Origin of the sequence: Microbacterium sp. (genome assembly GCF_029263575.1) — a bacterium.
Taxonomy (GTDB): Bacteria; Actinomycetota; Actinomycetes; order Actinomycetales; family Microbacteriaceae; genus Microbacterium.
Window position 1 is genome coordinate 1 of the sequence record NZ_JAJUFV010000004.1, and the last position, 52605, is coordinate 52605.

Consider the following 52605-nt stretch of genomic DNA (forward strand, 5'->3'; position numbering starts at 1 on the left):
CCGTTTGCCGGCGACCTGGTCGATCAGATGGTAGGCGCTCTCGGGCGGCACGACCCGGGAGTGCCAGTGATCCCGTACCTGCTCGGGGCTGGAACCGACAACAAGGCGCTTTCCCGCCTCGGTATCACCGGCTACGGATTCGCACCGCTTCGGCTTCCCGCAGATCTCGACTTCACAGGGATGTTTCACGGAGTCGACGAGCGCGTACCCGTAGACTCGCTTGTCTTCGGTCAGCAGGTTCTGACCGACCTGCTGCGCACGTACTGACGTGCTCGTCTGAACCAGAAGGCCCCCATGCACCTGCTCGAAGCTCTGTTCCTCGGCGTCATCCAGGGACTCACCGAGTTTCTCCCGATCTCCTCCAGCGCGCACTTGCGCATCGTCGGAACGTTCACCGGCTCCGGCGAGGACCCGGGGGCAGCCTTCACCGCGATCACACAGATCGGAACGGAAGCCGCCGTCGTGGTGTTCTTCTGGCGCGACATCACACGCATCATCGGCCACTGGTGCCGTTCACTCGTCGGCAAGCTGCCGCGCAACGACCCCGATACGCGCATGGGGTGGCTCATCATCATCGGCAGCGTCCCGATCGTTCTGCTCGGGCTGCTGTTCCAAGATCAGATCGAGACGGTGCTTCGCTCGATGTGGATCGTGGCGACGATGTTGATCGTGTTCGGCATCCTGCTCGGCATCGCCGACTACGTCGGAGCCAAGCGCCGAAAGCTCGATCAGATCACCTACCCGCATGGCATCCTCTACGGAATCGCGCAGGCGCTCGCGCTCATCCCCGGTGTCTCGCGTTCGGGCGGCACGATCACGATGGGGCTCTTCCTCGGCTACGAGCGCGCGGCGGCTGCCCGGTATGCGTTCCTGCTCGCGATCCCCGCGGTCTTCGGCAGCGGCTTCTACCAGGTGTTCAAGAGCTGGGATGCTCCGAATCAGTACTTCTCGATGGCGGAGACGATAGCGGCCACAGGCATCGCGTTCGTCGTCGCACTCGGTGTGATCGCCTTCTTCATGAGCTGGATCTCCAAGCGCAGCTTCTTGCCGTTCGTGATCTATCGCATCCTGCTCGGCGTGACGCTCTTCGTGCTGCTCGGCACCGGCGTGATCGCCGGCTGATCTAGCGTTTGCGCTCGCCCGGCCCGTCGCCCCGGCGGCGCAGGTAGCGCTCGAACGCCTGGGCGATCGCATCGCCGGATGCCTCGGGCGAATCCCAGGTGTCGCGGGTGCGCTCGAGCTGGTGAATGTACTCGGTCATCTCTTCGTCCTCGGCCGCAGCGGCGTCGATGGAGACCTCCCAGGCCGCCGCTTCTGTGCGGAGGCGCTCGCGGGGGAGATCGACGCCGGTGAGGTCGTGCAGTCGGTCAAGGAGGGCGAGCGTCGCCTTGGGGGAGGGCGCGGCTGTCGCAACGTAGTGCGGGACACTGGCCCACAGCGTCGCGGTCGGAATCCCGGCGGTCTCGGCGAAGTGCTCGAAGACACTCAGGATCCCGACGGGGCCCTCGTAGAGCGAGCGCTCCAGACCGAGCGTCTCGCGCACCTGCTCGTTGGAGCTCGCGGCGAACACCGAGATCGGCCGGGTGTGCGGCACATCCGAGAGCATGGCGCCTAGCGTCAGAACTCCGGTGATGTCATCGCGCAGCGCGATATCGATGAACTCGTTCGCGAACGCCTGCCAGGTGCGTGCGGGTTCGACTCCCGTGAGAATCCAGAACTCGGTGGAGCCGTCGCTCGGTGGCGTCGTCGGGCGCCACAGCGATGCCTCCGGCCAACGCAGTTCACGATGGCCGGTGGCATCCATGCGCGACGAGGGGCGGGTGTACTGATAATCGAAATAGAGCTCGGGATCCACCGTGTGCACGAGTTCGTACTCGGCGTTCTCGCGCAGCACCTCGATGACGCCGCTGGCCGCCTCGCCCGCATCGTTCCAGCCGTCAAAAGCGACGACGACAACGCGGCCTCCCAGCGCATCCATCGAGTTCTCCCTTCCGTCACGAACGTCGGTATCCCTCCAGGCTAGTCCGCGTGCGGCGGGTATGGTGCATAGGCCCGGATAGCATGGTGGAGTGACTTACATGCCGCGCGCGGTCCTCTGGGACATGGATGGAACACTGGTCGACACCGAGCCGTACTGGATGGCTGCAGAGACGGCGCTGATCGAGTCGTACGGCGGTACGTGGTCGCATGAGCAGGCACTCGAACTCGTCGGCAACGGTCTGCTGGAGAGCGCTACACAGCTGCGGGCCGCTGGCGTCGACATGGAACCCGATGCCATCGTCAACAAGCTCACCGACGACGTTCGCGCTGCCCTGGCGACCGAGGGCGTGCCGTTCCGGCCGGGGGCGAGAGAGTTGCTGCGTGACCTGCATGCGGCCGGCATCCGTACCGCCCTGGTGACCATGTCGCTGCGTCGTATGGCGCTCAATGTGGTCGATCTGATCGACTTCGACGCCTTCGAGTACGTTGTAGCCGGTGACGACGTCGCTCTTCCGAAGCCGCATCCGACCCCGTATCTGCAGGGTGCCGAGCTGCTGGGCATCGATATCGCCGAGGCGGTCGTCATCGAAGACTCGGGCACGGGGCTGCGCTCTGGCGTCGCTTCGGGAGCCGTCACACTCGGGGTGCCGCACATGATCCCGCTCGACGGGTACGGCGCGGATGCGCTCTGGCCGACGCTCGAGGGGCGAACGGCAGCCGACATCGTCGAGCTGTACGCGTCGACCAGGCAGGCGAAGGCTGCGGAGGCTCGTCCGTGACCGTTCCCGCTGCGCGCCCCAGCGGGCCGTTCCGCGAGGGCGACCGTGTTCAGCTCACCGGGCCGAAGAACCGACTGCACACCGTGACGTTGGCCGCTGACGGAGAACTGCACACCCACCACGGGGTGCTCTATCACCGTGATGTCATCGGCATACCCGATGGGTCTGTCGTGACGAACACGGCCGGGCATGAGTATCTCGCCCTGCGACCGCTGCTGCGCGACTTTGCGATGTCGATGCCACGCGGGGCGGCGATCGTCTATCCAAAGGATGCCGCGCAGATCGTGATGCAGGCCGACATCTTCCCGGGTGCGACGGTCGTGGAGGCCGGTGTCGGCTCCGGCGCGCTGTCGCTGTCACTGCTTCGTGCCGTCGGGCCGGCGGGCACGCTCGTCTCATTCGAACGCCGCGAAGAATTCGCCGAGGTGGCCAGCGCCAACGTGACGACGTTCTTCGGTGAGGTCCCTGATACCTGGCAGATCGTCGTCGGCGACCTTCTTGAGGCGCTTCCCGAACATATGGCGAACGGCAGTGTCGACCGGGTCGTGCTCGACATGCTGGCGCCCTGGGAGGTCATGGATGTCGTCGCGGATGCTCTGACTCCCGGGGGCGTCGTGCTGTGTTACGTGGCGACGGCGACCCAGCTGTCGCGCGTGGCCGAGTACATCCGCGGCATGGGAGTGTTCACCGACCCGGATGCCTCGGAGACGATGGTGCGCGGCTGGCATGTCGAGGGGCTCGCTGTGCGCCCGGATCACCGGATGGTCGCGCACACCGGATTCCTGCTCACCGCCCGCCGGCTGGCGCCGGGGACCATCGCACCCGAGGCGAAGCGCCGCGCATCGAAGTCGAGCTACGGCGACGACGATGTTGAACTGTGGACTCCCGGCGCCGTCGGCGATCGGGAGATCACCGACAAGAACCTGAGAAAACGCGCGCGTGAAGCGGGCAGAGCTGCCGAAGGCGTGCTGTCAGCGGCCGCGGTGCGCGACGACGAGCACCGTTCGCAATAGACTGGAGCGCGTGCGTAAAACGTCTGCCGCTCTGGCCTCATTCAGCCTTGCTCTCGTCGCCCTGACCGGGTGCACCGCGACACTATCGTTCGACGGCGCTGCATGTGACCGTGCGTCATCGACCAGCGGCATCGACGACATCGCGACGATCTCCGGCGACATCGGCACCGAGCCCGATGTCGAGGTCTTCACGCCGATCGGGGCCGAGAGCAGTAGCTTCAGCGATGTGGTCGTCGGCGACGGTCCTGCGCTGACGAGTGCGACCCAGAGCGCGGTGATCGAGTTCTCGCTCTTCTCCGGCAAGACGGGCGAACCCATCGCGGGCACGGCGTACGACGAAGAGCAGCAGCAACTCGTGAGCATCGGCTACTGGGCGCAGCGGGTCCCCGCCTTCGGCGAGGCGCTGGAATGCGCCACCGGCGGCAGCCGGGTGCTGTCGGTCGTCACACCAGAAGACTTCGGTGCGCAGAACCTCACGGGTTTCGGCCTCGATGAGGATGAGCCGGTGATCGCGGTCTTCGATATCACCAAGGCTTTCCCCTCCCAGGCTGACGGCGCTCCGCAGTACAACGACGCTGCCGGCATGCCCACGGTCGTCCGCGCGCCCGATGGCCGCCCCGGCATCATCGTGCCGCTGAATGACCCGCCGAAGGACCTCGTGGTGCAGACCCTCATAAAGGGCGACGGTGAGAAGGTCGCGGAAGACGACACCCTGCTCGTCAACTACACCGGCGTGACCTGGGCAGATCGCACGGTCTTCGACTCGTCGTGGGACCGCGGCGCGGCGACGTTCGACATGGCCCAGCTCATCCCCGGTTTCACCCAGGGGCTCACCGGTCAGACCGTCGGATCCCAGGTGCTCATCGTCGTCCCGCCGGAGCTCGGTTACGGCGACCAGGCCAGCGGCGCGATCCCGGCAGAATCCACGCTGGTGTTCGTCGTCGACATCCTCGGCATCGATCCTCCGGCAGCGCCGCAGCAGTGATGGCCACCCGAATCCCGCCGGAAGAGCGTCAGACGAACCTCGTCGTGGCGCTGATGGCCACGGAGGTCGGGCTCACGAAACAGCAGATCCTCGACAACATCTCCGGCTACCGTCAGCGCGCCGAGGCCGGTGCGCGTCCTGACGCGCTGGAGAAGATGTTCGAGCGCGACAAAGACGAGCTGCGTGCCCTCGGCGTGCCGGTCGAGACGATCGGCGACCCGACTGACCCGAACGATCTGCGTGAGGCGCGCTACCGCATTCCTAAGGCGGAGTACGACCTTCCCGCCGACGTGGAGTTCAGCGCTGCCGAACTGGCCGTTCTGACGTTGGCCGGCAGCGTGTGGAGCGCTGAGTCTTCGTCGGCGGATGCTCAGGCCGGTGTCCGCAAGATCCGCGCCCTCGGCATCGATGGCGACGAGCCGATCATCGGATTCGCCCCTCGAATCACGACCCGTGAGGCGGCCTTCATCCCGCTGCAGAATGCGATCGAGTCGAGCCGGGTCGTCAGCTTCGACTACCTGAAACCGGGGGAGCAGTCTCCCGGGCGCCGACAGATCGAACCGCTTGCGCTGTTGGATTATGAAGCTCGCTGGCATGTCTACGGCATCGATATCGATGCGGACGACGAACGCACGTTCCTGCTCAGCCGCATCGTCGGTGAGGTCACCGTGACCAAGCGCTCCTTTGACGCGGGCCTGCGCGATGGCGCGGGCGAGCGCGCATTGGCCGGCCTCGAGGCGGTCGCAGCCCGGAACTCGGCGCTGCTGGAGATCACTCCGGGAACGGAGGCGTCCCTGCGGCTCGGCCGACGCGCGCGGTCAGAGGTGCAGGGGTATCGCGTGCCTTTCGTCGACATGCACATCCTTGCGGATGAGCTTGCCTCGTACGGTCCGGAGGTGCGGGTGGTCGAACCGGCTGCGCTTCGCAATGCGGTGGTTTCGCGCCTGCAGGCGACTGCCGCGGCTCACCCTGAGAGGGGGGAGTGATGTCTGAGCCCGCCCGCGCCGCGCTGTCGGGCGATCGCGTTCGCGCGTATCTCACTCTGGTTCCTTACCTGCTCGAGCGCGGGCAGGTGTCGCTGGCCGAAGCCGCACGCGAGTTCGACGTCACGGTCGACGTCATGCGCAGCATGGTCGAGAAGCTCACCGTGATCGGCCTCCCCGGCGAGGGCGGTTACTGGCAGCAACCGCACGAGATGTTCGATATCAACTGGGATCTGCTCGATGACGAAGACATCATCGAGATCACCAACGACGTCGGGCTCCGCCGGGTGCCGCGCTTCACCGCACGCGAGGCGGCCGCGCTGCTGGCCGGGCTGCAGATGGTCGCGGCGGTCCCTGCCGTGTCTGATTCGGGACTGGTCGCCGGTCTGATCGCCAAGCTGTCTCGCTCGGCGGCGGATGCCCCGGCAGACGTCGTGATCGTACCCGGTGCGGTCGACACGGTCCGCGATGTGGTCGCTCAGGCGCTGCAGCGGCGTGTGGCGGTGTCGTTTCGCTATCAGGCTCCGGATGCGCCGGCGACGACGCGCACAGTCGACCCGGTTCAGGTGCTCATCACGAACGGACAGTGGTATCTGCAGGGCTGGTGCCATCTGCGCCAGGCAATGCGGACCTTCCACCTTGACCGTGTCGGACAGCCGGAGCTGACGGAGATCGCGATCACACATGCGGAAGACCACGTCCCCGAGGCTTTCAACTCGATCGGAGACGATGACATCGTCGTCGTTCGCGTGCCGCGACGGCTGTTGCCGTTGCTCGGAGACTATGCGCGCGATGACAACACGCAGGTGGACGATGACTCTGCGATCGTGCGGATCACGATGGCCGACCCCCGTGGCGTCAAACGTCTTGCCGGGCGTTTCGGCGGCGCGCTGGAGGTGCTCGACCCGCCTGCCGGACGCACGGCTGCCCGGGAATGGGCGGTTGCAGGACTCGCGCTCTACCACGAGCCCATAGACGGTGCCGACGGTTAGACTGTTAGCGAAACGACGAAGGAGAATCACATGGGCGCATTCGGCTGGCCACACCTGCTGATCATCCTCGCCGTCATCTTGCTGCTTTTCGGGGCAGCCAAGCTTCCGGCGCTCGCGAAGAGCATGGGTCAATCGGCCCGCGTCTTCCGGGGCGAGATGAAGGCGATGAAGAACGACGACACCGTTGCTGATTCTGAAGCGGCGGCTCCCGCGCAACGCGAAGAGGGCGCAGCGACCCACACGAGCGACCCGGGCACTCCACCGCGAACGCCGTAGTCCGTGGCTGCAGTTTCTTCTGAGCGGACAGGTAAGCCGGGGCGCGATCGGCGGATGCCGCTGAGGCAGCACCTCGTCGAGCTGCGAAAACGCCTGCTCATCGCCGTCATCGGTTTGATCGTCGGCATGGTCATCGCGTTCATCGTGACCGATTCACTCATCGCGCTGCTGGCGACACCCATCGAGAACATCGCTGACGAGGCGGGTCGCGAGTACACACGGCTGAACTTCGGCGGTGTCACCAGCGGCTTCGATCTGCGTATGCGCATATCCTTCGCGATCGGGCTGTTGCTGTCAGCGCCCATCTGGCTGTGGCAGATCTGGGCGTTCATCATGCCCGGGCTCACGCGTCGAGAAGTCGCCTACACCTGGGGGTTCCTCGGCGCGGCCATCCCGCTCTTCTTCGGGGGATGCACCGTGGCTTTCTTCGTGCTCCCGCATGTGATCGAGATCATGGCTGGCTTCGTGCCATCGGGGATGGCGCAGTTCTACGACTATTCGACCTACTACGACTTCGTCTTCAAGTTCCTTCTCGTCGTCGGCGTCGCCTTCGTGCTCCCTGTTTTCCTCGTCGCGCTCAACGTCGCGGGCGTGATCTCAGGGCGTGAGATCCTCAAGGGCTGGCGTGTTGCGATCCTGATCTGCACGGTGTTCGCAGCGATTGCCACACCGCCCGCCGATGTGTTCTCGATGCTCCTGCTGATGGGCGCGATGATCGTCCTCTTCTTCGCGGCCGCGCTCGTATCGCTGCTGTTCGACCGTCGAAAGAAGAAGAAGGTCGCAGCCGACGGTCTCCTTCCGGACGCGGGCGCATGAGTTCTCCGGCTGAGCGCTACGCGGCCGCGCGAGACGCAGCGGCTCATCCCGAAACAACAGCGTTCGCGGCCAGGCAGCGATTCGATCTCGATCCCTTCCAGATCGAGGGCTGTCACGCGCTCGAGCGCGGTCGCAGCGTGCTGGTGGCCGCACCGACAGGAGCAGGCAAGACCGTCGTGGGCGAGTTCGCGATCCATCTCGCGATGCAGACCCCCGGTGACAAGGCGTTCTACACGACGCCTATGAAAGCGCTGTCGAACCAGAAGTTTCGTGAACTCGTCGATGTCTACGGTGCCGACCAGGTCGGCCTGCTCACCGGCGACACGAACATCAACGGCAACGCCCGCATCGTCGTGATGACGACGGAAGTGCTGCGCAACATGATCTACGCCGCCTCGGCGGCGTTGCGAGATCTTCGCTACGTCATCATGGACGAAGTGCACTATCTCGCTGACCGCTTCCGCGGCGCCGTGTGGGAAGAGGTCATCATCCACCTGCCGTCAGCGGTGCGTCTCGTCTCCCTGAGCGCCACTGTGTCGAACGCTGAGGAGTTCGGTGACTGGCTCGACACGGTGCGCGGCGACACCGAGGTGATCGTGTCGGAGATCCGGCCGGTGCCACTCGAACAGCATGTCCTCGTTCGCGACGACCTGCTGCCGCTCTTCGACGACCGTGCGGGTATCGCTACGGCTCAGGTGAATCAAGAGCTCATGCGCATCCGCTCCTTCACCGGATCGCACTACGACCAGAATCGCCGAGCGCAGTCCTATCGCAGCAACCGTCATGCCGGTCGCAATGCGCCCCGGCCCAACAAAGGCGGGCGGCGTCCTGTGCGGTCGGCGAACGTGCGCCGCATCGAACGGATGGACCGACCCGACGTCGTGCGGCTGCTGGAGCGCACCAATCTTCTCCCGGCGATCTTCTTCATCTTCAGCCGGGTGGGCTGTGACGCAGCCGTGCAGCAGATGCGGCGTGCGGGCATGCGCCTGACGACGGCGGAGGAGCGTGCACAGATCCGGGAGTTCGTCCACGAGCGCACGCGGAACCTGCAGGACGAGGACCTCGGTGTGCTCGGCTACTTCGAATGGCTGGACAATCTCGAGCGCGGCGTGGCGTCTCATCACGCCGGCCTGCTCCCCGCTTTCAAAGAGGTCGTCGAAGAGCTGTTCCGGCGCAAACTCGTGAAGGTCGTGTTCGCGACGGAGACACTCGCGCTGGGCATCAACATGCCCGCGCGCACGGTCGTGCTGGAGAAGATGGAGAAGTTCAACGGCGAAGCGCGCGTCGCGATCACGTCGGGGGAGTACACGCAGCTCACCGGTCGTGCGGGCCGCCGCGGCATCGATGTCGAAGGGCACGCGGTGGTGCAGTGGACCGAGGGCATGGATCCGCAGGCTGTGGCCGCTCTCGCCTCGCGGCGAACGTATCCGCTGAACTCGAGCTTCCGACCCACGTACAACATGGCGGTCAACCTCATCGACATGTTCGGCCGCGCGCGGGCGAGACAGGTCTTGGAATCGTCCTTCGCGCAGTTCCAGGCCGATCGCGCTGTCGTCGGTCTCGCTCGACAGGTGCGCGAGGCAGAAGAGTCACTGGCGGGCTATCTCAGCGCGATGGAATGCGACCGCGGTGACTTCGCCGATTACGCCGGCATCCGTCGCGAGCTCAGCGATCTCGAGAAGAAGAACCGGCAGGACGCCAGCGCGCCGAAGGGGGCGCGAGAGAAACGGCTCAAGCGCATTCAGAGCTTGCGCACGCGCATGCAGCGCCACTCATGCCACAATTGCCCCGATCGGGAGGCGCATGCGCGCTGGGCCGAGCGGTACTGGAAGCTGAAGCGGCAGACCGACCGAACGCGCAAGCAGATCGAGACCCGCACGGGAACCGTCGCTCGTGTCTTCGATCGGGTGGTCGAGGTGCTTTTCGCGCTCGAGTATGTGACCGGCGCGGACGACGAGATTCACCTGACGGAAGCCGGGCGCACTATGCGTAGGATCTACGGTGAGCGCGATCTGCTGGTCGCAGAATCCCTGCGACAGGGGCTCTGGAAGGGCCTGGATGCGCCGTCGCTCGCCGCGATGGCCTGCTGTCTGGTGTACGAGCCGCGCCGCGACGAGGCCGGCTCTGGGGAGCGAGGACTTCCGCGCGGCGCCTTCCGTGGTGCGTTCGCGAAGACGAGTGAGCTGTGGGCTGAGCTGGACGATCTCGAGCAGGATCATCATCTGCCGGGTTCGGAGCCGCTCGCCTCCGGTCTCGCTGGCGCGATGCACGCGTGGGCGCGCGGAGCGCTGCTTGACCGCGTACTCATCGATGCGGACATGGCGGCCGGTGATTTCGTGCGGTGGGCGAAGCAGACGATCGATCTGCTGGATCAGCTCTCGATCGTCGCGGAGGACGGTGATGTCGCGCGCACCGCGCGACAGGCTCTCGACGGCGTACGTCGCGGCATCGTCGCATACTCCACGATGTGAGAATGTAACGGATGCCTTCTCCTGTTGCCGCGCGGCGGCCTCGTCCGCTCCTGCCACTGTGGGCCGCGCTGCTGGCCGCGGCGGTTTCGGGCGTGCTCATGGACCTCACCTATCCATCAGCGGCGGTGTGGATACTCGCTTTCCCCAGCGTCGCGCTCGTGCTGATGTCGCTGATAGGACGCCGGGCCGGGAGTGCGCTACTGGTCGGGTTCGTGCACGGCGGGGTGTTCTTCTTCCTCCTGGTGTCGTGGACGTCGCGCTATCTCGGTGTGATCCCATGGGCGGCGCTGGCGCTGCTGGAGGCTGCTCTCACCGCCGTCGGGCTGATCGTGATCACGCTGGCCTACCGGTGGCTTCCTCGGGCTCTTCCTGGCGCGCTGGGGCGCATGCTGGTGCTTCCGACGGTGATTGGCGCGCTGTGGGTCGGTGTCGAGCTTCTGCGCGGCACGTGGCCGTACACGGGCTTCCCCTGGGCCCGCCTCGGCATGACGCAGTCAGAGAGCCCCTTGGGCGCTGTCACCTCGTGGCTCGGGGTGAGCGGCTTGAGCTTCCTCATCGTGTTCGTCACGGCGATGGCGATCGAGAGCGTACGGATTCGGCTGTGGCGCCGCCCGCGGCGGCTCATCGCCCCGGTGGCGGCCGTTGTCGCTCTGTTTCTCGTTCCAGCCTTTCCCACCACGGCGGTCGGGACGATGCGCATCGGCGCTGTTCAGGGGAACGGTCCGACCGGCTACTTCGATGACCGTGAACCGTACTCGGTCATCCAAGCCCAGACGGATGCGACACAGCCGCTGTTCGGCGAGCAGATGGATCTGCTCGTATGGCCGGAGGGCGGCCTCGGAGGAGACCCGCTCAACGACGGCTCTCTGGCCCGCCGCATGACGCGAATTTCCAACCAGATCGATGCTCCGCTGTTGGCCAATGCGGCCACGGCGCGCGGCGAAGAGTACTTCAACACGTCGATGCTCTGGACAAAAGACGGTGAGGTCGAACAGAGCCACGACAAGCGATATCCGGTGCCGTTCGGCGAGTACGTCCCCGACCGTGCGTTCTACTACGCGATCGTCCCTGATCTGATCGGACTGATCGGTCGTGAGTACTCGCATGGCACGAACCCGCCGATCATCGACGTCGATGACGTGCTGGTCGGCCTCGCCATCTGCTTCGATGTGATCTACGACGACGTCATCGCCGAGGGAGTGCACGGCGGAGCCGACGTGCTCGTCTTCCAGACGAACAACGCCGATTTCCGCGGCACGGATGAGAACCAGCAGCAGCTGGCATTCGCGCGCACCCGCGCCATAGAGACCGGACGCAGTGTCGTGAACATCTCCACGGTCGGCACCAGCCAGGTCATCGGCCCCGACGGCACGACGATCTCTGCGCTCGACACAGATGAGGCCGGAGCGATGCTCGAAGAAGTCGAGCTCCGCTCCGGCCTCACGGCAGGAGTCGTCCTGGGCCCCTGGGTGCAGCAGGTGCTGCTGTGGGGCGGTCTGGGCGCGCTGATCTTCGGGTGGTGGCGCGCCCGGCGTCGTCGCTAAGCGCCGATCTTGTCGCGGTTGGATTCCTCACCGGCACCGCGACGCGCACGGATGAATGCGAGGCGCTCTTCGAGCAGCTCTTCGAGCTCGGCACGGGTACGGCGCTCAAGCAGCATGTCCCAGTGGGTACGTGCAGCCTTCTCGTCGGTAGCCTCGGGGGTGATGGTCTCACCGTCGACACGCAACACGGCGGCAGCACCGCACGAACGGCACTCCCACGTCTGCGGCGGTTCAGCGTCCGACGCGAACATCAGCGTGGTGACATGCTTACACGCGTCGCACTTGTATGTGGTCTCGCGGCGCTCCATGAAAACGACGCCCTCTTCGCTCTGTAGGCTCTGGGCGCCGAGCCGGATGCCGCGCAGGCTGCGATCTGCCATTTTGTGGTCCTCTCGTCTGCTGTCAGGTATACCGGGCGCGCCTGTGTGCCTGCTCAATACGGCCGCATTCGCGGGGGCATTCACAGGGGAATCTCAGGCCTGCGATCAACCCGGTCAAGAAAGCGCTTGCACGGCGAGTTCGGCCCTGTCTGTCACGATGCCGTCGACGCCGTTGGCCACGAGGCCGCGCATGTCATCTGCGTCGTTGATGGTCCACACGTGGACTTCGACGCCGAGCCGGTGAGCGGCGGCGATAAGGCCGGGAGTCAGCACCCGCACGACACCGAAGCGTTCGGGGATTTGGAGCGCATCGATCCCCTGGAGCAGGCGAGCGGGGGAGAGGCGCAGCGCACTGAGCACCCGTACGCGGATCATCGTCTGCTGCCCCGCAGAGGTGGCTGGGCGGATGGCCGCTCCGGCAGCCAGCACAGCGTCGACGGCACGAGCGCGTCGAACGTCGGAGAAGCTCGTCAGAAGAACGCGGTGCGCATGTCTGGCGATGATGGGTCCCAGTGCGGGGGCCGCGGCATCCGTCTTGACGTCGATATTGAACCGCGTCTCGGGAAACATCTCGAGCATCTCAGCGACCGTCAGCAACCCGCCGTAGGGAGACAGCAGGTGGGCGAGCTCGCTCGTGCGCACGTCTGCGATGGCGCGGTCGTCGCCGAGCAGACGCGACAGCGTCGCGTCGTGGAAGAGCACGACGTCGCCGTCCGCTGTTACGCGACAGTCCGTTTCGATGTACTCGACCCCCGCAGCATGTGCGGCGGCGAAGGCGGCCGCCGTGTTCTCCCATACCGGCATGCTCTCGCCCGGCGGGGTCGCCAGACCGCGATGAGCGAGAATGCGCGGATGCCGTGCCTTCTCGAAATACGGGTGCGTCACGCGCGGGGATCTCCTGCGGGCGGCTGGCCGGTGTCGGCACGCGGTGCGAACGCGCTGCCGAGGCCCTTCAGCGCCTCGGTGAGCTCGCTGGGAATGATCCACAGCTTGCTGGACTCGCTCTCGGCGACCTTCGGCAGCATCTGCAGGTACTGGTAGGCGAGGAGCTTGTCGTCGGGCGCACCCTGGTGAATCGAGGCGAACACGTTCTGAATGGCTTCGGCCTCGCCCTGTGCGCGGAGCACAGCTGCCTGCTTGTCGCCCTCGGCACGAAGGATCTCTGCCTGGCGCGCGCCTTCAGCCTCGAGAATCGCCGATTGCTTCGTGCCCTCCGCGGTGAGGATCGCAGCACGACGGTCGCGCTCCGCGCGCATCTGCTTCTCCATGGAATCCTGGATCGACAGGGGCGGGTCGATGGCTTTGAGCTCGACACGGCCGACACGGATGCCCCATTTTCCCGTGGCCTCGTCGAGCACGACGCGCAACTGTCCGTTGATGTTGTCGCGGCTGGTGAGGGCCTCTTCCAGGTTCAGCCCACCGACGACGTTGCGCAGGGTCGTGGTCGTCAGCTGCTCGACGGCACCGAGGTAGTTCGCGATCTCGTATGTCGCCGCTCGCGCATCGGTGACCTGAAAATAGACGACGGTGTCGATCGAGACGACGAGGTTGTCTTCTGTGATCACCGGCTGCGGAGGAAACGACACCACTTGCTCTCGCATATCGATCAGCGGGCGCAGGCGGTCGATGAAGGGGACGAGGATGTTGAGCCCCGGCGTCAGCGTCTTGTGATACCGGCCGAGGCGCTCGACCACACCGGCCGTCGCCTGAGGAATGATGCGGATTGCGCGAGCGACGGTGACCACCACGAAGATGATCACGGCGATCGCGAGGATCCATCCGATCGCGGTGGGGATGAACGAGGAATCGTCCATGGTGGCTCCTAGTCGTTTACAGGCCGGACTATGGCAGTCGCACCGTTGATCGCGGATACCGCGATCGGGGCGCCCTGGGGGATGCTGACGGATGATTCGGTGCGAGCGGTCCAGGTGTCGCCGTTGCTGAGCTTCGCCTGCCCCGAGATGCGGGTGATGTCGGCGAGCGCTGTGCCGCGAAGCTCGACAAGCGCGTCGACGTTTGATTTCGTGGGGTCTTCGCCTCGGTGCAAGCGCCGAAGGAGGGGTGGCCTGAGCACGAGAATGAACAGCGCCGCTGCTGCGGCCGCGATGATCAGCTGGGCCCAGACAGGCAGACCGAGAAGATCGGCGACGAGGCCCAGGCCACCGCCGAGGCCGAGCATGAGGAATGTGAAATCGAGGGTGAGCATCTCGATCACGAGAAACACAGCGATCAAGACGAGCCAGCCGATCCAGGCCCATTGATCGACGAGTTCGATGAAGACGGAAACGTCGTCCATGTGTCCTCCTTGTCGTCAACTTACCACGCGCTGGGGACGTGAAACCGGATGGCACGGCGCGGATTGATAAGGTGATCTGGCCGCATCTTCAGCGGCTTCTCGTCCACCCCAAGGAGTTACCGTGTCCGACGTTCTGCCCGCAGGTTCTCTCGAGGGAAAAGTGGCACTGGTCACCGGCTCATCGCGGGGGATCGGCGCTGACACGGTGCGCTACTTCGCGGAGGCGGGCGCAGACGTCGTGATCAATTTCCGCAACAAGGCGCCGCGTGCCGAGAAGCTTGCGACGCAGCTGCGTGAGCTGGGGGGTCGTGCACTTGTCGTCGGCGCCGATCTCACCGATCCGGCATCCGTTGCGAGCATGATGGAAAGCGTCCGGGCCGAATTCGGCCGCCTCGATGTTCTCGTGCTGAACGCTTCCGGCGGCATGGAGTCGGGAATGGCCGAGGACTACGCGCTGGCGCTCAATCGCGACGCGCAGCTCAGCGTGCTGAACGCCGCGCTGCCGTTACTCGGCGAGGGCTCGCGCGTCGTCTTCGTGACAAGCCATCAGGCGCACTTCATTCGCACGACGCCGACGATGCCCGAGTATGAGCCGGTCGCGCTGTCGAAGCGTGCCGGTGAGGATGCGCTTCGTGAGCTAATCCCGTCGCTGGAGACCAAGGGCGTCGGCTTTACCGTCGTGTCGGGCGACATGATCGAGGGGACGATCACAGCGACGCTGCTCGAGCGCGCGAACCCGGGTGCCATCGCAGGACGCCGCGAGTCGGCTGGCAAGCTCTACAACGTCTCGGAGTTCGCCGCTGAGGTGGCGCGTGCGGCTGTGGATGCGGTTCCGGCAGACAACACGCGCCTCGTCGGCGACACCAGCGACTTCGTCGCCGAGTAACGGCTGACGGCTGACTACTGCTCCGTCGACTCCCGGGTCGGAGTCTCGGCAGTCGACGGTGTGTCTGTCGTTGCCTGGGCGACGATCTTCTCTTCGCGCCCGAGCGTGATTGCGCGCACGATCTGGATGATGCCGAGGACGATCAGCGTGACGCCCAGGATCCACCACAACGCGATGGCTGCAAGCAGGGGCGAGAAGATGACGATGGCGCCGGCGACGATGCTGAAGATCGCGTAGATGATGGTCCATGCGCGAGAGCCGTCTCTGTTCAGCAGCGTGAGAGAGACGACACCGTCCACGATCCAGCTGATGCCGATGAAGATCACGGTGATTAGGGCAAGGGTCGCCGCGGTCTGCTGAAGGTTGAGGAACCCGATGACGCCGGCGGCGATGTAGAGCAGCCCGAGGACGATATGGCCGGCGCGGGCCCAGCCGCCCTTCTTGCCGGAGAAGATGCCGAGCCCGACGTACACCACGCCGGCCACGATCAAGTACGACGCGATGATCCCGGTCACCAGGACCAGGGTCTTGCCCGGCCACACCAGCAGCACGATGCCCGCGATGAGCGCGATGGCCCCGGAGACCGCCAGGGCGATGCGGATCGAACGGAACACAGACTTCGGTTCGGTGAGTATTTCAGACATGGGCTGGAGAGGCCTCTCTGTGAAGGTCCTGTGGGGTGGACGAGATCAGCGTAGCGCGCGGGGTGTCGTAATGTCCGTTCATCGTGGCAGGATCGTGGATCGGAGAAACACCGACCGCGACCCCGAAGGATGACGATGTCCGACACCACCCACCGCGCTGACGCTCATGATCTGATTCGCGTTCGTGGCGCGCGCGAGAACAATCTCAAAGAGGTCAGCGTCGATATACCCAAACGCCGTCTGAGTGTGTTCACCGGCGTTTCCGGGTCGGGGAAGAGTTCGCTCGTCTTCGACACCGTCGCGGCAGAGTCGCGGCGCATGATCGACGAGACCTACAGTGCCTTCGTGCAGGGCTTCATGCCGTCGATACCGCGCCCCGATGTCGATGTGCTTGAAGGACTCACGACGGCGATCATCGTCGATCAAGAACGCCTGGGGGCGAATCCGCGCTCGACTGTGGGAACCGTGACGGATGCGAACGCGATGCTGCGCATTCTGTTCTCCAAGCTCGGCCAGCCTTATATCGGGGGGCCGACGGCGTTTTCGTTCAACATCCCCACTCAGAAGGCCAGCGGCGTGATGACGGGGCCGAAAGGCGAGAAGAAGATCGTCAAGGATGCGGTCTATCTCGGAGGTATGTGCCCGCGTTGCGAGGGCAGGGGAGCGGTGTCCGACCTCGACCTGGCACAGGTCGTCGATGAGACGAAGTCACTCGACGAAGGCGCGATCATGGTGCCTGGGTACACCGCCGACGGCTGGATGGTGAAGGGGTTCTCTCAGTCGGGGTTCTATCCCGCAGACAAGCCGATTCAGGACTTCACCGAGAAGCAGCGGCACATGTTTCTCTACGGCGAGGTGACCAAGGTCAAGATCAACGAGATCAACATGACCTACGAGGGGTTGATCCCCAAGATCACCAAGTCGATGCTGTCGAAGGACGTCGAGGCTCTGCAACCGCATATCCGCGCGTTCGTGGAGCGGGTGGCTTCCTTCACGACCTGTCCGGAGTGTGACGGTACCCGGCTGACAGAAGGGGCTCGGTCATCGAAGATCGATGGCATCAGCATCGCCGATGCGTGCCGTATGCAGATCACCGATCTCGCGGAGTGGGTGAATGGGCTCGATCTCCCCGGCGCCGGGCCGCTCCTGGACGCGCTCAAAGACAATCTCACCGCCTTCGTGACGCTGGGGCTCGGATATCTCAGTCTCGAGCGGCCGTCCGGAACGCTGAGCGGGGGAGAAGCGCAGCGCATCAAGATGCTCCGCCATCTCGGGTCGTCGCTGACGGACGTGACCTACGTCTTCGATGAGCCGACGATCGGGCTGCATCCCCACGATATCCAGCGGATGAACGAGCTTCTGCTGAAGTTGCGCGACAAGGGAAACACCGTGTTGGTGGTCGAGCACAAGCCGGAGACCATCCAGATCGCCGATCACGTCGTCGACCTCGGTCCCGGCGCAGGACGTGGGGGAGGAGAGATCTGCTTCGAGGGGACTGTCGAGGGGCTTCGCGCGAGTGACACCATTACCGGGCATCATCTCGACGACCGTGCATCGCTGAAGCCCGAGGTGCGTGAGGGGAGCGGTGCGATCGAGGTTCGCGGAGCATCGACGAACAACCTGGAGAACGTCGACGTCGACATTCCTTTGGGAGTGCTGACGGTCGTCACCGGTGTTGCGGGCTCGGGAAAAAGCTCGCTGATTCACGGGTCTGTGGCCGGCCGGGAGGGTGTGATCGCGATTGACCAGAGCGCGATCAAGGGGTCACGGCGGAGCAACCCGGCCACCTACACGGGCATGCTCGAGCCGATCCGCAAGGCGTTCGCCAAAGCAAACGATGTGAAGCCAGCGTTGTTCAGCGCGAACTCGGAGGGCGCGTGCCCATCGTGTAAGGGCTCGGGCGTCATCGTCACGGAGCTCGGATTCATGGACACGATCGAGACGCCGTGCGAGGACTGCGGCGGAAAGCGCTTTCAGGCTGCAGTGCTGGAGTACACGCTCGGTGGTAAGAACATCATCGAGGTGTTGGAGCTGCCGGTGTCTCAGGCGCGTGAGTTCTTCGCGCAGCCGGAGTCGAAGATTCCTGCTGTCGTGAAGATCCTTGAGCGGCTCGACGACGTCGGGCTCGGCTATCTGTCGCTGGGGCAGCCGCTGTCGACGCTGTCCGGCGGAGAGCGTCAGCGCGTGAAGCTGGCGATCCAGATGGGTGAGAAGGGCGATATCTATGTTCTCGATGAGCCGACGTCGGGTCTGCACCTTGCGGACGTCGAGAAGATCCTGGGGCTCCTTGACCGGCTGGTGGATGTCGGGAAGACAGTGATCGTGGTCGAACATCACCAGGCAGTGATGGCGCACGGGGACTGGATCATCGACATCGGGCCCGGAGCTGGGCACGATGGCGGTCGTGTGGTGTTCGAGGGCACGCCCGCAGACCTGGTCGCAGAAAAGTCGACGCTGACCGGGGAGCACCTCGCGGCATACGTCGGGGCGTAAGTGGCTATAATCGGTAAAAGCGCCATATTAGCGATGCGCGACAGTCTATGAGAGTCAGGAATGTGCAATGAATGTCGGCATCCGTGAGCTGCGTGACAGCCTCAGTCGATACCTCACGTCCGTGCGAGACGGCGGAGAGCTCACGGTTACCGACCACGGCAAACCCATCGCTCGGATCATCGCCTTTCGGGTTGGCGACAACGGCATTGAGAAGCTCGTCACGCCCACGGTTCTTCGTGAGCTTCGAGCGCGCGCTGAAAGACGCGGAGTCCCGGTTGAGGACGTCCTGTCAGAGCTTGCTGAGCGTGGGCTCGAACAGCCGGAGGATGATGGGCCGCACATGCGTAACGGGATTCCTATCATGCGCGGATCGTCTGATCATGTTGTGACCAGTGAGCTGGTCGCGGCGTTTCGGGATGACTTATGACTCAGTCCGTGCTCCTGGATGTCAATGTTCTGTTGGCTCTCAGCTGTGACGCGCATGAGCACCACGAACGGGCTCATGCACGCTTCGCTCACATCGATTCGTGGAGTACGACGCCGATCACGGAGCTCGGTCTTCTTCGACTGATGATGACGCCTGCAGTTATGGGGCGAACTGTCAGCGCCTCAGCGGCACGCGCGCAGGTAAAGGCACTTCGGAGTGCAGACGGCTGGTCCTGGGTCGCCGATGACGTATCACCGGCAGAGTGGGGCGCTGGCGGCTATGCGCTGCGAGGTCGACGTCAGGTGACAGATCTACAGCTGGTGAATCTGGCGGCACGGCATGAATGCGTCTTGGCGACGTTCGATGACGGTATCCGGCACGGACTCCGTCCGAAAGAGCGCGCCGTCGTCGATGTGTGGGACTGATGATCTATGCGCGGTCGGCGCGGCACCAATAATACCGATAATGCACATTATGTCACATCACGACAATAACCGTCCTCCTCCGAACGTGGTGTTGCATCACCAGTCAACGAGCTGCGGGCGGCACGCCGAGCGCACGCAGCGCTTGAGAACGAACACGCTCATTCTCATCCTCGACGAGAGCCAGCACACGGCCGTGTGCGTCATCGACCTCGTGACGTATAACGACCTTGAGCGCCATCTCACGAACGCGCCATGCTGTGTCATCCAGCGCTCCGAGAACGGCGTCCGCGTGTTTCGGCGGTCCGGCGTCGAGAATCCCCCGGGCGCCCCAAACACGGGCCCAATAGCCAGGCGATATCCGGATAGCGTCGGTCTTCGGCATCCGCAGTCCCTCGTAACAAGGCTTCACACCAGTCGACGATGTCCTCGCGTCCGAACAGCTCGACGGCGTTAGATATGTTCGTCGCCGGGGAGAGCCGCCGGTCTGGAAGCGTCGTCATAGCCCGACGCTACCGACTGGCCCCGACATGGTCACGAGTCACGACGGCGCGCAGTAGCGTTAGGTGGTGTCAGAAGTCACCCGCTCCCCTGTTTCGACACCCGGTTGGCGTGGTTGGCTCATCTGGACGGTCGGCATCGCCGCTTATGTGCTCGCGATTGCGAACCGCACATCGCTCGGTGCGGTCGGCGTCGACGCGGCCGAGCGCTTCAGCGCGGATGCCGCGACGCTCTCGCTCTTCGCCGTTGTTCAGCTCGCCGTGTACGGCGGAATGCAGATTCCGGTCGGAGTCTTCCTCGACCGCTACGGCGCGCGCCCGATCATCACCCTCGGAATGATTCTCATGGCTGTGGGGCAGCTCACCATGGCCCTCTCCCCCAGCATCGGCATCGCGATTCTCGCTCGTGTGCTGCTGGGCGCGGGTGACGCGATGGTGTTCCCGGCCGTGCTGCGCCTCGTGGCCACGTGGTTTCCTGCCCAGCGCGGGCCGCTCATGGTGCAGCTCACCGGGGTGATCGGACAGTCCGGTCAACTGGTCGCGCTCATTCCGGTCGCTGCGCTCTTGCATGCCACGACCTGGACCATCACCTTTGGGAGCATTGCCGGTCTCGGTATCCTGTTCGCCATTCTTATCTTTGCCGTCATCCGCAACCATCCGCCCGCGGTCGATGCCGACGTCACAGTCAACACCGATACAGGTGTCGTGCGGGTGGTCACGTCCGCAATAGACACCGGTGTCGGCATCCGCGCGGCCTGGGCCCATCCGGGAACACGCCTTGCCTTCTGGTCGCACTTTACGACGCCTTTTGCCGGCACGGCCTTCGTGCTGTTGTGGGGAATGCCTTTCCTCACCGCGGGTGAAGGCCTCTCTGAGGTCGAAGCGGCGGCGCTGCTATCGGTATATGTCGCTTTTGGAATGTTTCTCGGACCCGCGTTAGGCGCACTCTCCCGTCGCATCCCCCATCAGAGATCGCTCGTCCTCGTGCTGCCGACTGTGGCTCTTCAGCTCATCGCGTGGGTCGCAGTCATCCTCTCCCCCGGTACCGCGCCCCTGTGGTTGCTTTACATTCTTGCCATAGCGCTCGCATCCGGCGGACCCGCGTCGATGATCGCGTTCGACCATGCACGCACGCACAACCCGGTGCACCGCCTCAGCACGGCGACCGGACTCACTAATGCCGGTGGATTCATTGCAGCTCTCATCGCGGTGTTCCTCATCGGGCTGGCGATGAATCTGCAGGGCGCGGGTACCCCTGGCACGTACTCGCTCGACGCATTCCGTCTGGCGTTCTTGACGCAGGTGCCGCTCTGGCTGCTGGGCGCAACCTTCATCATCATCGAGCGCAAACGCACGAGAATTCGAATGGGCCTGGATCCCGAGCGCTCACGTCGAGATCGACGATGAATCAGATCGCCGTGTCATCCGGCGAACTGGTCGTCCTGCGGGTGGTCTGATCACCCGATGCGGGGTCGACCCTCGTTCGTGTGACGGAATTCGTCTGGCGCCTGCGGGCGAGCAGAACCAACCCGATGATGAAGACGACGGCTCCGGCGCCCATCAGGATGTACCCGATGAGGTCTAAATTCGCCCACTCGACCTCGACATTGATGGCGAAAGTGAGAATTGCGCCGATCACGATCAACACGATTCCGGTACCGATGCTCATAATGGTGCCCTCCCGTTGTCATCGTTGCGCCTGCGGCCCGGTGCCTCAGGCGTTATCTCTGATGCTGACATGATTCTGGCTCCGCAACAACGGGTTGACAATCGATGATCAGCGCTGTCGCGGTGTCCAGCCCACTGGCGTTGCTCCCACGGCTGCGGCTCGTTCGCGGTCTGCCGCAGCCGACCAGCCCTGCGCGGCATCGATGCTGTCGAAACCTCCGCGCGCGACTCGCATGCCGACGTCGTCATGATGCATCCGCGGTGCTCCTCCACGTCGGACGGAGGCGCGAACATTCCACGCATCGTCGGCGAAGCCGCCTCCTCGGAACACGCGATAGTCGCCATAGCGGGCGGGGTCGAGCAGATCCCAACACCACTCCCACACGTTACCGAGCGTGTCGAAGAGCCCGTTCAGATTCGGTAGCTTCCCGCCGACATCCTGCGGCGTGGTGACACCGTCCTCGGACGTCCACGCGATCTCTGAGAGTGGTCCGTAGTGCGGCGTGAGCGACCCCGCACGGCACGCGTACTCCCACTCCCCCTCGGTAGGAAGCCGATAGCCGTCGCTGTCGACATGCCAGGTAACATCTTCACCGTCGAAGCTATAGGCACTCTCGAGGCCTTCCCATTCGGATGCGGCGTTGCAGAAGCGAATCGCGCGTAGCCAGCTGATGTCGCGCGCGGGGCGTCTCGGATGATCCGAGGAAATGCCCAGCATCTCCGCGAACTGCTCTCCGGTGACCGGGTAAACGCCGATCTCGAAAGGATCGAGCTGAACCTCACGCCGCGCCTTGCGCCGCGCGTCATGCAGAATCACCGAGCCGCCGGCGATTCGCGTCATCTCGAGTTCCGTCACGTTCGAGCGTCCCGTCGCGAATCACCGGGCATTCGTACGGCGAAGATACGCATGAAGTACTGGCACAGCGGACCGACCAACAGCGCGAAAGCCAGCGTTCCTATCCCGGCGTTACCGCCCAGCGACCACCCGACGGCCACGACAGTGATCTCGAGCCCGGTGCGTACGACCCAGATCGGCCAGCCTGTGCGCTTGTGCAATCCGGTCATGAGACCGTCGCGCGGACCGGGACCGAAGTGCGCTCCGATATAGAGACCGGTCGCCGCGGACAGCACCACCAACCCGACGACGAAGAACGCGACGCGCAGCCACAACGGTTGATCGGTGGGGATGACCAGCAGACCGACGTCAGCAGACGGGCCGACGAGCAGGGCGTTGAGCACCGTGCCGATGCCGAAGCGCTGCCGCAACGGCAACCACAGCACCAGTACGACGGCGCTCACCAGCACCGTGATCACACCGAAGCTCAGCGGCACATGACCGGCGATGCCTTGAGACAGCACATCCCAGGGCGCGGCGCCGATCTCACCGCGTACCATGAAGGCGATTCCGACGCCATAGAGAAAGATGCCGACCAGCAGTTGCAGCCACCGACGCGGAAGCTGCCGCCCCCGCCGGGCGATCACTGCGGAACCCGTTCGACCCACACTGGGTACTTCGCTGTTCGCCCGTCGCCGGATGACGTGCCGGTCAAGCGCCGTTTCATCCAAGGACCGACGTGCTGGCGGTAGTACGCGAATCCGCCGGGGGCCTCGGGGCCTTCGGCGGCGGGTGCCCACCACGGGGCCGGTGGCTCGTATCCCAGCGCGTGCAGTACGCGTGCGGCGACGCGGTGGTGGCCTGCGGCGTTCATATGCAGGCGGTCTTCGGCCCAGTATCGGCCCGTGGACAGCTCACGATCGGGCCAGTTCAGCGCTCGAACGACATCGGGGCGCTTGGCGATGCGGCGCAACACCGCCGCCGAGAGCTCGTCGCCACGGCGCTGGACGAGGGACCCCATCGGCAACTGGCCCGAGGGGTTCGCTCCGGAGAGAAGAATGACAGTGATGCCCTGGTCGTCGCATCGCCTCAACACCCGAGAGAACGTATCGGCGATGTGCTCGACATTCGTCCGCGGGCGAAGCATGTCGTTGCCGCCCCCGTTGAACGACAGGTGGGTGGGCCGCAGCGCCAGCGCAGGCTCGAGCTGTTCCTCGATGATGGGCCACGCCAGCTTTCCCCGGATGGCCAGATTCGCGTACTGGATCGGCTGCCCGGAGGCATCCGCCCAACCCTGGGCCGCGATGTCAGCCCACCCGCGTACGCGGCCGTCCGGCAGCTCATCTCCGACGCCCTCCGTGAACGAGTCACCTATCGCTACGAACTTCACACCAGTCACTCGCTCAGCCTATGCCCGTGCGTTGCAGGTGACGTCATCAGCGATCATCCAGCGCCTGTCCGCGGCGATCGACCAGACCCCATGCCGCAACCGCTGCGACGACGAAGAACGCCGCGAAGACCCCGAACAGAACCGCAGCGCCGCCTGCCGCGAGCAGCACCGGAACCATCAGAGGCGCCACGATCGAGGCGACTCTCCCGACTCCCGCGGCCCAGCCCGCACCCGTGGCACGCACGGAGGTGGGATAGATCTCCGGGGTGACCGCGTACAGCGCGCCCCAGGCACCCAGGTTGAAGAACGACAGGGCCATGCCGGAGACGATGATCGCGACCTCCCCGACGGCATTGCCGAAGAACAAGGCGGCCACGGCTGAGCCGACGAGAAAGACCGAAAGTGTCGCGCGTCGACCCCACACCTCGATCAGCCAGGCCGCCACGGCGTAGCCGGGCAGCTGTGCAAGGGTGATCACGAGGGTGAAACCGAAGGACCGCACCAGATCGTAGCCCGCGTCGACCAGGATGCTGGGAATCCAGATGAACGCCCCGTAGTAGGCGAAATTCACGCAGAACCAGACCGCCCAGATACACAGCGTCCGGATGCGGAACTCGGCGGCCCAGAGTGCGCTCACGCGCGCTCCCACGGTCTGGGCGATGGGCGCCGAGGCAGCACGGTCTTGTGCCGGCGGGCGACTGGCGACATCGGCATCCGTCTCAAACCGGGATACGATGCGATCCGCCTCCGCGATACGGCCGCGCGATGCGAGCCACCGCGGCGACTCGGGCAGGCCCCAGCGAACGACAATCGCGTACACCGCAGGGATGGCACCGAGGGCGAAAGCCCATCGCCAACCGTCATCCGACAGCGGAATCACGAAATAGCCGATCAGGGCCGCCGCCGTCCAGCCGAGCGCCCAGAACGCTTCCAAGATCACGATCAGGCGACCGCGAATGCGCGCGGGCGCGAATTCGCTCACGTAGGTCGAGGCGACGGGAAGTTCGGCTCCCAGTCCCAATCCGACGAGGAACCGCAGCACGAGAAGCACGGCGAGTCCGCCGACCAGAGCGCTTGCGCCGGTCGCCGCACCATAGATCAGCAGCGTGACCGCGAAGACCTGCCGTCTGCCGAACCTGTCGGCCAGCAACCCGCCCAGGCTCGCGCCCAACGCCATCCCGATGAAGCCGAAGGACGCGACCCATCCGCTCTGCATGTTGGTGAGATCCCACTGCTGAGCGAGTGCCGCCAGGATGAACGAGATGAGCCCGACATCCATAGCGTCCAACGCCCAGCCCAATCCCGAACCGGTGAGCAGGCGCAGATGGCGACGGGCGAACGGCAGGTTATCGAGTCGAGCGGCCAGCGATGCCTGGCTCGGCACGGGAGCGCTCACGTGAGGGCGGGTCCCTCCGTCGGGCGCGACTCGTCACGTAGCAGCGCACTGCGCAGGGTGTCGAGTCCGACACCGCCGAGGTTGAGCGCGCGCTTGTGGAAGGTCTTGATGTCGAACGCCGCGCCCTGGCGTGCTCGATAGGCATCACGCACCTGTTCCCAGATGCGCTGACCGACCTTGTACGAGGGTGCCTGGCCGGGCCACCCGAGATAGCGGTTGACCTCGAACCGGATGAACTCGTCTGACATGTTCACGTGCTGGCGCATGAAGTTCAAAGCGTAGTCAGCGTCCCAGGTGCCGGAACCGTCCAGGCGCGGTTTCTGCAGATGCACGCCGAGATCGAGCACCACGCGCGCCGCGCGCATGCGCTGCCCGTCGAGCATTCCGAGCCGATCGGCCGGATCATCCAGGTAGCCGAGCTGCTGCATGAGTCGCTCGGCGTACAGCGCCCACCCCTCGGCATGGCCTGAGGTGCCTCCCAGGAGCCTGCGCCACGAGTTCAGCTCGGCACGGTTGTACACGGCCTGGCCGATCTGCAGATGATGGCCGGGAATGCCTTCGTGGTACACGGTGGTGAGCTCACGCCACGTGTCGAACTCGGTCACGCCCTCGGGCACCGACCACCACATCCGGCCGGGCCGGGAGAAGTCGTCGGTCGGGCCCGTGTAGTAGATGCCACCTTCCTGCGTGGGCGCGATCATGCACTCGAGCGTGCGCACCGGCTCCGGAATGTCGAAATGCGTTCTGCCGAGCTCTGCGACGGCACGGTCGCTGGTCTCTTGCATCCACTTCTGCAGGGCATCGGTTCCGTGCAGTTTGCGCGAGGAATCGGCTTCGAGATAAGCGACGGCCTCTTCAACTGTGGAGCCGGACAGGATCTCATCTGCGATCGATGTCTGTTCGGCCACCATGCGGGCCAGCTCTTCCCTCCCCCACTCATAGGTCTCGTCGAGATCGATCTCGGCGCCGAGGAACCGACGGGAGTGCAACGCATAGAGTTCACGGCCGACGGCATCGTCCTCGGATGCGGCGGACGCCAGCGTGCCGGTGAGGAAACGTCGTAACTCGTCGTACGCCACGCGCGCTGATGAGGCATTATCCGCCAGCTCACGAGCCAGCGTCGCGGGAAGTTCGCCTTCGGCGGGAGCGGCATCGGCGACGAACTGTGCGAAGAAGCCGTCGTCGGCGGTGTAGCGCGCGATCTGATCGGCGACCTCGACCACCTGGCGTCGTGCCGGTACGACACCCCGGGAGATTCCCTCCTGCAGACTGGCGGCATAACCGCTGAGCGCATCGGGAACCGCGGAAAGACGTGCCGCGATGACTGACCAGTCGTCGGCCGTGGCTGTCGGCATGATGTCGAACACCTGACGGATGTCTTGCGCCGCCGATGCGAGCACGTTCAGGTCGCGCAGGTGCCACTGCCTCTCGTGAAACTCAAGGTCGAGCTCGAGTTCCGCGGTCAGATCGGTCTTGGTGACCTCGTCGACGGCGTCGGCCGGGGCGAGGTCGCGCAGAGCGTTCAGCGTCGTGCGTACCTCTGCGGCGTAGTTGTCGTAACCCTCCGGGCTCAGATCGGCGTAGTGATCGTTGGCGCGATTGCGACCGATGTACGTCCCGAGAATCGGCTCGAGCACGGTAACGGTGTCGACCCAGTCTTCGGCGACCTTGTCGATGGCTGTGGGCGTGCGAGGGATTGTCGTCATGCCTTTCAGCGTACTGCGGTGCGTTACACCGCGCGGGTCAGTGCGCGGCCTCGTTCCAATCGCGACCACGGCCCACCTGCACGTCGAGCGGCACAGAGAGCTCGGCCGCCGCCGCCATTCGACTGCGTACGATCTGCTCGGCGGAGTCCCACTCTCCCGGTGCGACCTCGACGACGAGCTCATCGTGAATCTGCAGCAGCACGCGCGAGCTGAGACCGGCTTCTCGTAGATCTGCGTGGATCTGGAACAGCGCGATCTTCATGATGTCGGCCGCGCTGCCTTGGATGGGCGCGTTGAGAGCCGCCCGTTCGGCGTTCTCGCGCAGCACGCGGTTGGGGCTCGACAGGTCGGGGACCGGCCGACGGCGACCGAAGATCGTCTCGGTGTAGCCGACCTCCTTGGCTTGAACGACGGATGCGCGCAGATAGTCACGCACGGCACCGAAGCGAGCGAAGTACTCGAGCATGAGCTTCTTCGCCTCGGACTGCTCGATGCGCAACTGCTTCGACAGCCCGAACGCGCTCAGTCCGTAGACGAGACCGTATGACATGGCCTTGACCTTTGTGCGCATGGCGGGCGTGACATCGGCCGGTTCGACGCCGAAGACGCGCGCGCCGACGAAACGGTGCAGGTCTTCACCGGTGTTGAACGCCTCGATGAGACCCTCATCTCCGGAGAGATGCGCCATGATCCGCATCTCAATCTGCGAGTAGTCGGCCGTCAACAGGGTTTCGAAGCCTTCGCCAACTTCGAACGCACTGCGGATGCGCCGCGACTCTTCCGTGCGCACCGGAATGTTCTGCAGGTTGGGGTCGGTGCTCGACAGACGCCCGGTCTGGCTGCCCGTCTGCACATAGGTCGTGTGGACGCGCGAGTCATCTTCGATCGCTGTGTCGAGCGATTCGATGATCTGCCGCAGCTTCGTCGCCTCGCGGTGCTGGAGCAACTGATCGAGGAAGGGGTGCGGATTCGTCTCTCGCAGGTCGGCCAGCACCGCGGCATCGGTCGAATAACCCGTCTTGGTCTTCCGTGTCTTCGGCAACTGCAGATCTTCGAACAGCACCTCCTGGAGCTGTTTGGGCGAGCCGAGGTTGAACTCGCGACCGACGAGGGCGAACGCCTCGGCGGCGAGGGCCGCTGTGCGAGCGGCCAGCTCACCCGAGAATGCCGACAGCACCTCATGCGACAGCGCGATGCCCGCGAGCTCCATATCGGCCAGAACGAGCAGCGTGGGCAGCTCGATGTCGGTGAGTACCGCGGCAACGGAATCAGGAAGAGCCGCGCGCAGGGCCGTGGCCGTGCGTAACGAGAACCACGCCTGCTGTGACGGCGTCGCGCCAGCGGTCTCGGGGACGAGCTGCGACGGATCAGCCTCGGGAAGCTTCTCATCAAGGTAGCGATCGACGAGATGCGCGAGCGTCTTGTCGGGAAAGCTCGGCCGTAGCAGCCAGCCGGCGAGAATCGGGTCATACGCCAAACCGCTCAGGCGGATGCCAGCGTGCAGCAGGGCCTTCACCTGTGGTTTCGCGTCGCTCAACACCTTGGGAGCGTCGGATTCGAGCCAGGGGCGAAGAGCCTCGGCGGCCTCGACGTTCCAATCGGTCTCACGCAGCTCCGTTCCGCTCGCGATGCCGATACGAGAGATCTCCTGGCCATTCGACACGATCGTGATGGCGATCTCCTCTGCCTGCGCTGCCAGCCAGTCGGCCAGCTCGTCTCCGGTTGCCTCGACCGGAGCGGGGACGGGAACAGCGGGTTCGCCGTGAACGGACTCATCCCCGGCGCCGACGGCATCGAAGACGCGAGGCAGCAGCGTGCGGAACTCCAGACGCGCGAAGATGTCACGCACGGCCTGAGCATTGATCGGAGTGACCGCGAGATCGGCCGGGGCGACGGTCAGCTCGACATCGGTCAGCAGACGGTTGAGCTTGCGATTGCGTCGTACGTCGTCGATGTGCTCACGGAGATTACCGCCCACGACGCCCTTGATCTCATCGGCTCTGGCCAGGAGATCGTCAAGGCTGCCGAACTGAGTCAACCATTTGACAGCGGTCTTCTCGCCGACCTTCGGCACACCCGGTAGGTTGTCGCTCGTCTCGCCGACCAGCGCGGCGATGTCGGGATACTGTTCGGGGCGCACGCCATAACGCTCGACGACGGTGGCCGGATCGTATCGCTTCAGCTGCGAGACGCCCTGCACCGAGGGATACAGCAACGTCACCTCATCGGTGACGAGCTGGATCGTGTCTCGGTCGCCGGAGACGAGGAGCACATCGTAGCCTTGCTCGGCGCCCTGCGTGGCGAGCGTAGCGAGAATATCATCAGCTTCGATGCCCTCTTTCGTGAGCACAGGGATGGACATGGCCGTGAGGACATCTTGCAGCAGAGGCACCTGACCACGGAACTCTTGCGGAGACTCAGAACGCGTCGCTTTGTACTCTGGGTACTCATCGGTGCGGAACGAGTGTCGTGAGGTGTCGAAGGCGATCGCGATGTGGCTGGGCCGCTCGGCCTTGATGAGATTGACCAACATCGACAGGAAGCCGTAGATGGCGTTGGTGTGCTGATTGTCTTTGGTCGTGAAGTTCTCTACCGGCAACGCGAAGAAAGCGCGGTATGCGAGCGAGTGGCCGTCGACGACCATGAGGGTAGGCTTTGCGGTGTCCGTCACTCTGCCAGCCTAACGAGGACGACGGACATGCGTGAGGAGGACAAGTGAGTGATAGCACCCTGACATCCGGTTTGAACTGGGCAGCACAGCGCGGCATGGGAGCTCTGGCCGAGAAGATGGGAATCGAGTTCACCGAGTTCTCCATCGAACGCAGTGTCGCGACCATGCCCGTCGAAGGCAATACGCAGCCGGTCGGGCTCCTGCACGGCGGTGCATACGTGGTGCTGGGTGAGTCGCTCGGGTCGATGGCAGCGAATCTCGCCGCCGGCGAGGGCCGACTCGCCGTCGGCGTCGACATCAACGCCACGCACACGCGATCGGCGACATCCGGCGTCGTGACCGGCGTATGCACGCCCGTCCATCTCGGCCGCAGCATAGCGGTCCACGAGATCGTGGTCAGCGATGATCAGGGGCGTCGCTGTTCCACGATCCGCATCACCAACATGATCAAGGACCGCCCGCGAGACGCCTAGAATTCCCGGACGGAGCCGCGGCGCGCTCAGTCCTTCTTGGGCGCCAACTGCTCGATGATCGCCTTGGCGACATCTTGCATGGTCAGGCGGCGGTCCATCGACGCCTTCTGAATCCAACGGAACGCCTCGGGCTCGCTCAGGCCCATCTTCTCGTTGAGAAGCCCCTTGGCACGGTCGACGAGCTTGCGCGTCTCGAAGCGCTCGACCATGTCAGCGACCTCGGCCTCAAGCGTGATGATCTGCTCGTGACGGGCCAGAGCGATCTCGATCGCGGGAAGCAGGTCGTTCGGGGTGAACGGCTTGACCACATAAGCGAGAGCGCCCGCTTCGCTCGCACGTTCGACAAGCTCTTTCTGGCTGAACGCGGTAAGCAACACGACCGGAGCGATATTGCTCTTGTGCAGCTTCTCAGCGGCGCTGATGCCGTCGAGCTGAGGCATCTTGACATCCATGATGACCAGATCGGGGCGAAGCTCTGTCGCGAGGGCCACGGCCGTCTCGCCGTCCCCAGCTTCGCCGACGACCTCGTAGCCGTTATCGCGGAGGATCTCGACGATATCGAGTCGAATCAGCGACTCGTCTTCGGCGACGACAACGCGTCGAGGGGTGGATGACGTGGGCTGTTCAGCCTGTTCTTGCTCGGTCACAGACTCATTCTAGTAGAGAGCTTCCTGTGTCGCGGCCCTGAGACCCGCGATGCGCGGAAGTGGTCGGCATCCTGCGCTAAAGTCGTATACGCAACACGCACGCCGGCGTGGCGGAATGGTAGACGCGGAGCACTCAAAATGCTTTGTTCGAAAGGACGTGTGGGTTCGAGTCCCACCGCCGGCACATAGATGTCAGCTGAGCCCCAGTTGATGGGCCAGAATCACCACGTGGATGCGATCGCGCGCATTGAGCTTCATCAGGACTCGGCCCACGTGCGTCTTCACGGTCGACTCGCTCAGGTGCAGGCTCTGCGCGATCTCTGCGTTCGTGAGGCCCTGTCCGATAGCGGCGAACACGTCCTTCTCCCGTTCCGTGAGCATTGCTGCCGCATCCGCCGCCGCAGTGGAGCGCGGCCGTTCCAGTCCGGGGCTCACATGCTCGAGCAGGCGCCGGGTCACCCGCGGTGACAACACTGCGTCACCGCGATGAACAGCGCGCACAGCGGCCGTCAGCTCATGGCGCTGCGCATCTTTCAACAGGAACCCGCTCGCCCCGGCCCGGATGGCGCCGAAGGCGTATTCGTCGAGATCGAACGTCGTCAGCACGAGGACGCGGATCTCCGGTCGCGCCGTGACGATCGCCTCGGTGGCAGCGATTCCGTCTGTATCCGGCATCCGCACGTCCATCAGAATCACATCCGGACTCTGCTCCGCAGCCATGGCAATGGCGTTCGCTCCGTCGACAGCCTCGCCCACCACGACGATGTCAGCCTCCGCCTCGAGCACGAGTCGAAACCCCACACGGATGAGCGCTTGATCGTCAACGAGCAGAGTGCGGATGGGGGCCGTCATGATTCCTCGTTCTCGCGTTGCTCGGCCGCTGGTTGATCAGCGGGCAGCGTGGCGTGCAATGACCAGCGCCCCTCGCCGACCGACTCGGAGCGGAGTTCGCCATTGAGATGCGATGCGCGCTCGTGGAGACCGCGAAGACCGAAGCCACGTATGCCGGTCGGTCCGGTGACGCCGTCGTTGTCGACGAGGACGGTGACCGCGGTATCCGTGTGTTCGATGCTGACGGCGATCGTGCTCGCGCGCGGAGCGTGTCGCATCGCGTTGGTGACACCCTCCTGCACGATTCTGCCGATCGCGTATCGGGTCGCGGCTGATGCGCCGGGTTTGCCTTTGATCGTCAGCGTGGCCGGGAAACCTGCGCGTTGGGCCGCGGTCACGGTGTCTCGGGGATCGACGGGATCGGCTGGGGCAAGGGGGACATCCGCTCCCCCGTCTCTGAGCACGCCCAGCATGGCACGCATCTCGGTGAGTGCACCACGGGCGGTCTCCGCCGCCGCGGCGGCGGCGGCCCGCCCCTGACCACGATCCTCGGTCGCGGCGGCGCCCTCGGACAGCGCGACGATCACGGTCAGCGAGTGCGACACGATGTCGTGCATCTCGCGTGCGATGCGTGCGCGCTCGGCCGCCGCAGCGATCTGCGCATGCTGGTCGCGCTCGGTGAGCAGCTGACGAGATCTGTCGATAACGGCCTCGATATAGCGTTTGCGACCGCCGACGTTGGCGCCGATCAGTGTTCCGATGAGCGCTAAAGTCAGCTGGCCGAGAATGCCGTTCAGCGCGATCTGGACCGTGATGATCCCCGTCCAATGAAGGAGCAGCGAGAACAGCGTCAACGAGCCCATGCCGGCGGCAAGGCCGATCCATGCAGCGCGCGTCGAACGGTGGACCGCAAGGGTGTAGCTGGCGACGAGCAGGAGTGGGCCGCCTGCGGGCTCGAGGAGCAGCAGGTAGGCATGCGCGACGACATATGCGGCCACGAATGACGCCAGTGGCCAGCGTCGGCGCCGGATCAGCAGCGCGCAGGCGAGCATGACCAGGACGGTGATCGTGATCGCCATCGCCAACGGAGGAGCGTCGACGACGGCGAAGCCACCGTCGGAAGTCGTGCGAGACGAGGTGAAGATCGTCGCAGGGGCCGCAGATAACAGCAGACACACCAGCGCGATGACGACATCGCCGGCGACAGGATGCCGAGCCCAGAAGCGCCGGATCACTCCGGGCGGACGCGGCAGTCGCAGCTCATCCTCCTCGCGGAGCGATGAGCTACGACGGGGTGAGGTCAACACAGTCCCGACTTTACGCGTCAGCACCTGCTCGTGCTGTCTCTCACGCGTCGCGAGTGCGCAGAACAGCCCATGCCGATGCCATTCCGGCCGCGACCCATGCCGCGAGCGTCAGATACGCACCGCCGGCGTCCAGGCCCCAGTCGTTCTGCGGCAGAATCGCACTCTGTGCGGCTGTCATCGGCAGTCGAGAGCTCACCTCGGTGATCCACTGCCATGCCGGATCCGTGGTGGCGAACAGTGACATGACAATCGGGAGGACGAACAGCAGCCCCACGGTGGCTGAAAGCGCACCGGCCGCGGCGCGCAGCACGAACCCGAAGGACAGGCCGATCAGCGCGACGACTGCCATGGAGACGGCAGCAGCGAGAATCGGCAGCAGCGAGTCAGCCGGTCTGTCCCACGGGAACGGGGTTTCTGCGGCCGCGAAGATCGGGGTCACGACGACGGCTGCGGCCGAGAAGATCGCCAGCGACGTGATGAGGAGGAAGACCGCGACCACCATCGCCTTCGCCGCGAGCACCATGCCCCGCACCGGAGCCGCCGTCAGTGTCGAACGGATCATGCCGGTCGAGTACTCACCGGTGATGGCGATGACCCCCAGGATCCCGGCCAGCAGCATGGTGAACTGCACGGGAGACACCACGGCCTGAATCGGCTCGAACCCGACACCGTCCATGGGCTGTGCGGTGAACATGAACGCCCCGAGCAGGGCAGCACCGATCGTGATGAATGCCGTGACTGCGATCGACCACCAGGTCGATCGCAGCGAGGCGAGTTTGATCCATTCACTGCGCAGCGCGCGCAGAAACGTGAGGCGGTGTGCAGACGTGGTGCGTGTCTGCGCGAATGGTTCGACGGTGACGGTCATGACATCTCCTTCGTGCGGTACTCGACGGAGTCTCCGGTGAGTGCGAGGTAGGCGTCCTCGAGGGACCCATTGGTCGGAGTGAGTTCATGCACCGGGATGCCGAGACTCGCTGCCGTGTCGCCGATCTGAGCGGCCGGGACACCGACGATCTCGAGAGAGCCGGGAGCGGTGCTGATGATCTCGACGTCCGGGCCGGAGACCGCTGTCGCCAGATCGGCCGCGCGCGGGCTGACCACACGCACGGTGGACCTGGTCCATGCACTGACGAGTTCATCCAGCGAAGCGTCCGCCAGCACCTGCCCGCGTCCCATCACGATCACGTGATCGGCGGTCTGCGCCATCTCGCTCATGAGATGACTCGACAGCAGCACCGTACGGCCGTCAGAAGCCGCGCGACGTACGAACTGACGCACCCAGCGCACGCCCTCAGGGTCGAGACCGTTGACGGGCTCGTCGAGAATGAGGGTGTGCGGGTCGCCCAGCAGCGCTGACGCGATCCCCAGGCGTTGTCCCATTCCGAGAGAGAACTTTCCCGCGCGTTTGCGAGCGACCGGTCCGATTCCGGCGAGCTCGATGACTTCATCGACGCGGGCGCTCGGGATGCCGTGGGTCGCTGCCATCGCGCGCAGATGGTTTCTGGCGGTCCGACCGGTGTGCACTGCCTTCGCATCGAGGAGCACTCCCACTTCCGTGAGCGGTGCGCGAAGCCGCCGGTACTCCTGCCCGTTGACCGATGTGCGTCCAGACGTGGGTTTGTCGAGCCCGACGATCATGCGCATCGTGGTCGACTTGCCGGCCCCGTTGGGGCCGAGGAAACCGGTGACCGTACCCGGCTTGACAGCGAACGACACATTCTGAACGGCCGTTTTGTCTCCGAACTTCTTCGTGAGGCCTTCTGCTGTGATCATGACACCGACGTTACGGCCCCCGCACGGAGCGCGCGTCCTCCTGAGGTGCCGATGTCCGCTCGTCCTCCGGCACCGCGGGACCATCCTCCGGGTACCAGAAACGGGGCGGAGCCGAAGCTCCGCCCCGTTTCTGCGATGATCTAGCTGTTCTCCTTGTAGATCGGCGCGGCGCCGTTGACAGCGTCGCCGACCTTGTGAACGCGGATGTCGTTGGTCGACCCCACGATCCCGGGAGGGGAACCGGAGATCACGACGACCGTGTCTCCTTCTTGCGCGAGGCCGTTGCCCAAGAGGTAGTCATCCACCTGAAGGAACATGAGGTCGGTGTGCTGCACCGGCTCGACGAGTTTCGAGCGGATGCCCCAGGTCAGGGCCATCCGGCGCAGAATACCCGGCTCGGGAGTGAACGCGATCATCGGGATGCGTGAGCGCAGACGCGACAGACGGCGTGCCGAGTCGCCCGACTGTGTGAACACGCACAGGAACTTCGCCTCGACGAAGTCGGCGACCTCCAGAGCCGCCAGCGTGATCGCACCGCCCTGCGTGCGCGGCTTCGTGGTCAGCGAAGCGATGCGCTCGAGACCGTGCTCCTCCGTGGACTCGACGATGCGAGCCATGGTCTCGACGACCACGATGGGGTACTCCCCCACGCTCGTCTCACCCGAGAGCATCACGGCATCGGCGCCGTCGAGCACGGCGTTGGCGACGTCCGAGGTCTCGGCACGCGTCGGCACCGGGCTGGAGATCATCGACTCGAGCATCTGCGTCGCGACGATCACCGGCTTGGCGTTGCGTCGCGCGAGCTCCACCGCCCGCTTCTGCACGATCGGCACGGCTTCCAGGGGAAGCTCGACACCGAGGTCGCCACGGGCGACCATGATGCCGTCGAAGGCGTCGACGATCTCTTCCAGCGCGTCGACGGCCTGCGGCTTCTCGATCTTTGCGATCACCGGGACCTTGACGCCCTCCTCTGTCATGATCTCGTGCACGCGCACGACATCGGAGGCGTTGCGTACGAACGACAGCGCGATCAGGTCAGCACCGGTCTGCAGGCCCCAGCGCAGGTCGGACTCGTCCTTCTCGCTCAGAGCGGGGACGTTCACCGCCACGCCCGGCAGGTTGATGCCCTTGTTGTTCGAGACGGCGCCGGCGACCACGACACGCGTGGTGACGACGGTTCCATCCGTCTCGACGACCTCGACGCGGACCTTGCCGTCGTCGATCAGCAGGAAATCGCCGGGTGAGACGTCCTGCGGCAGGCCCTTGAACGTCGTGCCGCAGATCTCGCGGTTACCGATGATGTCTTCGGTGGTGATCTTGAAGATATCGCCCGCGGCGAGCTCATAGGGGCCGTCCTCGAACTTGCCGAGGCGAATCTTCGGACCCTGCAGATCGACCAGCACGGCAACAGCCTTGCCCGCATCGTCGGCCGCACGACGCACATTGGCGTAGTTGGCATCGTGAACAGAGTAGTCGCCGTGGCTGAGGTTCAGGCGCGCAACGTCGACCCCCGCTTCGATGACGGCGCGTACGTTCTCGTAGCTAGAAGTGGCCGGGCCTAGAGTGGCCACAATTTTCGCGCGTCTCAACAGATTCTCCAGGGTAAGGGTAAGGAAATGAACTGGCGACAGTGCCTCAGCCAGCCTAGCGGCCTAGAGGGTGATCGCGATATCGGTCGGAGCCACAGGAGCCGGAAGCACCGATTCCCCCATGAGGAAGCGGTCGACACCGGCGGCAGCCGCGCGACCCTCAGCGATCGCCCAGACGATGAGTGACTGCCCGCGACCGGCATCGCCGGCGACGAACACGCCGGGCACGCTCGATTCGTAGGAGCCATCACGCTCGAACGCTCCGCGATCGGTCACGGCAGGAAGCGTCTCCTCTGTGAAGCCGTCCTTCTCCGGGCCGGTGAAGCCCATGGCGATCAGGACGAGGTCGGCAGGAATCTCGCGTTCGGTGCCGCTCTTGGGAACACGGCGCCCGTCGACGTACTCTGTCTCGGCGACACGGAGGGCCCGGACCTCCCCGGCCTCGTTCGACAGGAACTCGACAGTTGACGCCAGGTACGTACGCTCTCCGCCCTCTTCGTGCGCGGACTGCACCTCGAAGACAGTCGGCATCATCGGCCACGGCTGGTGCTCAGGGCGTTCGGCGCTCGGTTGCGTTCCGATCGCGAGGTTCGTGACGCTTGCGGCACCGTGACGGTGCGCGGTGCCGATGCAGTCTGCGCCCGTGTCGCCGCCGCCGATCACGACGACGTGCTTGCCTTCGGCCGTGATCTGATCGTCGACCGTGTCTCCCGCAGTCGCGTGGTTCGATTCGACGAGGTACTCCATCGCGAAGTGCACACCGTCGAGCTCGCGGCCGGGAATGGGCAGATCGCGCGGCACGGTCGCACCAGTGGCGATTACGACGGCGTCGTAGCGCGCACGCAGGTCATCCCACGCGATGTCTCGGCCGATCTCGACGCCAGCGCGGAAGCGGGTGCCCTCCTCCTGCATCTGACGCAGGCGTGCTTCGAGATGGCGTTTCTCCATCTTGAAATCGGGGATGCCGTAGCGCAGCAGGCCGCCGATGCGGTCGTCGCGCTCGAAAACGGCGACTGTGTGACCGGCGCGGGTGAGCTGCTGGGCGGCGGCGAGGCCGGCGGGGCCGGAGCCGACGACCGCAACAGTCTTGCCGGTGAGTCGCTCGGGCGGCTGGGGCTGCACCCATCCCTTCGAGAAGGCCTCATCGATGATCGACACTTCGACCTGCTTGATGGTCACCGCGGGTTGGTTGATGCCCAGCACGCACGCGCTCTCGCAGGGGGCTGGGCACAGGCGCCCGGTGAACTCGGGGAAGTTGTTGGTGGCGTGCAGACGCTCGATGGCGGAACGGTCTTCGCCTCGCCAGGTCAGATCGTTCCACTCCGGGATGAGGTTTCCCAGCGGGCAGCCCTGGTGGCAGAACGGCACGCCGCAATCCATGCAGCGGCCGGCCTGGCGACGCAGCACATGCTTGTCACCCGGTTCGTAGACCTCTTTCCAATCCATGATGCGAACCGGCACCGGACGGCGGGCGGGAAGCTCCCGCTCGGTCACCTTCAAAAAGCCTTTGGGATCAGCCACCGGTCACCTCCAGGATCCGGCTCCAGACGACGTCGCCATCCGGGTCGAGCCCGTCTGCCTCCGCCTCCTGACGCATGGTCTGCACTGCGGCGAAGTCACGCGGCAGGACTTTGACGAATTCGGATGCCGCGGTTTCGAAGTCCGCGAGCATCTGCTGAGCGATCGGGGATGCCGTGCGCTCAGCGTGTTCGGTGAGCAGGCTCCGCAACACCTCCATATCAGCGCGATCGAGCTTCTCCAGTCGCAACTCGCCGCTGGTACGGGACTGCTGGTTGACCTTCTCGTCGGCCAGGGCGTGCACATACGCGACGCCGCCGGACATCCCGGCGCCGAGGTTGCGGCCGGTGTGCCCGAGAATCACCGCGACCCCGCCCGTCATGTATTCGAGGGCGTGGTCTCCGACACCCTCGACGACGGCGGTGGCACCGGAGTTTCTGACGAGGAAGCGCTCTCCGACCACGCCCGAGATGAACAGAGTTCCTGAGGTTGCGCCGTAACCGATCACGTTGCCGGCGATGACGTTCGCATGCGGTGCGATATCTGAATCGCGGTGCGGGCGGATCGTGATGTCACCCCCGGAAAGGCCCTTGCCCACATAATCGTTGGCGTCTCCTTCCAGCCGAAGCATGATGCCCGGCGGGAGAAAAGCGCCCAAGGATTGACCGGCCGTGCCATGGAGGGTCACATCGATCGTCTCGGGCGCCAGACCGGTTGATCCGAATCGCGAGGTGACATGGTGGCCCAGCATCGTGCCGACCGCACGCGCCGTGTTGTGGATCGGCAGCTCGATGATGACGGGCGAGCGCTCCGTAAGTGCTTCCTGGGCCATTTCGATCAGCTGAACATCGAAATGCTCAGCGAGCCCATGCTCTTGCTCTCGGGCGCTGCGGCGCGGCTCGGATGCAGGGAACGCCGGTCCCTCGAGCAGCGGCGTCAGATCGAGACCATCGGCCTTCCAATGATCGATCGCGGCATTGGTCTCGATCAGGTCTGCACGACCGACGATCTCGTCCAGCGAGCGGTATCCGAGTTCTGCGAGCAGCTCGCGGACCTCTTCGGCGATGAACTCCATGAAGTTCACCACGAACTCGGGCTTGCCGGTGAAGCGTTCACGCAGCGCGGGGTTCTGGGTTGCCACGCCGACCGGACAGGTGTCGAGGTGGCACACGCGCATCATGATGCATCCGCTCACGACGAGGGGCGCCGTGGCGAAACCGAACTCCTCAGCGCCCAGCAGAGCACCGATGATGACGTCGCGGCCGGTCTTGAGCTGGCCATCGACCTGCACCACGACCCGGTCGCGCATGCTGTTGAGCATGAGCGTCTGCTGCGTCTCGGCGAGGCCGAGCTCCCACGGCGTGCCGGCGTGCTTCAGGGAGTTGAGCGGGCTCGCGCCGGTTCCGCCGTCGTGTCCGGAGACGAGGATGACATCGCTGAGCGCCTTGGCCACGCCCGCCGACACCGCACCGATGCCCGATTGGCTGACGAGCTTGGTGTGGATGCGGGCTTTCGGATTGGCACGCTTCAAATCGAAGATGAGCTGCTTGAGGTCTTCGATCGAATAGATGTCATGGTGCGGTGGCGGGGAGATGAGGCCCACGCCAGCTGTTGCGTGACGGGTTCGGGCCACCCAGGGGTAGACCTTGGTCGGCGGCAGCTGACCGCCCTCGCCGGGCTTGGCGCCCTGCGCGAGCTTGATCTGGATGTCATCGGCCTCGGTGAGATACAGGCTCGTGACGCCGAAGCGACCGGAAGCGACCTGCTTGATGGCGCTGCGGCGTTCGGGGTCGAGCAGACGATCGACGTCTTCGCCGCCCTCGCCGGTGTTCGACTTGGCACCGAGGCGGTTCATCGCGATCGCCAGGGTCTCATGCGCCTCCCGCGAGATCGATCCGTAGCTCATGGCGCCGGTCGAGAATCGCTTCACGATCGCGCTGACGGGTTCGACTTCATCGAGCGGAACGGGAGGGCGCGTCCCGGTGCGCAGCGAGAACAGGCCGCGCAGTGTCTTGAGTTCAGCGGCCTGTTCATCGACGAGCTTCGTGTACTCGCGGAAGATGTCGTACCGCCTGTTGCGCGTGGAATGCTGCAGCCGGAACACTGTCTCCGGATTGAACAGGTGCGGCGAACCATCCCGACGCCACTGATACTCTCCCCCGGTCCACAGTCGTTCGTGTGCACGAGCGGCCGCATCTTCGGGGTAGGCGTAGTCGTGGCGCGACTGGTTCTCAGCGAAGATGTCTTCGATCCCGATGCCACCGAGTTTGGTCTCGGTGCCGGTGAAGTAGGCGTCGACGAGTTCTTGGCTCAGCCCGACAGCCTCGAAGACCTGGGCTCCCGCATACGACGACACGGTGGAGATGCCCATCTTGGACATGATCTTCAGCACGCCTTTGCCGAGCGCATAGATCAGATTTCGAACGGCCTGCTCGGCCGAGACGCCCGTGATGAATCCGGTGCGAACGAGATGTTCGACGGTCTCCATCGCGAGGTAGGGGTTGACAGCTGAGGCGCCGTAGCCGATCAGCGTGGCGACATGGTGCACCTCGCGCACATCGCCAGCTTCGACGATCAGCCCGACCTTCATGCGGTTCTCACGCCGGATGAGGTGGTGGTGGATCGCCGAGGTCATCAGCAGCGAGGGGATCGGAACGAGATCCTTATTGGAGTCGCGATCCGACAGAATCAGGAACTCCGCGCCATCGGCGATCGCCTGATCCGCCTCGGCGCACATCTGCTTCAGCCGCTCCTGCATCGTATGAGCGCCCGCGTCGAAGTGGTAGAGACCGCGGAGGGTGACGGCCGAGCGGCCGTCGAGGGCCTTGTCGATATGGCGGATCTTGGCGAGCTCGTCGTTGTCGATCACCGGGAAATCGAGCGTCACCGTGTGCGTGTGCTCAGGCCCCCAGGCAAGCAGATTGCGCTCTGGCCCCAGGCCCAGAGCGAGACTGGTGACGACCTCTTCGCGGATCGAGTCCAGTGGCGGGTTGGTCACCTGCGCGAACTGCTGAATGAAGTAGTCGAACAGCAGGCGCGGACGATCACTCAGCACAGCGATCGGTGTATCAGAGCCCATGGCTCCGAGCGGTTCGGCGCCGTTCTGCCCCATCGGAGTGAGCAGGATGCGCACTTCTTCTTCGGTGTAGCCGAACGTGCGCTGACGTCGGGTGATCGATGCGGGCGGGTGAACGATGTGCTCACGCTGGGGCAGGTCAGCCAGGCGCACGGCGCCGGCATCGAGCCATTTCTGCCACGGATGCATCGTGGCCAGTTCCTGCTTGATCTCCTCGTCTTCGACGATGCGACCCGCTGCCGTGTCGACGACGAACATCTTGCCGGGCTGCAGGCGTCCACGCCGCTTGATGCGCTCGGGCTCGAATTCGAGCACGCCGGTCTCGGAGCCGATGACGACGAGTCCGTCAGTCGTCTCTGTCCACCGGCCGGGGCGCAGCCCATTGCGATCAAGCGTCGCGCCGATGACCGAGCCGTCGGTGAAGATGAGCGCGGCCGGGCCATCCCACGGCTCCATCTGGATGGAATGGTAGTCGTAGAAAGCGCGAAGCTCCGGCGACAGGTCGGTCTGCTTCTCATAGGCCTCGGGCACCATCATCATGACGGCATGCGGCAGACTGCGGCCAGAGAGCGTCAGCAGTTCGAGCACCTCATCGAAGGAGGCAGAGTCGCTGGCTCCGGGTGTGCAGATGGGCAGAAGTGGGCGGATGTCACCGAGCAGCTCGGACTCGAGCTGTGACTGGCGTGCGCGCATCCAGTTGCGGTTGCCGCCGACGGTGTTGATCTCGCCGTTGTGCGCCAGCATGCGCAGCGGCTGAGCCAGCGGCCAGGACGGGAAGGTGTTGGTCGAGTAGCGCGAGTGCACGACGGCAAGCTCGGAAGCAAAACGCTGGTCTTGCAGGTCCGGGTAGAAGGGCTCCAGCTGCAACGTCGTGACCATGCCCTTGTAACCGAGCGTGCGGCTCGACAGGGAGACAAAATACGCGCCGAGCTCATGCCCGGCGCGCTTGCGTAACCGGTATGCGACGCGATCGAGCGCGATGCCGGCCAGGCGCTGCCCGTCACCCGGCGCAGGGTTGGTGGCGACGAAAAGCTGTTCGAAAGCGGGACGCACTTCATCGGCGAGCTTTCCCAGGTGCTGGTTGGCGGTCGGCACCGCGCGCCAACCGAGGACCGTGAGCCCTTCTTCGCGGGCGATCTTCTCGACCCCGGCCTTCTGTGCACGGCGTTCGCCTGCTTGCAGGGGGAGGAATGCGAGCCCGGCGGCGTATTCGCCGGCGTCGGGCAGTTCGAAGTCGGTGACTTCACGCAGAAAAGCGTCTGGCATCTGGGTGAGGATGCCGGCACCATCTCCGGTGCCGGCGTCAGAGCCGATCGCACCGCGGTGCTCAAGGTTGCGTAGCGCTTGCAGCGCCAACTCGATGATGTCGTGTCCTGCGGTTCCGCGCAGGGTGGCGACCATGGCTAGGCCGCAGGCATCCTTCTCGAATGCCGGGTTGTACATGCCCTGCTTCGGGGGGTAAGCGCCGGAGGCGCCATAGGGAGGCTGAAAGTACATCAGATATCGTCCTCGGATACTCAGGTGACACAGGGGACGACGTCGGCCCGCTCGTTCAGTGGATGCCTCACACGAGGAGGCTTATCGGGTGCCGTCCTCGTCTGCAGCAGCGGCGCTTGTGGCTGTAGCTCCTGCGGGGACTTCGACCGGAGGCTCGCTCACATCGACGAAGTCATCGAGACTGTCCTGCGATTGTACATCAGGGTCAGAATCCTTCCGGGATCGCCCTGGTGCGTAGGGTGAGCTCTCGCGGCCGGTGTGGCGAGCTGTCTGGATGAACAGGATCGCGATGCCGACGACGACCCCGATGATCGCCGCCCATACGTTACTGCGCAGGCCGAAGATGATCTCGCTCGGATCGATGCGGATCGACTCCCAGACGATGCGTCCGGCTCCATACCAGATCAGGTAGACGGCGAACACCTTGCCCCACTGCAGGTGCAGGCGACGCCCGATCCAGATGATGAACACGACACCGAGGGTGTTCCAGATCACCTCGTACAGGAAGGTCGGGTGAAACAGCGTGCCCTCGGCGAGCCCCGGAGGAAACGCCGGGTTGTCGGATCCGATCTCCAGGCCCCAGGGCAGATCAGTCGGAAGGCCGAAGAGCTCGTGGTTGAACCAGTTGCCGAAACGGCCGAACGCCTGCGCGAGCAGCAGCCCGGGTGCCAGGGCATCGGCGAAGCTCCAGAATCGGATGCCGGTCCACTTGCAGCTGAGGTAGGCGCCGACGGCGCCGCCGATCAGCGCGCCGAAGATCGCGATGCCACCCTCCCAGATCGCCCACACCGAGCCCGGTTCGAACGGGTTCCAGGTGTTCTTACCCGGCCCGAAGTAGAAATCCGGGTGGGTGAGCACATGGAAGATCCGGGCACCGATGATGCCGAGTGGCACCGCGAGGATCGCGATATCGATGACGACCCACGGTTCGCCGCCGCGTTTGGTCAACCGGTAATTGGTCAACAGCGTGGCGACGATGATGCCGGCGATGATGCACAGCGCGTAGAAGTGGATCCGCAACGGGCCGAGGTCGAAGTAGCTGAGCGGCGGGCTGGGAATGCTGGTGACCACACCGGCGAAGGTGCTGTGAAGCGCGAGAGGCATGAGTGCGATTCTAGTTCTCGTGTGACGGGACTGCAGACGAAGTGCCGGCAGCTAGGGTTCTGGTGACCTCGGCGAGGGCGGGAAGACCCCCATCGCGAAGCGCGCGGACGAGAGCGGTGCCGACGATCGCGCCGTCTGCGTACTCGACGACTCCGGCGATCTGGTCGGCATTCGAGATGCCGATACCGACGCAGGCCCGCTGCGCGCCCTGAGCACGCAGTCGCGCGACGAGCGTCCACGCCGCCTGATCGAGCTCCGCACGCTCGCCGGTGATCCCCATGGTCGAGACGGTATAGATGAAGCCGGTCGATGAGGAGACCACCAACTCGAGTCGTTCATCCGACGAGGTCGGTGCGGCGAGGAAGATGCGGTCGAGACCGGTGCGCTTGCTCGCAGCAATCCACTCCCCCGCGGCTTCGGGCGTGATGTCGGGGGTGATGACTCCTGCACCGCCGGCTGCCAGCAAGTCGTCGGCGAAACGATCGACGCCGTACTGCAGCACCGGGTTCCAATAGGTCATGACGACAACCGGGACATCGGTGGCCGCCGTGATCTCGCGAACGGCGGTGAAGAGGTCTGTCATGCGGAAGCCAGCCGCGAGAGCGGCCTGCGTCGCCTCCTGGATGACGGGCCCGTCCATCACGGGATCGCTGTATGGCGGACCGAGCTCGATGATGTCGACGCCATTCTCGGCGAGGGTGAGGGCGGCCTGGACGCTCGTGGGGAGATCAGGAAAACCCACCGGCAGGTAGCCGATGAACGCTCCGCGCCCGGCATCCTGTGCCTTCTGGATCGCCGATTCGACGCGGTTCATCGCTGATCCCCCTCGGCGTGGACCGTCTCGTCATACAGCTCGAAATAGCGTGCCGCGGTGTCCATGTCTTTGTCGCCTCGGCCCGAGAGGCATACCGCGATCACGGCGTCCGGGCCGAGCTGCGCGCCGATGCGCTGGGCGCCTGCCAGGGCGTGCGCCGACTCGATGGCCGGGATGATCCCCTCGGTGCGGCTGAGAAGTCGCAGTGCCTGCATGGCCTCATCGTCCGTGGCGGGAATGTACTCCGCTCTGCCAATGGCGGACAGCCATGAGTGCTCGGGGCCGACGCCTGGGTAGTCAAGGCCCGCCGAGATGGAGTGCGACTCGACAGTCTGCCCGTCGTCGTCTTGCAGCACGAAGGTTCTGGCCCCGTGCAGGACACCGGGCCGACCGCGCTCGATGGATGCCGCGTGGCGCTCGGTGTCGACGCCATCGCCGGCCGCTTCGACACCGTACAGCTTCACCTCGGCATCGTCGAGGAAGGCGTCGAACATGCCGATGGCGTTCGAGCCCCCGCCGACGCAGGCGACGACGGCGTCGGGCAGTCTGCCGAGCTCGTCCAGCAGCTGCTGCCTGGCCTCTTCGCCGATGATCTTCTGGAAATCGCGGACCATCGCCGGGAACGGATGCGGACCCGCTGCGGTGCCGAAGAGGTAGTTGGTGGTCTCGACCGTGGCTACCCAGTCGCGGTAGGCCTCGTTGATGGCATCCTTGAGTGTTCGCGATCCGGTCGTCACCGGTACGACTTCGGCACCGAGCAACCGCATCCGAGCGACATTGAGCGCTTGGCGCTCGGTGTCGACCTCGCCCATGTAGATCGTGCAGTCCAGCCCCAGCAACGCGGCCGCGGTCGCCGAGGCGACTCCGTGCTGTCCGGCACCGGTCTCGGCGATCACCCGCGTCTTGCCGAGGCGCTTGGTGAGCAAGGCCTGCCCCAGGACGTTGTTGATCTTGTGGCTTCCGGTGTGGTTGAGATCCTCACGCTTGAGGAACACCCGCGCACCACCGGCATGCTCGGCGAAGCGCGCGACCTCCGTGAGAGCAGATGGACGCCCGGCGTATGAACCGAGCAGTCCAGCCAACTCGGCACGGAAGGCGCTGTCGGCAATGGCCGCCTCGTACGCGACGGTGAGCTCGTCGATCGCCGAGATCAAGGACTCCGGCATGTATCGTCCGCCGAAGTCGCCGAAGAACGGCCCCGGCTGGTCGCGCAGACTCATCCCACCTCCAGGAAGCTTGTCAGAGTGGCGACGGGATCCCCCGTCACCAGCGCCTCGCCGATCAGCACGACATCGGCGCCTGCCGAACGGTAACGGGCGACGTCCGCCGGCTCGAGTACGGCTGATTCCGCCACTTTCACCGCCGTGTCGGGGATGCGATCGACCAGACGGGCGAAGAGATCCCGATCCAGTTCGAGCGTCGTGAGGTCGCGTGCGTTGACGCCGATGACCGAGGCGCCGAGGTCGATGGCCGCTTCCAGCTCATCGGCGGAGTGCGTCTCGACCAGCGGCGTCATGCCGAGCTCGGTGATCAGGGCGAACAGCTCACGCAGCGTCTTCGGCTCGAGACCGGCCACGATCAGCAACGCCAGGTCAGCCCCGGCCGCACGGGCCTCAAGCACCTGGTAAGGCGTCGCGATGAAGTCTTTGCGCAGCACAGGAAGCGACACCTGCGCCGTCACCGCCTCGAGGTCTGCCAGGCTGCCGCCGAAACGGCGTTCTTCGGTCAGCACGCTGATGGCCGAAGCGCCACCGGTCTCGTACAGCTGCGCCTGGTGCGCAGGATCGGGGATCTCAGCGAGGGCACCGCGGGAAGGGCTGGCGCGTTTGACCTCGGCGATGACCTTGACCCGTGCGGCCGGCGCCAGCGCTGCGCGTGCGTCTTTGGGCGCCGGACGAGCAAGGGCAGCCTTCTCGACCTCGGCGAGAGGACGTGTCTGCGCGCGGCGCTCGGCGTCTTCGACTGCGCCGGCCGTGAGGTCGGCGAGCACCATTAGTGACCCTTCGGCGTGTACTTGGGCCCGTTCACACCCCATCCGGCCTTCGCCAGAATCGGGCCGAGCAGGGCACCGATGACGACGACGCCGACCGAGATCCAGACGAACAGCGGTGCCTCCAGGCAGAAGGCCACAGTGCCGGCTGTGACCCCGATGAGCATGACGACCACGGCGGTCCAGGCCGCCGGCGAATGTCCGTGGCCGGGGTCAGCGATCGGGTTGGTCATGGTTCTCCTCCGAGGCGATCAAGGGGTGTTTTCACCAGTCTATCGGGGTCATCGGGTTGGATCGGTGCCACGCGAGAGCTCGTCCCACGAATCGATCGCGTCGACGGGCCCGGTGTCTGTGGCGCGCGCTGTGGCGTCGGTGCGGAATCGCCTCCCTCCGCGCCTCCAGCGGTGAGCAGACACGAGAGCGAAGACGGATGCCACAAGCAGGATGGCCCAGCCGACCAGGGTGATCGTCGGCCACAACGACGCCTCTATCGTCGCGATCACCTCGTCGATCGCGCTTGCTCCGGCGAGCCCGGTGGCCTCTGTCACGGTCGGTGCAACAGCCGAGAACGGCGTCGAGACGAGGATCTCGGCCGTCCACCAGGTCAGCAGCGCCGCGCCCGCCAGCGCCAGAGCGGCGAATATGTAGCGCAGCACGATGCCGACGATGGCGAGCGCGGCGCCGAGTGCCAGCACTGCAAGGCTCAGCGGTGCCAGAAGCGGGACCGCGTCCGCGCCGGGAACGAGGATCGGCTCACCGGCGTCCGCTCTCACGACCGTGAGCCACGTCTGCGTCGATGAGATGATGCCGATGCCCCCGGCGAGCAGGAAGGCACTGGCGGCCAGGCTCCGGCCGCGGCGTGACAGCGTCATCGGTCGCCGACTTCCGCGTCATCAGCTTCGATGCCGTTGACAGCTTCGAGGTCGACGGCATCGAAGCACGTGCGCGTGCCGGTGTGGCAGGCGGGCCCGCTCTGGTCGACCAGCAGAAGAACGGCGTCTCCGTCGCAGTCCAGATGCGCTTCGTGGATGCGTTGAATGTTTCCGGAGGTGTCGCCCTTGCGCCAATACTCCTGACGAGAACGCGACCAATACGTCACCCGACCTGTGGTCAGGGTGCGCCTGAGTGCCTCGGCGTCGAGCCAGGCGAGCATGAGCACCTCGCGGGTATCCCACTGCTGCACGATGGCGGGGACGAGTCCGTCCGCGTTCCAAGCGACCTGGGCGATGCGCGTGTCGAGATCGGTCACCGTACGTTGACCCCCGCTGCGCGCATGGCTGCCTTCACCGCGTCGATGGTGAGCAGACCCGAGTGAAAGACGCTCGCGGCCAGGACGGCATCGGCGCCGGCGGTCACCGCGGGCGCGAAATCATTGACATCGCCGGCGCCGCCGGAGGCGATCACCGGAACCGATGAGACCTCGCGCATGAGCCGGATGAGTTCCAGGTCGAAGCCGTCCTTCGTGCCGTCCGCGTCGATCGAGTTCACCAGCAGCTCGCCGGCACCGCGCTCGATGGCCTCCGTCGCCCACTCGACGGCATCCAGCGTGGTCACGGTGCGGCCGCCATGTGTGGTCACGACGAACCCGGATGCTGTGGCATCCGCTCGTTTGATATCGAGCGAGAGGACGAGCACCTGCGATCCGAAGCGATCGGCGATCTCACCGATGAGCTCGGGGCGCGAGATAGCGGCGGAGTTGACTCCGACCTTGTCGGCGCCGACGCCCTGCAGACGAGCGACGTCATCGACACTGCGTATTCCTCCGCCGACCGTCAACGGAACGAACACGTGCTCAGCCGTGCGCTGTACGACGTCGTATGTGGTGGAGCGATCGTCGACGGTCGCCGTGACGTCGAGGAAGGTGATCTCATCCGCTCCCTGGGCCGCATAGTGCGTCGCGAGTTCGACCGGATCGCCCATATCGCGCAGATTCTCGAAGTTCACACCTTTGACGACGCGACCGGCAGCCACGTCGAGACAGGGAATGACACGTGTGGTGAGCGTCATCAGAGTCTCGCGGCGTCGATGGCGGTCACCAGCAGCGCCCGCGCGCCGAGGTCGTAGAGCTCGTCCATGACCGTGTTGATGTTCTTTCGCGGCACCATGACGCGAACGGCGACCCACTTCTCGTCCTGCAGCGGCGAGATCGTCGGTGACTCGCGTCCGGGGGCGATGGCCACCGCCCGTTCGAGCAGCTCGCGCGGAAGGTCGTAATCGAGCAGTGCGTACTGGCGGGCGACGATCACGCCGCGCAGACGCCGCAGAAGCCGCTCGGTTCCTTCGGCGTCGCCGGGACGGCTGATCAGCACTGCCTCGGATTCGATGATGACCGGGCCGAAGATCTCGAGCCCAGCCTGGCGCAGCGTCGTGCCGGTCTCGACGACATCGGCGATCGCATCAGCCACTCCGAGCTGCACGGCAGACTCCACAGCGCCGTCGAGGGACACGAGCGTGGCTTCGATTCCCTGCTCGCGCAGGAAGACATCGACCAGGCCGGGATACGCCGACGCGACTCGCGTGCCGGCGAGATCCTCGATCGAGCTGTAGCGGCCGGCCGGAGCCGCGAACCGGAAGGTCGATCGGGCAAAGCCCAGCGCCTGGATCTCTCGCGCCTGCTGGTCAGGCACATCGCGCAGAAGATCGCGGCCGGTGATGCCGACATCGAGCGCTCCGGACGCGACGTACGTGGCGATGTCACGCGGACGGAGGAAGAAGAACTCGACGCCGTTGTGGGCATCGATCACGTGCAGGGTCTTGGAATCACGCCGACCGGCGTAACCGGCCTCGGCGAGCATCTCGGCGGCGGTCTCGGCGAGCGAGCCCTTGTTGGGAACGGCAATGCGCAGCATGGTTTTCTTTCACATCTGAGGGAACGGGGCGGAGCGCATCAGAGATGTCGGTACACGTCTTCCAGCGTGAGCCCCTTCGCGAGCATCATCACCTGGAGGTGGTACAGCAGTTGCGAGATCTCTTCGGCTGCCTCGGCATCCGATTCGTACTCGGACGCCATCCACACCTCGGCGGCCTCTTCCACGATCTTCTTGCCGATCGTGTGCACACCGGCGTCGAGTTCGGCGACCGTGCCCGAGCCGGCAGGACGCGTTTCGGCTTTGAGGCTGAGCTCAGCAAAAAGCTCGTCGAAAGTCTTCACCTTCCCAGGCTAGCGGCTCGCGCACGCTCTCGAAGCCCGGCGATGGCTGTCTCGACGCTCGCTGCGCCATATACGGCGGACCCGGCGACGAATGTGTCGGCCCCTGCTTCAGCCGCCTGGGCGATCGTGTCGTCGCTGATTCCGCCGTCGACCTGGAACCAGATCTGCGATCCCCGCTGGCGGGCCGCGTCGACGAGGGAACGCAGCTTCGGCATGGTCTCGGGCATGAATCCTTGACCGCCGAAGCCCGGCTCCACTGTCATCACGAGAATCTGATCGAACTCGTCGAACAGCTCGATCAGCGACTCGCCCGGTGTCTCGGGCTTGATGGCGACACCGGCGCGAGAACCGACGTCGCGCAGTCTCCTGGCCAGCGCGACCGCATCGGCTGCGGCCTCGAGATGAAAGGTCACGCTTGCCGCACCGAGCTCGGCGTAATCGGGTGCCCACCGGTCGGGGTCGGCGATCATGAGGTGCACGTCCAGCGGGATCGGGCTGGTCTCCTGAATGCGCTGGACCATCTGCGGGCCGAACGTCAGGTTGGGCACGAAGTGGTTGTCCATGACATCGACGTGCGCGTAGTCCGCGCTGGCGATGCGCTCGAGATCGGCCTGCATATTGACGAAATCAGCGGCGAGGATGCTGGGATTGATACGGGGCGCGGCGGGAAGCGTCATAGTCTCATTCTCTCGTCTTGTGTAGCAGCGCAAGGAACATGGCGTCGGTGCCGTGGCGGTGCGGCCACAGCTGTACGTTCCCGGATTCGGTGGCGGCGAGGTCGATGGGCCGCTCGGCGACCTCGCGCATCACCGTCGCGGCGTCGAGCTGCACGATGTCGGTGCGCTCGCGCAGCACGGAGGAGACGACCCCCGATGTCTCGGCGAGATGCGGAGAGCACGTGACATAGGCGACGATGCCCCCGGGAGCCAGTGCTTCCAGCGCGCCGGCGAGCAGTTCCTCCTGGAGCGGGGCGAGTTCGGCGACGTCTGCGGGGATCTTGCGCCAGCGCGCTTCGGGGCGGCGGCGCAAGGCGCCGAGCCCCGTACAGGGGGCATCGACGAGGATGCGGTCGAAACCGCCGCGGTGCGCGGCGGTGAAGTCGCGGCCATCGGCTTCGTGCACGACGACATCCCCGGGCACGGGCTTCAGCGCCGCGCGCACGAGTCCCGCTCGTGCCGGAGCGATCTCGTTCGCCTCCAGTGTGACGCCGTGCTGATGGGCGATGGCCGCGAGCAGAGCGGTCTTTCCCCCTGGCCCGGCACACAGATCCAGCCACCGCTCTCCCGCGACGATCGGAGTCGCCGCGGTCAAGGCCAGCGCGACCAGCTGTGAGCCCTCGTCCTGGACACGCACTGTACCCCGCGATGCGGCGAGAATCCGCTGAGGGTCTCCCCCGGGCGAGCCGAACGCCGTCGGGGCATACGGGCGCCGTGGTTCGCCGGGGTCGGCAAGACCGGGCAGCGCGACGAGGGTGACCTCGGGTGAGACGTTGTCGGCCGCCAGGAGCGCTTCGAGCTCATCGGCCCGGCCTTCGGCGGCGAGAGCGCGCCGGAGGGCGCGGATGACCCAGACCGGATGAGCCGTACGCAGACCCAGTCGCTCATCGTCGGATCGAGCGGCTTTCTCGATTCGCTCCTGCCAGGTACCCGGCGTCTCGCGGGCGATGCGGCGCAGTACCGCGTTGGTGAAGCCGGATGCTCCGCGTCCGGCCTCAGCGGCGACGAGGTTCACGGATTCGTTGACCGCGGCGTGCGAGGCGACCCGTGTAGCGAGAAGTTGATGTGTGGCCAGGCGAAGCGCATCGAGCACGGAGGCGCCGATCTCGTCGACACCGCGACCGGCGGCTGACGCGATGATCGCGTCGTAGGTGCCGCGCCGTCGGAGGGTGCCATAGGTCAGTTCCGTCGCCAACGCCGCGTCCTGCGGTGTCAGCTGCGCCTCATTGATCGCGGTCGGAAGCAGCAGGTTCGCGTAGGCATCGGATTCGCTGACCGCTCGCAGTACGCCATACGCCACCCGGCGTGCGGGCTGTACCGCGCGGCGCTGCCCGTCAGCGGGCGCGGAGCGCCGGCTCTGGCCGCTCATCGTCCGGCTCGCAGAGTCTGTGCAGAACGCACGCCGCGCCACCAGTCCGTCGCGTTCATGGCGCCCTTGCCCGCGGGCTGAACACGCGTGACAGCCAGCGGCAGCGTCGCCGTTCCGATGAGCAGCGCCGTCTTGGTCGCACGCAGCTCCCCTGGCTCCAGTGCTTCGGCTGTGTCTGCCGGTGCGGCAGCGAGGATCTTCACGCGCACATCGCCCACCGTCGTGTGTGCGCCCGGCTCGGGGGTCACACCGCGCCAGCGCGCGAAGACCGACTGCACCGGCTCGTCCCAGTTCAGCAGGCCATCGTCCAACGTGAGCTTCGGCGCGACCGTCACCGGGCCCTCTTGCGGGTGCGCGAGGGCCGTGCCGTCTTCGATGTTGGCGACCACCTGTGCCGTCAATGCGGCGCCGTCGTGCGCGAGGAGCTTGAGGGCGGCATCCGCGTCCGCGTCGGCGGGAACGGGCACCGTTCGCGCCGCGAACACATCGCCGGCGTCCAGAGCGGGAACGAGCTGAAAGACGCTCGCGCCGAGTTCGGCGTCGCCAGCGATCAGCGCGCGCTGCACGGGCGCCGCTCCGCGCCACTGCGGCAGCACGGAGAAATGCAGATTGATCCATCCGTGGGTGGGCACCGACAGAAGCGGCTCGCGGACGAGGCCACCGTAGGCGACGATCACGCCGAGCTCGGGCCGTAGCGCAGCGATGCGCTCGGTCGCCTCCTGATCGAGGCGCGCCGTCTTGATCACCGGCAGATCGTAGTCGGCGGCCTCCTGCGCCACCGGCGACGGCGTCAGAACGCGTTTGCGCCCGAGCGGCGCATCGGGTCGGGTGATGACGGCGGCGATCTCGTGCTCGCGGATCAACGTTCGAAGGGTCGGCACCGCGGCCGCGGGGGTGCCGGCGAAGACAAGACGCATAAGGTACTCCGGAGGGAAAGGGGTTACAGCTCTGGATCGAGGATATCGAGCCGAAGTGAGAGCGGGATGCGGCCGCCGCGTCGCCGCCCGGGCCGACGCGCTACGGCCTCGGCGATCACCGCTGCTCGCAGAGTGTTCGCGACCGTGCTGCCTGCGGCGTATTCGAAGCGGACAAGGGCACGCACGCGCCCCTCATCCCCCTCCAGTGGCACGGGGCCGAGAATCGCATCAGCGGGCAGGGGAAGCTCACGCAGCGCCGTGAGTGCTCGGTTGACCG

General features: G+C 65.3%; 50 protein-coding genes, 1 tRNA gene and 2 pseudogenes. 18 read left to right on the forward strand and 35 right to left on the reverse strand.

Annotation, left to right across the window (positions count from 1 at the left end; translation table 11 throughout):
- Both Q1J95_RS00635 and Q1J95_RS00640 read left to right on the forward strand, forming a co-directional pair.
- Positions 1–267: pseudogene (locus Q1J95_RS00635) on the forward strand (hypothetical protein); the annotation flags it as partial.
- Positions 268–294: 27 nt separating this feature from the next.
- On the forward strand, positions 295–1122 hold the full coding sequence (locus Q1J95_RS00640) for an undecaprenyl-diphosphate phosphatase (protein WP_300265052.1): 828 nt from the start codon (positions 295–297) through the stop codon (positions 1120–1122).
- A gap of 1 nt (position 1123) precedes the next feature.
- Here the strand turns inward: Q1J95_RS00640 and Q1J95_RS00645 are convergent, their stop codons facing one another.
- Positions 1124–1978, reverse strand: coding sequence for a PAC2 family protein (locus tag Q1J95_RS00645; protein ID WP_300265055.1), 855 nt, complete (start codon positions 1976–1978; stop codon positions 1124–1126).
- A gap of 100 nt (positions 1979–2078) precedes the next feature.
- Here Q1J95_RS00645 and Q1J95_RS00650 point away from each other — a divergent pair, with 100 nt between their 5' ends.
- Genes Q1J95_RS00650 through lnt form a run of 9 tightly spaced genes read left to right on the forward strand, consistent with a single transcriptional unit; the run spans position 2079 to position 11839 of the window.
- Positions 2079–2759: an HAD family phosphatase gene (locus Q1J95_RS00650; RefSeq protein WP_300265189.1), complete on the forward strand. Its 681-nt coding sequence runs from the start codon at positions 2079–2081 to the stop codon at positions 2757–2759.
- Positions 2756–3772, forward strand: a complete 1017-nt coding sequence (locus Q1J95_RS00655) for a tRNA (adenine-N1)-methyltransferase (RefSeq protein WP_300265058.1) — start codon at positions 2756–2758, stop codon at positions 3770–3772. The genes Q1J95_RS00650 and Q1J95_RS00655 overlap by 4 nt, the downstream gene beginning before the upstream one ends.
- Before the next feature lie 10 nt (positions 3773–3782).
- Positions 3783–4757 carry an FKBP-type peptidyl-prolyl cis-trans isomerase gene (locus Q1J95_RS00660; protein ID WP_300265061.1) on the forward strand — a complete coding sequence of 325 codons (975 nt, stop codon included), beginning with the start codon at positions 3783–3785 and terminating at the stop codon, positions 4755–4757.
- Complete coding sequence (locus Q1J95_RS00665; RefSeq protein WP_300265064.1) at positions 4757–5743, forward strand: WYL domain-containing protein; 987 nt, start codon at positions 4757–4759, stop codon at positions 5741–5743. The genes Q1J95_RS00660 and Q1J95_RS00665 overlap by 1 nt, the downstream gene beginning before the upstream one ends.
- Positions 5743–6732: a YafY family protein gene (locus Q1J95_RS00670; RefSeq protein ID WP_300265067.1), complete on the forward strand. Its 990-nt coding sequence runs from the start codon at positions 5743–5745 to the stop codon at positions 6730–6732. The genes Q1J95_RS00665 and Q1J95_RS00670 overlap by 1 nt, the downstream gene beginning before the upstream one ends.
- A gap of 30 nt (positions 6733–6762) precedes the next feature.
- Positions 6763–7008 carry a twin-arginine translocase TatA/TatE family subunit gene (gene tatA, locus Q1J95_RS00675; RefSeq protein ID WP_300265070.1) on the forward strand — a complete coding sequence of 82 codons (246 nt, stop codon included), beginning with the start codon at positions 6763–6765 and terminating at the stop codon, positions 7006–7008.
- Positions 7009–7062: 54 nt separating this feature from the next.
- A complete protein-coding gene (gene tatC, locus Q1J95_RS00680; protein WP_300265073.1) occupies positions 7063–7824 on the forward strand; it encodes a twin-arginine translocase subunit TatC in 762 nt (253 codons plus the stop codon).
- Positions 7821–10295 (forward strand): DEAD/DEAH box helicase, encoded by a 2475-nt coding sequence (locus Q1J95_RS00685; protein ID WP_300265076.1) that lies wholly within the window; start codon positions 7821–7823, stop codon positions 10293–10295. The genes tatC and Q1J95_RS00685 overlap by 4 nt, the downstream gene beginning before the upstream one ends.
- A gap of 11 nt (positions 10296–10306) precedes the next feature.
- Complete coding sequence (gene lnt / locus Q1J95_RS00690) at positions 10307–11839, forward strand: apolipoprotein N-acyltransferase (protein ID WP_300265079.1); 1533 nt, start codon at positions 10307–10309, stop codon at positions 11837–11839.
- Here lnt and Q1J95_RS00695 read toward each other — a convergent pair.
- From Q1J95_RS00695 to Q1J95_RS00710, 4 genes are all read right to left on the reverse strand, one after another.
- The gene (locus tag Q1J95_RS00695; protein WP_300265082.1) at positions 11836–12219 is read right to left on the reverse strand and encodes an RNA polymerase-binding protein RbpA; all 384 of its coding nucleotides are present in this window, start codon (positions 12217–12219) and stop codon (positions 11836–11838) included. The genes lnt and Q1J95_RS00695 overlap by 4 nt on opposite strands.
- 114 nt (positions 12220–12333) lie before the next feature.
- The gene (locus tag Q1J95_RS00700) at positions 12334–13104 is read right to left on the reverse strand and encodes a glycerophosphodiester phosphodiesterase family protein (protein ID WP_300265085.1); all 771 of its coding nucleotides are present in this window, start codon (positions 13102–13104) and stop codon (positions 12334–12336) included.
- Entirely contained in the window at positions 13101–14033 is a 933-nt protein-coding gene (locus Q1J95_RS00705) for an SPFH domain-containing protein (RefSeq protein WP_300265087.1), read from the reverse strand. The genes Q1J95_RS00700 and Q1J95_RS00705 overlap by 4 nt, the downstream gene beginning before the upstream one ends.
- An 8-nt stretch (positions 14034–14041) precedes the next feature.
- Positions 14042–14515 carry an NfeD family protein gene (locus Q1J95_RS00710; RefSeq protein ID WP_300265090.1) on the reverse strand — a complete coding sequence of 158 codons (474 nt, stop codon included), beginning with the start codon at positions 14513–14515 and terminating at the stop codon, positions 14042–14044.
- A gap of 121 nt (positions 14516–14636) precedes the next feature.
- Between Q1J95_RS00710 and Q1J95_RS00715 the strand changes: the two genes are divergently transcribed.
- Complete coding sequence (locus Q1J95_RS00715; RefSeq protein ID WP_300265093.1) at positions 14637–15401, forward strand: SDR family oxidoreductase; 765 nt, start codon at positions 14637–14639, stop codon at positions 15399–15401.
- Between the two features lie 14 nt (positions 15402–15415).
- Here Q1J95_RS00715 and Q1J95_RS00720 read toward each other — a convergent pair whose 3' ends face one another.
- Positions 15416–16045 carry an HdeD family acid-resistance protein gene (locus Q1J95_RS00720; protein WP_300265096.1) on the reverse strand — a complete coding sequence of 210 codons (630 nt, stop codon included), beginning with the start codon at positions 16043–16045 and terminating at the stop codon, positions 15416–15418.
- Between the two features lie 129 nt (positions 16046–16174).
- Between Q1J95_RS00720 and Q1J95_RS00725 the strand changes: the two genes are divergently transcribed.
- The 4 genes from Q1J95_RS00725 (at position 16175) to Q1J95_RS00740 (ending at position 21294) form a co-directional block, all read left to right on the forward strand.
- Positions 16175–18538: an excinuclease ABC subunit UvrA gene (locus Q1J95_RS00725; RefSeq protein WP_300265099.1), complete on the forward strand. Its 2364-nt coding sequence runs from the start codon at positions 16175–16177 to the stop codon at positions 18536–18538.
- Between the two features lie 67 nt (positions 18539–18605).
- Positions 18606–18965 carry a type II toxin-antitoxin system Phd/YefM family antitoxin gene (locus tag Q1J95_RS00730; protein ID WP_300265101.1) on the forward strand — a complete coding sequence of 120 codons (360 nt, stop codon included), beginning with the start codon at positions 18606–18608 and terminating at the stop codon, positions 18963–18965.
- Entirely contained in the window at positions 18962–19390 is a 429-nt protein-coding gene (locus Q1J95_RS00735; RefSeq protein ID WP_300265103.1) for a TA system VapC family ribonuclease toxin, read from the forward strand. Before Q1J95_RS00730 ends, Q1J95_RS00735 begins: the two co-directional genes overlap by 4 nt.
- A 566-nt stretch (positions 19391–19956) precedes the next feature.
- The gene (locus Q1J95_RS00740) at positions 19957–21294 is read left to right on the forward strand and encodes a nitrate/nitrite transporter (protein ID WP_300265107.1); all 1338 of its coding nucleotides are present in this window, start codon (positions 19957–19959) and stop codon (positions 21292–21294) included.
- 1 nt (position 21295) lies between these two features.
- Here the strand turns inward: Q1J95_RS00740 and Q1J95_RS00745 are convergent, their stop codons facing one another.
- The 7 genes from Q1J95_RS00745 to polA all read right to left on the reverse strand — a co-directional run bounded on the left by Q1J95_RS00745 (position 21296) and on the right by polA (position 29553).
- Positions 21296–21556, reverse strand: a complete 261-nt coding sequence (locus Q1J95_RS00745; RefSeq protein ID WP_300265111.1) for a DUF6458 family protein — start codon at positions 21554–21556, stop codon at positions 21296–21298.
- A gap of 108 nt (positions 21557–21664) precedes the next feature.
- Positions 21665–22396 (reverse strand): SUMF1/EgtB/PvdO family nonheme iron enzyme, encoded by a 732-nt coding sequence (locus Q1J95_RS00750; protein WP_300265114.1) that lies wholly within the window; start codon positions 22394–22396, stop codon positions 21665–21667.
- A gap of 11 nt (positions 22397–22407) precedes the next feature.
- Positions 22408–23037, reverse strand: coding sequence for a hypothetical protein (locus Q1J95_RS00755; RefSeq protein WP_300265117.1), 630 nt, complete (start codon positions 23035–23037; stop codon positions 22408–22410).
- The gene (locus Q1J95_RS00760; RefSeq protein ID WP_300265192.1) at positions 23034–23780 is read right to left on the reverse strand and encodes an SGNH/GDSL hydrolase family protein; all 747 of its coding nucleotides are present in this window, start codon (positions 23778–23780) and stop codon (positions 23034–23036) included. The genes Q1J95_RS00755 and Q1J95_RS00760 overlap by 4 nt, the downstream gene beginning before the upstream one ends.
- A 46-nt stretch (positions 23781–23826) precedes the next feature.
- On the reverse strand, positions 23827–25176 hold the full coding sequence (locus Q1J95_RS00765) for an MFS transporter (protein ID WP_300265120.1): 1350 nt from the start codon (positions 25174–25176) through the stop codon (positions 23827–23829).
- Positions 25173–26882: a DUF885 domain-containing protein gene (locus Q1J95_RS00770; protein ID WP_300265123.1), complete on the reverse strand. Its 1710-nt coding sequence runs from the start codon at positions 26880–26882 to the stop codon at positions 25173–25175. The genes Q1J95_RS00765 and Q1J95_RS00770 overlap by 4 nt, the downstream gene beginning before the upstream one ends.
- A 37-nt stretch (positions 26883–26919) precedes the next feature.
- Positions 26920–29553, reverse strand: coding sequence for a DNA polymerase I (gene polA, locus Q1J95_RS00775; RefSeq protein ID WP_300265126.1), 2634 nt, complete (start codon positions 29551–29553; stop codon positions 26920–26922).
- 95 nt (positions 29554–29648) lie between these two features.
- Between polA and Q1J95_RS00780 the strand changes: the two genes are divergently transcribed.
- Positions 29649–30026: a hotdog fold thioesterase gene (locus Q1J95_RS00780; protein ID WP_300265194.1), complete on the forward strand. Its 378-nt coding sequence runs from the start codon at positions 29649–29651 to the stop codon at positions 30024–30026.
- Between the two features lie 26 nt (positions 30027–30052).
- Here Q1J95_RS00780 and Q1J95_RS00785 read toward each other — a convergent pair whose 3' ends face one another.
- Entirely contained in the window at positions 30053–30673 is a 621-nt protein-coding gene (locus tag Q1J95_RS00785; protein ID WP_300265129.1) for a response regulator, read from the reverse strand.
- Between the two features lie 101 nt (positions 30674–30774).
- Here Q1J95_RS00785 and Q1J95_RS00790 point away from each other — a divergent pair.
- Positions 30775–30857: transfer RNA gene (locus tag Q1J95_RS00790), tRNA-Leu, on the forward strand.
- An 8-nt stretch (positions 30858–30865) separates the two neighbouring features.
- On the opposite strand, the gene Q1J95_RS00795 is transcribed toward Q1J95_RS00790, so the two are convergent.
- From Q1J95_RS00795 to Q1J95_RS00895, 21 genes and pseudogenes are all read right to left on the reverse strand, one after another.
- Positions 30866–31525: a response regulator transcription factor gene (locus Q1J95_RS00795; RefSeq protein ID WP_300265132.1), complete on the reverse strand. Its 660-nt coding sequence runs from the start codon at positions 31523–31525 to the stop codon at positions 30866–30868.
- Positions 31522–32811, reverse strand: coding sequence for a sensor histidine kinase (locus Q1J95_RS00800; RefSeq protein WP_300265135.1), 1290 nt, complete (start codon positions 32809–32811; stop codon positions 31522–31524). Before Q1J95_RS00800 ends, Q1J95_RS00795 begins: the two co-directional genes overlap by 4 nt.
- A 40-nt stretch (positions 32812–32851) precedes the next feature.
- A complete protein-coding gene (locus Q1J95_RS00805) occupies positions 32852–33679 on the reverse strand; it encodes an ABC transporter permease (protein ID WP_300265138.1) in 828 nt (275 codons plus the stop codon).
- Complete coding sequence (locus tag Q1J95_RS00810) at positions 33676–34587, reverse strand: ATP-binding cassette domain-containing protein (RefSeq protein WP_300265141.1); 912 nt, start codon at positions 34585–34587, stop codon at positions 33676–33678. Before Q1J95_RS00810 ends, Q1J95_RS00805 begins: the two co-directional genes overlap by 4 nt.
- A gap of 140 nt (positions 34588–34727) precedes the next feature.
- Complete coding sequence (gene pyk / locus Q1J95_RS00815) at positions 34728–36176, reverse strand: pyruvate kinase (protein ID WP_300265144.1); 1449 nt, start codon at positions 36174–36176, stop codon at positions 34728–34730.
- Positions 36177–36239: 63 nt separating this feature from the next.
- Complete coding sequence (locus Q1J95_RS00820) at positions 36240–37697, reverse strand: glutamate synthase subunit beta (protein ID WP_300265147.1); 1458 nt, start codon at positions 37695–37697, stop codon at positions 36240–36242.
- Positions 37690–42267 (reverse strand): glutamate synthase large subunit, encoded by a 4578-nt coding sequence (gene gltB, locus Q1J95_RS00825; RefSeq protein ID WP_300265150.1) that lies wholly within the window; start codon positions 42265–42267, stop codon positions 37690–37692. The genes Q1J95_RS00820 and gltB overlap by 8 nt, the downstream gene beginning before the upstream one ends.
- A gap of 81 nt (positions 42268–42348) precedes the next feature.
- Positions 42349–43371 carry a prolipoprotein diacylglyceryl transferase gene (gene lgt / locus Q1J95_RS00830; RefSeq protein ID WP_300265153.1) on the reverse strand — a complete coding sequence of 341 codons (1023 nt, stop codon included), beginning with the start codon at positions 43369–43371 and terminating at the stop codon, positions 42349–42351.
- Between the two features lie 10 nt (positions 43372–43381).
- Positions 43382–44185: a tryptophan synthase subunit alpha gene (gene trpA / locus Q1J95_RS00835; protein WP_300265156.1), complete on the reverse strand. Its 804-nt coding sequence runs from the start codon at positions 44183–44185 to the stop codon at positions 43382–43384.
- Entirely contained in the window at positions 44182–45405 is a 1224-nt protein-coding gene (gene trpB / locus Q1J95_RS00840; protein ID WP_300265159.1) for a tryptophan synthase subunit beta, read from the reverse strand. Before trpB ends, trpA begins: the two co-directional genes overlap by 4 nt.
- Positions 45402–46175 carry an indole-3-glycerol phosphate synthase TrpC gene (gene trpC, locus Q1J95_RS00845; protein ID WP_300265197.1) on the reverse strand — a complete coding sequence of 258 codons (774 nt, stop codon included), beginning with the start codon at positions 46173–46175 and terminating at the stop codon, positions 45402–45404. The genes trpB and trpC overlap by 4 nt, the downstream gene beginning before the upstream one ends.
- 2 nt (positions 46176–46177) lie before the next feature.
- Entirely contained in the window at positions 46178–46408 is a 231-nt protein-coding gene (locus Q1J95_RS00850; protein WP_300265162.1) for an HGxxPAAW family protein, read from the reverse strand.
- Between the two features lie 48 nt (positions 46409–46456).
- Positions 46457–47047, reverse strand: coding sequence for a Trp biosynthesis-associated membrane protein (locus tag Q1J95_RS00855; protein WP_300265165.1), 591 nt, complete (start codon positions 47045–47047; stop codon positions 46457–46459).
- On the reverse strand, positions 47044–47424 hold the full coding sequence (gene hisI / locus Q1J95_RS00860) for a phosphoribosyl-AMP cyclohydrolase (RefSeq protein WP_300265168.1): 381 nt from the start codon (positions 47422–47424) through the stop codon (positions 47044–47046). Before hisI ends, Q1J95_RS00855 begins: the two co-directional genes overlap by 4 nt.
- Complete coding sequence (hisF, locus tag Q1J95_RS00865; RefSeq protein WP_300265171.1) at positions 47421–48182, reverse strand: imidazole glycerol phosphate synthase subunit HisF; 762 nt, start codon at positions 48180–48182, stop codon at positions 47421–47423. The genes hisI and hisF overlap by 4 nt, the downstream gene beginning before the upstream one ends.
- Positions 48182–49024, reverse strand: a complete 843-nt coding sequence (gene hisG, locus Q1J95_RS00870) for an ATP phosphoribosyltransferase (protein WP_300265174.1) — start codon at positions 49022–49024, stop codon at positions 48182–48184. The genes hisF and hisG overlap by 1 nt, the downstream gene beginning before the upstream one ends.
- Positions 49025–49062: 38 nt before the next feature.
- Positions 49063–49326, reverse strand: a complete 264-nt coding sequence (locus Q1J95_RS00875; RefSeq protein ID WP_300265177.1) for a phosphoribosyl-ATP diphosphatase — start codon at positions 49324–49326, stop codon at positions 49063–49065.
- Positions 49323–50003, reverse strand: a complete 681-nt coding sequence (gene rpe / locus Q1J95_RS00880) for a ribulose-phosphate 3-epimerase (protein ID WP_300265180.1) — start codon at positions 50001–50003, stop codon at positions 49323–49325. The genes Q1J95_RS00875 and rpe overlap by 4 nt, the downstream gene beginning before the upstream one ends.
- 4 nt (positions 50004–50007) lie before the next feature.
- Positions 50008–51411, reverse strand: a complete 1404-nt coding sequence (locus Q1J95_RS00885; RefSeq protein ID WP_300265183.1) for a transcription antitermination factor NusB — start codon at positions 51409–51411, stop codon at positions 50008–50010.
- Positions 51408–52328 carry a methionyl-tRNA formyltransferase gene (locus Q1J95_RS00890; protein WP_300265186.1) on the reverse strand — a complete coding sequence of 307 codons (921 nt, stop codon included), beginning with the start codon at positions 52326–52328 and terminating at the stop codon, positions 51408–51410. The genes Q1J95_RS00885 and Q1J95_RS00890 overlap by 4 nt, the downstream gene beginning before the upstream one ends.
- Positions 52329–52351: 23 nt before the next feature.
- Positions 52352–52605 (reverse strand): annotated as a pseudogene (locus Q1J95_RS00895) (primosomal protein N'); the annotation flags it as partial.

What these genes read in the sequence shown, in the direction of transcription:
- Q1J95_RS00640 (WP_300265052.1), top strand. Translation starts at nt 295, where the DNA reads ATGCACCTGCTCGAAGCTCTGTTCCTCGGCGTCATCCAGGGACTCACC.
- Q1J95_RS00645 (WP_300265055.1), bottom strand. Translation starts at nt 1,978, where the DNA reads ATGGATGCGCTGGGAGGCCGCGTTGTCGTCGTCGCTTTTGACGGCTGG.
- Q1J95_RS00650 (WP_300265189.1), top strand. Translation starts at nt 2,079, where the DNA reads ATGCCGCGCGCGGTCCTCTGGGACATGGATGGAACACTGGTCGACACC.
- Q1J95_RS00665 (WP_300265064.1), top strand. Translation starts at nt 4,757, where the DNA reads ATGGCCACCCGAATCCCGCCGGAAGAGCGTCAGACGAACCTCGTCGTG.
- Q1J95_RS00670 (WP_300265067.1), top strand. Translation starts at nt 5,743, where the DNA reads ATGTCTGAGCCCGCCCGCGCCGCGCTGTCGGGCGATCGCGTTCGCGCG.
- tatA (WP_300265070.1), top strand. Translation starts at nt 6,763, where the DNA reads ATGGGCGCATTCGGCTGGCCACACCTGCTGATCATCCTCGCCGTCATC.
- tatC (WP_300265073.1), top strand. Translation starts at nt 7,063, where the DNA reads ATGCCGCTGAGGCAGCACCTCGTCGAGCTGCGAAAACGCCTGCTCATC.
- Q1J95_RS00685 (WP_300265076.1), top strand. Translation starts at nt 7,821, where the DNA reads ATGAGTTCTCCGGCTGAGCGCTACGCGGCCGCGCGAGACGCAGCGGCT.
- lnt (WP_300265079.1), top strand. Translation starts at nt 10,307, where the DNA reads ATGCCTTCTCCTGTTGCCGCGCGGCGGCCTCGTCCGCTCCTGCCACTG.
- Q1J95_RS00695 (WP_300265082.1), bottom strand. Translation starts at nt 12,219, where the DNA reads ATGGCAGATCGCAGCCTGCGCGGCATCCGGCTCGGCGCCCAGAGCCTA.
- Q1J95_RS00705 (WP_300265087.1), bottom strand. Translation starts at nt 14,033, where the DNA reads ATGGACGATTCCTCGTTCATCCCCACCGCGATCGGATGGATCCTCGCG.
- Q1J95_RS00710 (WP_300265090.1), bottom strand. Translation starts at nt 14,515, where the DNA reads ATGGACGACGTTTCCGTCTTCATCGAACTCGTCGATCAATGGGCCTGG.
- Q1J95_RS00720 (WP_300265096.1), bottom strand. Translation starts at nt 16,045, where the DNA reads ATGTCTGAAATACTCACCGAACCGAAGTCTGTGTTCCGTTCGATCCGC.
- Q1J95_RS00725 (WP_300265099.1), top strand. Translation starts at nt 16,175, where the DNA reads ATGACGATGTCCGACACCACCCACCGCGCTGACGCTCATGATCTGATT.
- Q1J95_RS00730 (WP_300265101.1), top strand. Translation starts at nt 18,606, where the DNA reads ATGAATGTCGGCATCCGTGAGCTGCGTGACAGCCTCAGTCGATACCTC.
- Q1J95_RS00735 (WP_300265103.1), top strand. Translation starts at nt 18,962, where the DNA reads ATGACTCAGTCCGTGCTCCTGGATGTCAATGTTCTGTTGGCTCTCAGC.
- Q1J95_RS00745 (WP_300265111.1), bottom strand. Translation starts at nt 21,556, where the DNA reads ATGAGCATCGGTACCGGAATCGTGTTGATCGTGATCGGCGCAATTCTC.
- Q1J95_RS00750 (WP_300265114.1), bottom strand. Translation starts at nt 22,396, where the DNA reads ATGACGCGAATCGCCGGCGGCTCGGTGATTCTGCATGACGCGCGGCGC.
- Q1J95_RS00770 (WP_300265123.1), bottom strand. Translation starts at nt 26,882, where the DNA reads ATGACGACAATCCCTCGCACGCCCACAGCCATCGACAAGGTCGCCGAA.
- Q1J95_RS00780 (WP_300265194.1), top strand. Translation starts at nt 29,649, where the DNA reads ATGGGAGCTCTGGCCGAGAAGATGGGAATCGAGTTCACCGAGTTCTCC.
- Q1J95_RS00795 (WP_300265132.1), bottom strand. Translation starts at nt 31,525, where the DNA reads ATGACGGCCCCCATCCGCACTCTGCTCGTTGACGATCAAGCGCTCATC.
- Q1J95_RS00805 (WP_300265138.1), bottom strand. Translation starts at nt 33,679, where the DNA reads ATGACCGTCACCGTCGAACCATTCGCGCAGACACGCACCACGTCTGCA.
- Q1J95_RS00810 (WP_300265141.1), bottom strand. Translation starts at nt 34,587, where the DNA reads ATGATCACAGCAGAAGGCCTCACGAAGAAGTTCGGAGACAAAACGGCC.
- gltB (WP_300265150.1), bottom strand. Translation starts at nt 42,267, where the DNA reads ATGTACTTTCAGCCTCCCTATGGCGCCTCCGGCGCTTACCCCCCGAAG.
- lgt (WP_300265153.1), bottom strand. Translation starts at nt 43,371, where the DNA reads ATGCCTCTCGCGCTTCACAGCACCTTCGCCGGTGTGGTCACCAGCATT.
- trpA (WP_300265156.1), bottom strand. Translation starts at nt 44,185, where the DNA reads ATGAACCGCGTCGAATCGGCGATCCAGAAGGCACAGGATGCCGGGCGC.
- trpB (WP_300265159.1), bottom strand. Translation starts at nt 45,405, where the DNA reads ATGAGTCTGCGCGACCAGCCGGGGCCGTTCTTCGGCGACTTCGGCGGA.
- Q1J95_RS00850 (WP_300265162.1), bottom strand. Translation starts at nt 46,408, where the DNA reads ATGACCAACCCGATCGCTGACCCCGGCCACGGACATTCGCCGGCGGCC.
- Q1J95_RS00855 (WP_300265165.1), bottom strand. Translation starts at nt 47,047, where the DNA reads ATGACGCTGTCACGCCGCGGCCGGAGCCTGGCCGCCAGTGCCTTCCTG.
- hisF (WP_300265171.1), bottom strand. Translation starts at nt 48,182, where the DNA reads ATGACGCTCACCACACGTGTCATTCCCTGTCTCGACGTGGCTGCCGGT.
- hisG (WP_300265174.1), bottom strand. Translation starts at nt 49,024, where the DNA reads ATGCTGCGCATTGCCGTTCCCAACAAGGGCTCGCTCGCCGAGACCGCC.
- rpe (WP_300265180.1), bottom strand. Translation starts at nt 50,003, where the DNA reads ATGACGCTTCCCGCCGCGCCCCGTATCAATCCCAGCATCCTCGCCGCT.
- Q1J95_RS00885 (WP_300265183.1), bottom strand. Translation starts at nt 51,411, where the DNA reads ATGAGCGGCCAGAGCCGGCGCTCCGCGCCCGCTGACGGGCAGCGCCGC.
- Q1J95_RS00890 (WP_300265186.1), bottom strand. Translation starts at nt 52,328, where the DNA reads ATGCGTCTTGTCTTCGCCGGCACCCCCGCGGCCGCGGTGCCGACCCTT.